The organism is Thiohalocapsa halophila (assembly GCF_016583825.1).
GTDB classification, from domain to species: domain Bacteria; phylum Pseudomonadota; class Gammaproteobacteria; order Chromatiales; family Chromatiaceae; genus Thiohalocapsa; species Thiohalocapsa halophila.
Window position 1 is genome coordinate 57,055 of sequence record NZ_NRRV01000001.1, and the last position, 56,361, is coordinate 113,415.

General features: G+C 68.0%; 52 protein-coding genes (2 of these 52 cut by a window edge). 20 read left to right on the forward strand and 32 right to left on the reverse strand.

Features of this window, described 5'->3' with window-relative positions; translation table 11 throughout:
• Window positions 1–75: the 3' end of an ArnT family glycosyltransferase gene (locus tag CKO31_RS00285; protein WP_322789061.1), read on the forward strand. It extends 1,542 nt beyond the left edge of the window; only the last 75 of its 1,617 coding nucleotides appear in the window; its start codon lies beyond the left edge, outside the window; its stop codon occupies window positions 73–75.
• A gap of 67 nt (window positions 76–142) precedes the next feature.
• Here CKO31_RS00285 and CKO31_RS00290 read toward each other — a convergent pair whose 3' ends face one another.
• The 11 genes from CKO31_RS00290 to CKO31_RS00340 all read right to left on the reverse strand — a co-directional run bounded on the left by CKO31_RS00290 (window position 143) and on the right by CKO31_RS00340 (window position 9,547).
• The gene (locus tag CKO31_RS00290; protein WP_200232857.1) at window positions 143–904 is read right to left on the reverse strand and encodes a queuosine precursor transporter; all 762 of its coding nucleotides are present in this window, start codon (window positions 902–904) and stop codon (window positions 143–145) included.
• 386 nt (window positions 905–1,290) lie between these two features.
• A complete protein-coding gene (gene dcd / locus CKO31_RS00295; RefSeq protein ID WP_200232858.1) occupies window positions 1,291–1,860 on the reverse strand; it encodes a dCTP deaminase in 570 nt (189 codons plus the stop codon).
• 66 nt (window positions 1,861–1,926) lie between these two features.
• Window positions 1,927–2,325: a septal ring lytic transglycosylase RlpA family protein gene (locus CKO31_RS00300; protein WP_200233205.1), complete on the reverse strand. Its 399-nt coding sequence runs from the start codon at window positions 2,323–2,325 to the stop codon at window positions 1,927–1,929.
• 74 nt (window positions 2,326–2,399) lie between these two features.
• Window positions 2,400–3,617: a lytic transglycosylase domain-containing protein gene (locus CKO31_RS00305; protein WP_200232859.1), complete on the reverse strand. Its 1,218-nt coding sequence runs from the start codon at window positions 3,615–3,617 to the stop codon at window positions 2,400–2,402.
• Between the two features lie 435 nt (window positions 3,618–4,052).
• Window positions 4,053–4,421 carry a helix-turn-helix domain-containing protein gene (locus tag CKO31_RS00310; protein WP_200232860.1) on the reverse strand — a complete coding sequence of 123 codons (369 nt, stop codon included), beginning with the start codon at window positions 4,419–4,421 and terminating at the stop codon, window positions 4,053–4,055.
• Window positions 4,422–4,799: 378 nt separating this feature from the next.
• Window positions 4,800–5,780, reverse strand: a complete 981-nt coding sequence (locus tag CKO31_RS00315; protein ID WP_200232861.1) for a LysR family transcriptional regulator — start codon at window positions 5,778–5,780, stop codon at window positions 4,800–4,802.
• Between the two features lie 187 nt (window positions 5,781–5,967).
• Window positions 5,968–7,203, reverse strand: a complete 1,236-nt coding sequence (gene tatC / locus CKO31_RS00320; protein WP_200232864.1) for a twin-arginine translocase subunit TatC — start codon at window positions 7,201–7,203, stop codon at window positions 5,968–5,970.
• A gap of 174 nt (window positions 7,204–7,377) precedes the next feature.
• Window positions 7,378–7,743, reverse strand: a complete 366-nt coding sequence (gene tatB, locus CKO31_RS00325; RefSeq protein ID WP_200232866.1) for a Sec-independent protein translocase protein TatB — start codon at window positions 7,741–7,743, stop codon at window positions 7,378–7,380.
• A 103-nt stretch (window positions 7,744–7,846) separates the two neighbouring features.
• Entirely contained in the window at window positions 7,847–8,122 is a 276-nt protein-coding gene (gene tatA, locus CKO31_RS00330) for a Sec-independent protein translocase subunit TatA (protein ID WP_200232868.1), read from the reverse strand.
• A gap of 191 nt (window positions 8,123–8,313) precedes the next feature.
• Complete coding sequence (locus CKO31_RS00335) at window positions 8,314–8,631, reverse strand: phosphoribosyl-ATP diphosphatase (protein WP_200232870.1); 318 nt, start codon at window positions 8,629–8,631, stop codon at window positions 8,314–8,316.
• Window positions 8,632–8,728: 97 nt separating this feature from the next.
• Window positions 8,729–9,547 (reverse strand): NAD(+)--dinitrogen-reductase ADP-D-ribosyltransferase, encoded by an 819-nt coding sequence (locus CKO31_RS00340; protein ID WP_322789063.1) that lies wholly within the window; start codon window positions 9,545–9,547, stop codon window positions 8,729–8,731.
• 471 nt (window positions 9,548–10,018) lie between these two features.
• Between CKO31_RS00340 and nifH the strand changes: the two genes are divergently transcribed.
• The 7 genes from nifH (at window position 10,019) to CKO31_RS00375 (ending at window position 16,186) form a co-directional block, all read left to right on the forward strand.
• Window positions 10,019–10,900 (forward strand): nitrogenase iron protein, encoded by an 882-nt coding sequence (nifH, locus tag CKO31_RS00345; protein WP_200232872.1) that lies wholly within the window; start codon window positions 10,019–10,021, stop codon window positions 10,898–10,900.
• 180 nt (window positions 10,901–11,080) lie between these two features.
• Window positions 11,081–12,568 carry a nitrogenase molybdenum-iron protein alpha chain gene (gene nifD / locus CKO31_RS00350; protein WP_200232874.1) on the forward strand — a complete coding sequence of 496 codons (1,488 nt, stop codon included), beginning with the start codon at window positions 11,081–11,083 and terminating at the stop codon, window positions 12,566–12,568.
• A gap of 135 nt (window positions 12,569–12,703) precedes the next feature.
• Complete coding sequence (gene nifK / locus CKO31_RS00355; RefSeq protein ID WP_200232875.1) at window positions 12,704–14,275, forward strand: nitrogenase molybdenum-iron protein subunit beta; 1,572 nt, start codon at window positions 12,704–12,706, stop codon at window positions 14,273–14,275.
• A 113-nt stretch (window positions 14,276–14,388) separates the two neighbouring features.
• On the forward strand, window positions 14,389–14,604 hold the full coding sequence (gene nifT, locus CKO31_RS00360) for a putative nitrogen fixation protein NifT (protein WP_200232876.1): 216 nt from the start codon (window positions 14,389–14,391) through the stop codon (window positions 14,602–14,604).
• 133 nt (window positions 14,605–14,737) lie between these two features.
• Complete coding sequence (locus CKO31_RS00365) at window positions 14,738–14,926, forward strand: 4Fe-4S binding protein (RefSeq protein ID WP_200232877.1); 189 nt, start codon at window positions 14,738–14,740, stop codon at window positions 14,924–14,926.
• Between the two features lie 135 nt (window positions 14,927–15,061).
• Entirely contained in the window at window positions 15,062–15,799 is a 738-nt protein-coding gene (locus tag CKO31_RS00370; RefSeq protein ID WP_200232878.1) for a dinitrogenase iron-molybdenum cofactor biosynthesis protein, read from the forward strand.
• Window positions 15,800–15,913: 114 nt separating this feature from the next.
• On the forward strand, window positions 15,914–16,186 hold the full coding sequence (locus CKO31_RS00375) for a DUF6129 family protein (protein WP_200232880.1): 273 nt from the start codon (window positions 15,914–15,916) through the stop codon (window positions 16,184–16,186).
• Window positions 16,187–16,320: 134 nt separating this feature from the next.
• On the opposite strand, the gene CKO31_RS00380 is transcribed toward CKO31_RS00375, so the two are convergent.
• The gene (locus CKO31_RS00380) at window positions 16,321–17,520 is read right to left on the reverse strand and encodes a TsoY family (seleno)protein (RefSeq protein ID WP_200232881.1); all 1,200 of its coding nucleotides are present in this window, start codon (window positions 17,518–17,520) and stop codon (window positions 16,321–16,323) included.
• 538 nt (window positions 17,521–18,058) lie between these two features.
• On the opposite strand from CKO31_RS00380, the gene CKO31_RS00385 reads away from it, so the two are divergent.
• A complete protein-coding gene (locus CKO31_RS00385; protein WP_200232882.1) occupies window positions 18,059–18,508 on the forward strand; it encodes a DUF2177 family protein in 450 nt (149 codons plus the stop codon).
• Between the two features lie 51 nt (window positions 18,509–18,559).
• Here CKO31_RS00385 and rluB read toward each other — a convergent pair whose 3' ends face one another.
• The 7 genes from rluB to CKO31_RS00420 form a co-directional block, all read right to left on the reverse strand.
• Complete coding sequence (gene rluB / locus CKO31_RS00390; RefSeq protein ID WP_200232883.1) at window positions 18,560–19,525, reverse strand: 23S rRNA pseudouridine(2605) synthase RluB; 966 nt, start codon at window positions 19,523–19,525, stop codon at window positions 18,560–18,562.
• A complete protein-coding gene (gene scpB / locus CKO31_RS00395) occupies window positions 19,509–20,108 on the reverse strand; it encodes an SMC-Scp complex subunit ScpB (protein WP_242475046.1) in 600 nt (199 codons plus the stop codon). Before scpB ends, rluB begins: the two co-directional genes overlap by 17 nt.
• A 77-nt stretch (window positions 20,109–20,185) precedes the next feature.
• The gene (locus tag CKO31_RS00400; protein WP_200232886.1) at window positions 20,186–21,028 is read right to left on the reverse strand and encodes a segregation and condensation protein A; all 843 of its coding nucleotides are present in this window, start codon (window positions 21,026–21,028) and stop codon (window positions 20,186–20,188) included.
• Between the two features lie 11 nt (window positions 21,029–21,039).
• Window positions 21,040–22,257: a tryptophan--tRNA ligase gene (locus tag CKO31_RS00405; protein WP_200232890.1), complete on the reverse strand. Its 1,218-nt coding sequence runs from the start codon at window positions 22,255–22,257 to the stop codon at window positions 21,040–21,042.
• A 49-nt stretch (window positions 22,258–22,306) separates the two neighbouring features.
• A complete protein-coding gene (locus CKO31_RS00410; RefSeq protein ID WP_200232892.1) occupies window positions 22,307–23,026 on the reverse strand; it encodes a site-2 protease family protein in 720 nt (239 codons plus the stop codon).
• Between the two features lie 60 nt (window positions 23,027–23,086).
• Complete coding sequence (locus tag CKO31_RS00415) at window positions 23,087–23,710, reverse strand: L-threonylcarbamoyladenylate synthase (protein ID WP_200232894.1); 624 nt, start codon at window positions 23,708–23,710, stop codon at window positions 23,087–23,089.
• A 78-nt stretch (window positions 23,711–23,788) separates the two neighbouring features.
• Window positions 23,789–24,649, reverse strand: a complete 861-nt coding sequence (locus CKO31_RS00420) for a PHP domain-containing protein (protein ID WP_200232896.1) — start codon at window positions 24,647–24,649, stop codon at window positions 23,789–23,791.
• Window positions 24,650–24,959: 310 nt separating this feature from the next.
• On the opposite strand from CKO31_RS00420, the gene CKO31_RS00425 reads away from it, so the two are divergent.
• From CKO31_RS00425 to CKO31_RS00435, 3 genes are all read left to right on the forward strand, one after another.
• Window positions 24,960–25,682: an inner membrane-spanning protein YciB gene (locus tag CKO31_RS00425; RefSeq protein ID WP_200232898.1), complete on the forward strand. Its 723-nt coding sequence runs from the start codon at window positions 24,960–24,962 to the stop codon at window positions 25,680–25,682.
• 18 nt (window positions 25,683–25,700) lie between these two features.
• Window positions 25,701–26,003, forward strand: coding sequence for a YciI family protein (locus tag CKO31_RS00430; RefSeq protein WP_200232899.1), 303 nt, complete (start codon window positions 25,701–25,703; stop codon window positions 26,001–26,003).
• 157 nt (window positions 26,004–26,160) lie between these two features.
• On the forward strand, window positions 26,161–27,024 hold the full coding sequence (locus CKO31_RS00435; protein ID WP_200232900.1) for a peptidylprolyl isomerase: 864 nt from the start codon (window positions 26,161–26,163) through the stop codon (window positions 27,022–27,024).
• Between the two features lie 75 nt (window positions 27,025–27,099).
• On the opposite strand, the gene CKO31_RS00440 is transcribed toward CKO31_RS00435, so the two are convergent.
• From CKO31_RS00440 to smc, 5 genes are all read right to left on the reverse strand, one after another.
• Window positions 27,100–27,990, reverse strand: coding sequence for a carbonic anhydrase (locus CKO31_RS00440; RefSeq protein WP_200232913.1), 891 nt, complete (start codon window positions 27,988–27,990; stop codon window positions 27,100–27,102).
• A 16-nt stretch (window positions 27,991–28,006) separates the two neighbouring features.
• On the reverse strand, window positions 28,007–28,285 hold the full coding sequence (locus CKO31_RS00445; protein WP_200232915.1) for a segregation and condensation protein A: 279 nt from the start codon (window positions 28,283–28,285) through the stop codon (window positions 28,007–28,009).
• A gap of 197 nt (window positions 28,286–28,482) precedes the next feature.
• The gene (gene ligA / locus CKO31_RS00450; protein ID WP_200232917.1) at window positions 28,483–30,771 is read right to left on the reverse strand and encodes an NAD-dependent DNA ligase LigA; all 2,289 of its coding nucleotides are present in this window, start codon (window positions 30,769–30,771) and stop codon (window positions 28,483–28,485) included.
• Window positions 30,768–31,511: a cell division protein ZipA gene (locus CKO31_RS00455; RefSeq protein ID WP_200232919.1), complete on the reverse strand. Its 744-nt coding sequence runs from the start codon at window positions 31,509–31,511 to the stop codon at window positions 30,768–30,770. The genes ligA and CKO31_RS00455 overlap by 4 nt, the downstream gene beginning before the upstream one ends.
• A 220-nt stretch (window positions 31,512–31,731) precedes the next feature.
• Window positions 31,732–35,238 (reverse strand): chromosome segregation protein SMC, encoded by a 3,507-nt coding sequence (gene smc, locus CKO31_RS00460; RefSeq protein WP_200232925.1) that lies wholly within the window; start codon window positions 35,236–35,238, stop codon window positions 31,732–31,734.
• A 198-nt stretch (window positions 35,239–35,436) separates the two neighbouring features.
• Here smc and CKO31_RS00465 point away from each other — a divergent pair, with 198 nt between their 5' ends.
• The 3 genes from CKO31_RS00465 (at window position 35,437) to CKO31_RS00475 (ending at window position 38,117) form a co-directional block, all read left to right on the forward strand.
• Complete coding sequence (locus CKO31_RS00465) at window positions 35,437–36,345, forward strand: homocysteine S-methyltransferase family protein (protein ID WP_200232927.1); 909 nt, start codon at window positions 35,437–35,439, stop codon at window positions 36,343–36,345.
• An 87-nt stretch (window positions 36,346–36,432) separates the two neighbouring features.
• Window positions 36,433–36,822, forward strand: coding sequence for a preQ(1) synthase (gene queF, locus CKO31_RS00470; RefSeq protein ID WP_200232929.1), 390 nt, complete (start codon window positions 36,433–36,435; stop codon window positions 36,820–36,822).
• Window positions 36,819–38,117 (forward strand): FGGY-family carbohydrate kinase, encoded by a 1,299-nt coding sequence (locus tag CKO31_RS00475; RefSeq protein WP_200232931.1) that lies wholly within the window; start codon window positions 36,819–36,821, stop codon window positions 38,115–38,117. The genes queF and CKO31_RS00475 overlap by 4 nt, the downstream gene beginning before the upstream one ends.
• Window positions 38,118–38,127: 10 nt before the next feature.
• On the opposite strand, the gene prsT is transcribed toward CKO31_RS00475, so the two are convergent.
• The 4 genes from prsT to CKO31_RS00495 all read right to left on the reverse strand — a co-directional run bounded on the left by prsT (window position 38,128) and on the right by CKO31_RS00495 (window position 46,074).
• Complete coding sequence (gene prsT, locus CKO31_RS00480; protein WP_200232935.1) at window positions 38,128–40,959, reverse strand: XrtA/PEP-CTERM system TPR-repeat protein PrsT; 2,832 nt, start codon at window positions 40,957–40,959, stop codon at window positions 38,128–38,130.
• 235 nt (window positions 40,960–41,194) lie between these two features.
• Window positions 41,195–42,559, reverse strand: coding sequence for a PEP-CTERM-box response regulator transcription factor (gene prsR / locus CKO31_RS00485; RefSeq protein ID WP_200232942.1), 1,365 nt, complete (start codon window positions 42,557–42,559; stop codon window positions 41,195–41,197).
• A complete protein-coding gene (gene prsK, locus CKO31_RS00490; RefSeq protein ID WP_200232943.1) occupies window positions 42,556–44,649 on the reverse strand; it encodes an XrtA/PEP-CTERM system histidine kinase PrsK in 2,094 nt (697 codons plus the stop codon). The genes prsR and prsK overlap by 4 nt, the downstream gene beginning before the upstream one ends.
• A gap of 27 nt (window positions 44,650–44,676) precedes the next feature.
• Window positions 44,677–46,074, reverse strand: a complete 1,398-nt coding sequence (locus CKO31_RS00495; protein WP_200232944.1) for a TIGR03013 family XrtA/PEP-CTERM system glycosyltransferase — start codon at window positions 46,072–46,074, stop codon at window positions 44,677–44,679.
• Between the two features lie 383 nt (window positions 46,075–46,457).
• Between CKO31_RS00495 and CKO31_RS00500 the strand changes: the two genes are divergently transcribed.
• Both CKO31_RS00500 and CKO31_RS00505 read left to right on the forward strand, forming a co-directional pair.
• A complete protein-coding gene (locus tag CKO31_RS00500; RefSeq protein ID WP_200232946.1) occupies window positions 46,458–47,744 on the forward strand; it encodes a nucleotide sugar dehydrogenase in 1,287 nt (428 codons plus the stop codon).
• An 83-nt stretch (window positions 47,745–47,827) separates the two neighbouring features.
• On the forward strand, window positions 47,828–48,835 hold the full coding sequence (locus CKO31_RS00505) for an NAD-dependent epimerase (RefSeq protein ID WP_200232948.1): 1,008 nt from the start codon (window positions 47,828–47,830) through the stop codon (window positions 48,833–48,835).
• 50 nt (window positions 48,836–48,885) lie between these two features.
• On the opposite strand, the gene CKO31_RS00510 is transcribed toward CKO31_RS00505, so the two are convergent.
• The gene (locus CKO31_RS00510) at window positions 48,886–49,854 is read right to left on the reverse strand and encodes a recombination-associated protein RdgC (protein ID WP_200232950.1); all 969 of its coding nucleotides are present in this window, start codon (window positions 49,852–49,854) and stop codon (window positions 48,886–48,888) included.
• A 231-nt stretch (window positions 49,855–50,085) separates the two neighbouring features.
• Window positions 50,086–51,180 (reverse strand): AmmeMemoRadiSam system radical SAM enzyme, encoded by a 1,095-nt coding sequence (gene amrS, locus CKO31_RS00515; protein ID WP_200232952.1) that lies wholly within the window; start codon window positions 51,178–51,180, stop codon window positions 50,086–50,088.
• 192 nt (window positions 51,181–51,372) lie between these two features.
• Between amrS and amrB the strand changes: the two genes are divergently transcribed.
• The 3 genes from amrB (at window position 51,373) to CKO31_RS00530 (ending at window position 54,285) form a co-directional block, all read left to right on the forward strand.
• Window positions 51,373–52,185, forward strand: coding sequence for an AmmeMemoRadiSam system protein B (gene amrB, locus CKO31_RS00520; RefSeq protein WP_200232954.1), 813 nt, complete (start codon window positions 51,373–51,375; stop codon window positions 52,183–52,185).
• Window positions 52,172–52,861, forward strand: a complete 690-nt coding sequence (gene amrA, locus CKO31_RS00525) for an AmmeMemoRadiSam system protein A (protein ID WP_200232956.1) — start codon at window positions 52,172–52,174, stop codon at window positions 52,859–52,861. The genes amrB and amrA overlap by 14 nt, the downstream gene beginning before the upstream one ends.
• A gap of 137 nt (window positions 52,862–52,998) precedes the next feature.
• Window positions 52,999–54,285 carry an HlyC/CorC family transporter gene (locus tag CKO31_RS00530; protein ID WP_200232958.1) on the forward strand — a complete coding sequence of 429 codons (1,287 nt, stop codon included), beginning with the start codon at window positions 52,999–53,001 and terminating at the stop codon, window positions 54,283–54,285.
• 248 nt (window positions 54,286–54,533) lie between these two features.
• Here the strand turns inward: CKO31_RS00530 and CKO31_RS00535 are convergent, their stop codons facing one another.
• Window positions 54,534–55,013, reverse strand: a complete 480-nt coding sequence (locus CKO31_RS00535) for a protein YgfX (RefSeq protein ID WP_200232960.1) — start codon at window positions 55,011–55,013, stop codon at window positions 54,534–54,536.
• Window positions 55,014–55,119: 106 nt separating this feature from the next.
• Window positions 55,120–56,361 carry the 3' portion of a thiosulfohydrolase SoxB gene (gene soxB / locus CKO31_RS00540; protein WP_200232968.1) on the reverse strand. The gene runs 546 nt beyond the window's last position, so 1,242 of the gene's 1,788 nt are visible here — the last part of the coding sequence; its start codon lies off the right edge, out of view; it ends in the stop codon at window positions 55,120–55,122.

Below are 56,361 nucleotides of genomic sequence, written 5' to 3' on the forward strand. Positions count from 1 at the left end.
TGCCCCGACCCCATCCAGGGCTGGCGCCTGTACCGCTATGTCGCCGACCAGGGCCCTGCGGCCAATACGGATTGAACTGCTCTTTCTAGGGTGATGCCACCGCCGGCGTCGAAGACGGCTCGACGATCGGTGCGCTGGGCTACTACCCGGCGGCCGCCCGAACCTTGAGCTCCGCCGCCCGCGCCGGGCCCAGGAAGCGCTCGATGCGCGAGCGCGCGAAATAGATCACCGGCGTCAGCGCCACAGCGGCGCCGAACTTGTAGAGATAGTTGACGGTGCCCACCGCCAGGAACAGCGACAGCGGCCATTGCTGGGGCCCCAGCACGAAGGCGATGTAGAGCACCACGAAGCTGTCCACCAGCTGCGAGACCAGGGTCGAGCCCGTGGCCCGCAGCCAGATGAAGCGCTCCCCGGTGAGCTGGCGCACCCGGTGGAACACGGCCACGTCGATGAGCTGGCCGATGAGGAAGGCAACCACGGAGCCAGCGATGGTCCACATGCCCTGGCCGAAGATCACCGCAAAGGCCGCCTGCATGTCCGGCACGCCGCGCTCTTTCGAGATGCCCACCCACCAGTCCGCCGGCGCCAGGGCGATGGCCACATAGGCAAAGAAGAAGGCGTAGACGATGAGCCCGACGGTCAGGTAGGAGATGAAGCGCACGCCGCGCCGGCCGAAGTACTCGTTGATGATGTCCGTCATCACGAAAACCACCGGCCAGAGCAGCACGCCGGCGGTAAAGTTGAGCGAGCCCTCCTCGCCGAACAGGTTCCAGTTCAGCGGCTCCAGGCCGAAGGTGCCCTCCAGCGCGAAGATCTTGATGCCGATGAACTCCGCGATAAGCGCATTGCAGACGAAGAAGCCGCCGAGGACGACGAACAGCGCGGTGGGGCGGTCATTTGGCATCGACCGGAAATGAGGGCCGCAGCCCGAGGGCCAAGGGGTGGCTATGGGGTCGGGCTGAGGGCTGAGGGCTAGGGTCCGGGCATCGGGGCAGGACTCCCGGCCGACCTACCGCAGACAGGCATTCTGCGTCCCGCGGCCTGCACTCGCGCAAGGGTGGATGAGCGCAGCGAAATCCACCCTGCTATTGGCAGCGGCGTTGCCATCGGCTTGGCCGGCACCCTCGGCACCTACCGCGCCCTGGCTCGCCCGCCGCTGGCGGCCTTACGCGCCCGGGCCTGACGGCCCGCGCGGGGTGGACTGCGCTGCGCTTGTCCACCCTACGACGAGGGGCAGCCGTAGGGTGCATGAGGCCACTCCTCAGCCCCCAGCCCTCAGCCCTCAGCCCCTCAAGGTCTAGGCAGCGTCACTCCTCGCTGATTCTGATACTTGCCGCCGCGGTCGCGGTAGGAGGTCTCGCAGGGCTCGTCGGACTCCAGAAACAGGATCTGGGCAACGCCCTCGTTGGCGTAGATCTTGGCGGGCAGCGGCGTGGTGTTGGAGAACTCCAGGGTCACGTGCCCTTCCCACTCCGGCTCCAGCGGTGTCACGTTGACGATGATGCCGCAGCGGGCATAGGTGGACTTGCCGAGGCAGATAGTCAGCACATTGCGTGGGATGCGCAGGTACTCCACCGTGCGCGCCAGCGCGAAGGAGTTGGGCGGGATGATACAAACATCGGCCTTGAGGTCCACGAAGCTCGAGGAATCGAACTGCTTCGGGTCCACCACCGCGGAGTTGATGTTGGTGAAGATCTTGAATTCGTCGGCACAGCGGATGTCGTAGCCGTAGCTGGAAGTGCCATAGGAAATCACGTAACCGACCCCCTCGTGCTCGCGGACCTGTCCCGGCTCGAAGGGCTCGATGAGCTGGTGCTCGGCGGCCATGCGGCGAATCCAGCGATCGGACTTGATGGCCATGGCGGCTCACCTCTCACAGTCGATGCGCAGTCGCCGGCGCCCGCACACGCGCCGGCGGCCGCGCCGTCAAAACAGCTCTTGCAACAGCCCCGTATACCGACCCTTGACCTTTTCGAGCCCGCTGCGCTCGCGCAGGACCTCCAGCCGCACCGGCGCCAGACCCGCTCCGAGCATGCCGAGCCGGCGCGCAGCGGCGCGGGAGAGGTCGATGACGCGCCCACGCACGAAGGGCCCGCGATCATTGATGGTGACCACTACGCTGCGCCGGTTGCGCTTGTGCGTCACACGCACCCGTGTGCCGAAGCGCAGGGTGCGGTGTGCGGCCGTCAGCGCCTGCTGATCGAACCGCTGCCCGCTTGCGGTGCGACGCCCGTGGAAGCTGCCGCCGTAGAAAGAGGCGAGCCCCTCTCCGGCTGCAAAAGCGGGCAGCGGCATCAGCGCCGCCACGGCCAGCACGGAGGCCATCGCCAGCCGCGGCGGACGCAGGGCAGCACGCCGTCGTGAGCCGCCCGCCTCGGCGAGACCCCTCATGCCCATGGTCATCGCAATGCACTCGACGCGGACAGACCGCGGGCGATCCGGCTGGCGCCAGCAGGCACCCAGACCGTGGTCCCAGCGGGCACCGGACGGGCGCCGCTTCGCACCGGATCCTGCCAGGCGAGGTTGCGGGCTGCCAGGGCGGAGCGCGGGATCCGGTATTCCAAGGCCAAATCGTCGATGCTGGTGGCGAAGCGCAGCTTCACCGGCTGATCGTTGAAGGGCGCTTGGTAACGGATACCTTCGGGGAAATAGGCGTCGGCGTTGTCGGCCACATGGCGGGCGGCTAGGAACTGCGCATAGAAGTTGCGTGACGCGAAGCCGAAGTAGCGACCGTCGTACTCGCGCACGATGCGCACGAAGTCGGTCCCGTGGCGGGCCTTCGCCCGCTGCATGCCGCCAAGTCCATGGTTGTAAGAGGTGAGCGCAAGGGGCCAGTCGCGCAGCTTGCCGTAGGATCTCTTCAGGTACCTTGCGGCCGCATCGGCGGCGATGATGGGGTCCAACCGCTCGTCGATGACACCATTGACGGTCATGTAGCTGCGCCCCGTGGAGCGGATGAACTGCCACATGCCGGATGCCCCGGCACTGGAGCGCGCGTTGGCGACGAATGACGACTCGACGTGCGGCAGCAGCGCCAAGTCCTCTGGCAGGCCGTGGCGGCGGAAGACCTCGCGGAAGGCCGGCAGCCAGCGCCCACTGCGCTCCAGCCCGGCATGATAGCGCTCGCGAACGCCGCGCTGACTGCGGACCCGCTCCGCGGCGCCGAACACCGCGCCGGGACCGCCGGCGGCGTCGAGCTTGTCCTTCAACGTGCGCTCGTCGGCGGCGAGCCGATCCTTCGCGGCGACCCGCCGCTCCAGCGCCCGCAGACGGTCGCTCCAGCGCGCCCGCAGCGCCCGAACGTAGTCGCGCTGTGCCGGCGTGTAGACGCCTTCGACGGGCCCCGGCAGCGTCGCCACCTCATAGACCACGGGCATGTAGCGGTCGTCATGGATGGCGACCTTGTCCCGGCTCCAGCGCGAGTAGACCTTCTTCCAGAAGGTGACGTTGTCTTCCAGACCCGCCGGTAGGGGAAAGTCCGCCGATGCCGCATAGGGCGGATCTGCACGGTCTGCCGAGCCCGCGCAGCCCGCGAGTGCCAAGGCCACCAAGGCCACGAGACCGTAGATGCCCAAGCGCGGCGGGCCCGTGCGCCCGCGAGGAGAAGATTCACCCATTATTGTCGCCCTATCCGCTCGCGGTACGCCTGAGGCCGGTGACTCGATCTGTTTCCGAGCCCGGGACATCGCCCGGCGGCGCAACTGTAATGGGCAACGGGAATTGGGTCAAAGTGCCGGGCGCCCAAGCGCCGAGCCATCCGGGGCTCGGGCTGCCCGCTGGCAGAGGTGGCAGGCGGTCCCTGCCTGCCTATGGGAGCACCGCAGACCGCGGACGCCAGCGGTTTCCTCGTCGCTAAATCGGCACGCCCCTAAGCGGCAGCGACCATCCACGCCTGTGCTGGGCCTGTGCTGGCTGTGGTCGTCGCTTGTGATGCTCGTGTCGATTGCGCTCACGCCAGCGCAGACTGTGACGAGGCTCTTTCCAGAATCAACGCCAAAGGGTCGAGGTCCGGATCAGCGACAGCCTGAGCGGCGAGGGTGCGGCGCGCCGTGTCAAGCCGCACCCGCAGCGCTGTCTTCGGTGGGGCGAGCGCCCTCGTATTGGCCCTGGGATTCCGCCACCTGAAGGATGACGTCACGGCCGCGCTCGTCCGTTTTCCGGTAACGCTGAATCAGCTGCCATTCCTGCTGGGACAGCGGCGACGTTTCGTCAAGGCAGAGGAGATAGGCGGGTGTGATGCCCTCCAATGCCTCGGAGAGCTCTTGTGCCTCTTCGATGCCCATACGACGAATGCCCTGCTCGTAGTTGCTGATGCGCGACTTCGAGAGGGTGCGAGTCCGCGATGCGAGCTCTGAAAGGCTGTATTTGTGGGCCAAACGCGCAGCTCTCAGGCGTTGGCCGATCTCTTTATTGAGTGTCATTCAAATAGGATAATTAAAATTGTCAAGGAGGTGGTACACGTCCGGCACGGAAGTTGCGTCCTCATCGGCAGATTCTGCACACTTCTTGTGCCATCATATGGAGTCAAAACCCTACATCTCAGTGTAGCCTGCCCGCCTCGGGCACAATGCACCGTCTCGCGCGCGGCCAATACCAGTGGACGCGGCATCGACATTGGCCGGATGGGGCTAGCCGGAAACGGTTAAGCAGGTCCGATTAGCCAGGTCCGATTAGCCGGGGCCGAGTAGCCAGGTCCGATTAGCCGGGCCCAATTAGCCAAGCTGGCCCATCGGCATCGCCGGGACGATTGTGTCACATGGCCGACGCCGGCTCCGCGGAGCTTGCGCCAACAGCGCAGATCAGCCCATCAGGCCGTCCCCGAGATCACCCTCGCCTCGGCGCTGGCGGCCCACACGATCCCTGGGCTCGCCGGGAAAGACGAGATCCATGACCTCCTGGAAGCGCTTGGTCTGCGGCGACAAGAATTTGCCCCGACGCAGTACGATGCCATAGCTGCGTTTCGGGAAATAGCGCTCCAGCGGCACCCGACCGAGACGCTCACGCCCGGTAAGACACAGGTCGGTGACGATGGAGACGCCGAGGCCCAGCTCCACGTACTTCTTGATGACCTCCCAGCCCCCGGCCTCCAGCGTGACTTTATAGTCCAGCTCCTGCTGGCGGAACATCAGGTCCACCATGCGCCAGGTGCTCAGGTGCCTTGGCGGCAGTATGAGCCCGTACTCGGCGATTTCCGCCAGGGTAACGTCCTGTTTGTCGGCGAGCGGATGATCCTTCGGCGTAATGAGCGTCGGCGTATAGGTCACGACGGGCCGATAGGTGATGTCGTCCGGGACCTCCAGCATCGAGCCGACGGCCATGTCGACGGCATCCGCGCGCAGCATCTCCAGACCATCGCGCCCGGTGACATTGTGCAGACGCAGATCGATGCCCGGATACTGGCCGACGAAGCGACGGACGGGCTCGGGCAGAATGTAAAGGATGGTCGCCTCGCCGGCGGCGATGTCGAGGCTGCCTTGGTCGACCCGTCCGCAGTGCACCGCGAAGGTCTCGTGCAGCTTGTCCATGCCCTCCACCAAGGGCTGGGCCAGCTCGTAGAGCAGCTCGCCCTCGGGCGTCAGGCGGATCTTGGGGCCGCGGCGCTCGAACAGCACCGTATCCAGCTCCCGCTCCAACGCCTGGATCTGCAAAGACACCGTCGGCTGGCTGAGAAAGATCTTCTCGGCTGCCGCGCTGACGCTGCCAGTGCATGCGGCGTGACAAAAGGCCCGCAACTGCTTGAGCCGGTTTTGCTTGTAATGGATCTGCTGCGGCGTGGCCATCGACACCCACCCCCGTGGAAATCTTGTTATGCGGCTGCCCGGCACATGCGCCCAGGGCGCGCCGCGAGTTTCGTCCAAGGGGCAGTATGGCCCGAAGGCATCCGAGCCGCACCAAGGATACCGGCCGGGCACGGCGCTGAGGGGCCCGACAAGCAGCCGACGGGGCCATCGAGGCCCCAGGCGCGCCTCAATCGCGGTCCAGATCCGCGAGGATGTTGCGGGCCACGCGACGCTGGTCGGCGTCGCCTTCCTCAAGCACTAAGTAGAGCAGGCTGCGTGCCGATGCGGTATCGCCCTCGGCGCGACGCTCGTTGGCGCTGCGGATCAACTCTTCGATCCGGGCCTGCTCCGGGCTCTTGGATACCGCCGCATCGTCCGCATCCGGCTCATCGGGCGTCTGCGCTGCCTCAGCGTCGGCGGCCTCCTCCGCCTCGATGGCATCGAGCTCGGCATCCATTTCCTCCGCCGTCATGGGGCGGTAGCGTCCGGGCTCGTCCATGTCCCCACCGTCGATCTCGCGGCCCACGACGGCGCCGCCGCCGGGCGGCCCGGACCCGGGCTGCCCACCACCGCCCCGGCTGCTGCCGGCGGGACTACTGCCGCCGGACCCGGGATTCCCACCGCCCGCTCCGCCGGCTGGCGCTGGGTCTGGGTCCGGGGCCGCGGTGGGCTGGCGCTTCTCGAACCACCGCGAGAAGAAGATACCGGCCTCGAACAGCAGCCACATGGGGATAGCGAGCAGCGTCTGGCTCACCACATCCGGCGGCGTCAGCAACATGCCTGCCACGAACACGCCCACGATCACATAGGGCCGCTTCTGGGCCAGCGCCTTGGGCGTCGTCGCGCCCACGGCGACCAACAAAATGGTGGCAATCGGGATCTCGAAGGCGATGCCGAAGGCGAAGAAGAGCTTCAGCACGAACTCCAGGTAGAACGCGATGTCCGGCATCTGCGCGACGCCCTCGGGCGTCACCGCAGTGAAGAAGCGGAACACCAGCGGAAAGACCACGAAGTAGGCGAAGGCCATGCCCAGGTAGAAGAGCACGATGCTCGACGACACCAGCGGCACGGCGAGGCGCTTCTCGTGGGTATAGAGCCCGGGCGCGACGAAGGCCCAAAACTGATACAGCAGATAGGGCATGGCCACGAACACCGCCACCACCAGCGCCAGCTTGAAGGGCGTCAGGAAGGGCGAGGCCACCTGGGTGGCGATCATCTGCGAGCCCTCGGGCAGCTGCGCCCGAATAGGCCCGGCGACGAAGGTGTAGATCTCGTTCGCGAACGGGAACAGCACCAAAAAGACCACCGCGATGGCGATCACCATGCGCAGCAGCCGGTCGCGCAGCTCCGCCAGGTGCGACATGAACGGCTGCTCGCCGCCGAGGCCGTCGTCGGTGTGATCCTGGGATTGCTGGGGACTCATGATGCTGCCTCGGCGCCGTGGCGACGGCCCTTGACTGGACGCTGTGCTCTGTCTGTACCGCAGGCGGTCAGTGCGAACGAGACACCCGCGGCACGGCTGGGTCTAGAGATGCGACCGCTCAAGCCGGGCCGCGAAGATGCTGGGTGCGATGACGGCGGCGATGATGATGGTGGCTCAGGGCGGATCACCGCGCTGCCCTGGGACGGGGCCGTCGGCGCTCTGCTGCTCGGCCCGACCGTCTGTTTGGTCCGCCCGTTTGGCCGCGCCCCGCTTGGATGCCCGCTTGCCGGAATCGAGACTACCGTCTTCTTCGATGATCTGCTCCAGCGGGTTGGACGCCGATTGCTTGCGCAGGATCTCCTTCAGCTCCTCCGCCTTGATCTCCCTGTCGATCTCGTCCTTCACCGATACAAAGGCCCGGCGCGCCCGCCCGGCCCACAGACCAGCCGTGCGTGCGAGCTTCGGCAAGCGCTCCGGGCCAACCACCAGGAGCGCGACGATCCCGATCAGGATCAGTTCCAGTGCGCCGATATCGAACATCGCAGCCGCTCAGAGCTCAAGCGGAAGGTTGAGACAGACCCGCCACCAGCACGGGACGAGCACGCGACGAGCACAGGGCGAGCACCGAATACAGGGCCGGCGCTCAGACCTTGGTTTTGTCGGCGCCGCTGTCCGTGCCGGAGTCGCTGCCGGAGGCGGCGCCCGCATCGCTGTCGGCCGTGCGCTCGGCCTTGTTCTCTTCCAGCTGCTTGGACTCGTCATCATCGCCCTTGCCGGCATCGCCCATCGCCGAGCGGAAGCCTTTCACGGCACCCCCGAGATCGGACCCGATGTTGCGCAGCCGCTTGGTCCCGAACAGCAGCAGCACGATGACCAAAACGATCAGAAGCTGCCAAATACTGATGCCACCCATACCCATTTCGACCTCCCAGCCCGCCTGCGTCGGGCGAGCCTCGAACGTTCAGGAAAGCCGCCCGCCCGAGTTACCGCAGCGACCGACCGCTTCCCAGTATGTGCGGGCGCGCCCGCAGCGGGGAAAGACGCGGGATCATACCGTATCTGCGGGCGGCTATGGGGACTGCTCGCCCCCGGGGCGAGCGGCGGCCGTGATCAGCCGCTCCGGCGGGCCTTCTCCTCGATGCCCGAGAGACCGAAGCGCCGCTCCAGCTCGGCCAGCACCTGGTCCGGGTGATGGCCCTGCTGCACCAGCAACACCAGGGTGTGGAACCAGAGATCGGCCACTTCCGCCACCAGCCGCTCGGGCACGCCGTCCTTGGCGGCCATGACGGTCTCGGTTGCTTCTTCACCCACCTTTTTTAGGATCGCGTCCAGCCCCTTGGCGTAGAGCTTGGCCACGTAGGAGGACTCGGGATCGGCCGCCTTGCGGGCTTCGAGCACCTCGGCGAGGCGTGTCAGGACATCGGACATAGAAGCTCTCCGGTTAGTCAACACCACTCACAAACGGTCTGCGAGCGCTAACGCTGCGCACCAGGCCGGGCGACCCCCGAGGCGGCTCCCATGCGGCTCACAGCGTGTCCATGCGCACGGCATAGACGCCGCCGATGACGACGAGCTCGTCCTCGCCCTTCAGCATTCCGGGCAGGAGCCCGTTGTAGAAGGAGATCTTGGCGAGCGGCACCTCGGCGGTGAGGATGTAGTCGCCGAACTCGTCGGCGCGCTCGCGCTCGCTGGTGAAGCTGTTGAGATTGTTCAGGAGCACCAAGCTGCCGCCGTCGTCGCACCGCCCGAGCACCTCGTGCTCGTCCATACGGTTACTGCCCCGATACAGGGTCAGGTGCGTCTCTTCCGGGTGCTGGCGGGTCAGCTCGTACTGGCAATAGGTGTAGAGCAGGTCGAGCTGGGCCTCCAGGGCGTTGGTCCCGTAGAGGCCATGGCTGCCGGCGGCGAGGTACTGCTGGTAGGCGTCGCTGTCGCGTCCATCGAGGGGTCCCGCGTGATGTCGGGCGAGCAGCCCGAAGCGGGTCTCGACCCAATGCTTGAGCACGGCCCCTTCGCGCCCGTCGGAGTCGAAGGACCAGCCCCGCACCATCCGCAGATAGTTGGCATTGCGCCGGGACTTACGCACCCGCCCGGGCGAGAGTCCTGCTTGCTCCAGGTCGTCCAGGCAGAAATGCGCGGCCATGTAGTCGACGAACAGCGCCGCGCGCTCGCGGTGGGAGTCCATCGGCGCCAGCAGCGTGAACAGGTGCTGGTGAAATGCCCGCACGCCGTCGAGCTCCAGCGGCACCGGGTGGGTCTGATAGGTGACACCACCCAGGATCACCGCCGGCAGGTTACAGCGGTTGATGGGCAGGCGGGCGTGACGGGGAAGCGAGGTCGTCACTTGTGGCGATTCCTCCAACCGCCTTCCGACACGATCGTCGCCCGGTCGTGCCCGAGGTGCGCGGTGCGCGGTGCGCAGTGCGGGGTCCGCATTGCCTGCCCTAGTGCGCGTTGCTGCATCCAGAACGGGTTTTCAGGAGCCGGCACGACACCCGCACCGCTACCGGCAGCCAGCACGCTCGACCTACCGCTCAGAGGCACCTCGCACTCCCGCACCGCGCACTTCCGCACTCCGCACTCCGCACTCCGCACTCCGCACTTCTCATACTCCTCCATGTTGCCACACCCACAAAGCTCAGATCTTTGTAGGCTATCCGACCATGCCGATGGCCCTGCTCGAAAGCCACTAAATATTTTATTTTCCGACAGTTACAGTTTTTTAGGCAGCCTGGCACAACACCTGCTTACTTCCGAGTGACAGCAAGCTCATCCACCGCCCCATTCCGGGGCGACACAACCGGGAGACAGACCCATGGCAATGCGTCAATGCGCCATCTACGGCAAGGGCGGCATCGGCAAGTCCACAACCACCCAGAACCTGGTGTCCGGCCTCGCCGAGCTCGGCAAGAAGGTCATGATCGTCGGCTGCGACCCCAAGGCCGACTCCACCCGGCTGATCCTCCACGCCAAGGCGCAGGACACCATTATGCACCTCGCCGCCGACGCCGGCTCGGTGGAGGACCTGGAGCTTGAGGATGTGATGCAGGTTGGCTACGCCGGTGTCAAGTGCGTCGAGTCCGGCGGCCCGGAGCCGGGCGTTGGCTGCGCCGGCCGCGGCGTCATCACCGCCATTAACTTCCTGGAAGAAGAGGGCGCCTATGACGACGAGCTGGACTTCGTCTTCTACGACGTGCTCGGCGACGTGGTCTGCGGCGGCTTCGCGATGCCCATCCGCGAGAACAAGGCGCAGGAGATCTACATCGTCGTCTCCGGCGAGATGATGGCCATGTACGCGGCCAATAATATCTCCAAGGGCATCGTCAAGTACGCGAGCTCCGGCGGCGTACGCCTGGCGGGCCTCATTTGCAATAGCCGCAACACCGACCGCGAGGACGAGCTGATCATCGAGCTCGCCTCGAAGCTCGGCACCCAGATGATCCACTTCGTGCCTCGCGACAACGCCGTGCAGCGCGCGGAGATCCGCCGCATGACGGTCATCGAGTACGACCCGGAGTCCAAGCAGGCGGACGAGTACCGGGCCCTGGCCAAAAAGATCGTCGACAACGACAAGTTCGTCGTCCCGACGCCGGTGAGCATGGATGAGCTCGAAGACCTCCTCATGGAATTCGGCATCCTCGAGGAAGAGGACGAGAGCATCGTCGGCAAGACCGCCGCCGAAGAGGCCGTCGCCTAACGCTCGACGCCGGGTCCGCCTTGCCGCTGTGCCAACGCGCACCGGCGGATGCGGGCCACCGGGGCCGAGCGCCCACCCCTCTCCCCTTTTCCCTCTCCCGGAGGGGAGAGGGAGCCCCTTGATTCTTCACCGAGCGACCGTCCGCGGATTGGCGGCGGCGCCGATACGAGGAAAGCCGACATGGCAGCAATGACCCGCGACGAGACCCAAGCCCTCATTCAGGAGGTGCTCGAGGTCTATCCCGAGAAGGCGAAGAAAGACCGCGCCAAGCATCTGACCGTCAATGATCAGAGCGTGGAGCAGTCTAAGAAGTGCATCACCTCCAATCGTAAGTCCCAGCCCGGTGTCATGACCATCCGCGGCTGTGCCTATGCCGGCTCCAAGGGCGTGGTCTGGGGCCCCATCAAGGACATGGTCCACATCTCTCACGGCCCGGTGGGCTGCGGTCAGTACTCCCGTGCCGGGCGGCGTAACTACTACGTCGGCATGACCGGTGTGAATACCTTCGGCACCATGAACTTCACCTCCGACTTCCAAGAGAAGGACATCGTCTTCGGCGGTGACAAGAAGCTGGACAAGCTCGTCGACGAGATCGACACGCTCTTCCCGCTCGCCAAGGGTGTGACCGTGCAGTCCGAATGCCCTATCGGCCTGATCGGCGACGACATCGAGTCCGTGTCGAAGAAGAAGACCAAGGAGCTCAGCAAGCCCGTGATTGCGGTGCGCTGCGAGGGCTTCCGCGGTGTCTCTCAGTCGCTCGGCCATCACATCGCCAACGACTCCATTCGCGATCACGTGCTGCACAACCGTGACACGGACAGCGCCTTCGAGAGCACGCCCTATGATGTCGCCATCATCGGCGACTACAACATCGGCGGCGACGCCTGGTCGTCGCGCATCCTGCTCGAAGACATGGGCCTGCGCGTCGTGGCGCAATGGTCTGGCGACGGCACACTATCCGAGATGGAGCTCACCCCCAAGGTCAAGCTGAACCTCATCCACTGCTACCGCTCCATGAACTATGTGAGCCGGCACATGGAAGAGAAGTACGGCATCCCCTGGATGGAGTACAACCTGTTCGGACCGACCAAGATCGCCGAAAGCCTACGTGCCATCGCTGAGCGCTTCGACGACAAGATCAAGGAAGGCGCCGAGCGCGTCATCGCCAAGTATCAGGCCGAGTACGACGCGGTCATCGCCAAGTACCGCCCGCGGCTCGAAGGCAAGAAGGTCATGCTCTACGTCGGGGGCCTGCGTCCGCGCCACATCATCGGCGCCTACGAGGACCTCGGCATGGAAGTGGTCGGCACGGGCTACGAGTTCGCGCACAACGACGACTACGACCGCACCATCAAGGAGATGGGCAACGCGACCCTACTCTATGACGATGTCACCGGCTACGAGTTCGAGGAGTTCGTCAAGCGCGTCAAGCCGGACCTCATCGGCTCCGGCATCAAGGAGAAGTACATCTTCCAGAAGATGGGCGTGCCGTTTCGGCAGATGCACTCCTGGGACTACTCCGGTCCGTACCACGGCTACGACGGTTTTGCCATCTTCGCCCGCGACATGGACATGACCATCAACAACCCCTGCTGGAAGAGGATGCAGGCGCCCTGGCAGAAACCCGCCGCCGACGACGCCTCGGCGCCGGTTGCCGCCAGCGCTTGATCCCGGGACCGTGGGAGCGGCATCCCCGCCGCGACGCTCGCCTGTGTCGCGGCCGGAGGCCGCTCCCACACGCCGATACCGCATTCAACCCTGAGCCGTTGTCCGCAGATGAGCGGCGCGGCAGGAGCACCTGTCATGAGCCAGACCGTCGACAACATCAAGCCGAGCTACCCGCTGTTCGGTGACGAAGACTATCAAGCCAACCTCGCCCTCAAGCAGAACAGCGTGGAAGAGCGCCCCGATCAGGCCACCCTCGATGAGACCTTCGCGTGGACCACCACCGAGGAATATCAGGAGCTGAACTTCGCCCGCACGGCGCTCACCATCAACCCGGCCAAGGCCTGCCAACCGCTTGGCGCCGTGCTCTGCGCACTGGGCTTCGAGAAGACCCTGCCCTATGTGCATGGCTCGCAGGGGTGCGTCGCCTATTTCCGCACTTACTTCAACCGCCATTTCAAAGAGCCGGTCGCCTGCGTGTCCGACTCCATGACTGAGGACGCGGCGGTGTTCGGCGGCCAGAAGAACATGTTCGACGGTCTGGAAAACGCGAAAGCGCTGTACAAGCCGGAAATGATTGCCGTCTCCACGACTTGCATGGCCGAGGTCATTGGTGACGACCTGAACGCCTTTATCGGCAACTCCAAGAAGGAAGGCCATATCCCGGCCGAGTTCCCGACGCCCTTCGCACACACACCGAGCTTCGTCGGCAGCCACACCACGGGCTGGGACAACATGTTCGAGGGCGTGCTGCGCTACTTCACGCTCAACGAGATGGAAGACAAGCAGGCCGGCACCAATGGCAAGATCAACCTGGTACCAGGCTTCGAGACTTATCTTGGCAACTACCGGGCTATGCACCGGATGATGCAGGAGATGGGGGTCGGTTATTCGCTGCTCTGCGACCCGAACGAGGTCCTGGATACCCCCTCGGACGGCGAGTACCGCATGTACGACGGCGGCACCAGCATCGACGAGGTCAAGGACGCGCCGAACGCGATCGATACCCTGCTGCTCCAGCCCTGGCAGTTGCCGAAGACCAAGAAGTTCGTGCAGAGCACCTGGCAGCAGCCGGCGACGGCCATCAACATCCCCATGGGCCTGGAGTGGACCGACGACTTCCTGATGAAGGTCTCGGAGCTGACGGGTCAGGAGATCCCGGAGAGCCTTGCCAAAGAGCGCGGCCGGCTCGTGGACATGATGCAGGACAGCCACCAGTGGCTGCACGGCAAGAGCTTCGCCCTGTACGGCGACGCCGATTTCGTCATGGGGCTCACCAAGTTCCTGATGGAGCTGGGTGCCGAGCCCAAGCATATTCTCTGCCACCACGCCAACAAGCGTTGGAAGAAGGCCATGGACAAGATGCTGGCCGACTCCCCCTTCGGCCAGAGCGCCGAGGTCTACGTCAGCAAGGACCTCTGGCACCTGCGCTCGCTATGCTTCACGGACAAGCCGGACTTCCTCATCGGCAACAGTTACGGCAAATTCATTCAGCGCGATACGCTGAAGAAGGGCAAGGAGCACGAGGTACCGCTGATCCGCATCGGCTTCCCGATCTTCGATCGCCATCACCTGCATCGCATGACCACCTTGGGCTACGAGGGTGCCATGTACATGGTCACCACCCTGGTAAACGCGGTGCTGGAGCGCCTCGATGACGAGACGCGCGAGATGGGCGTCACGGACTACGGCCACGACTTGGTCCGTTAGAGGAAGTATCGAGTGGCGAGGAGCGAGGAGCGCATGGCGCCCTGCTCGTCCCCGCGAGACTCGAGCCTCGACACTCGTTACTCGTTACTCGTTACTCGGACCTGGACTCAGCAATGCCCAATGTCATGATCAGAAAGAACGACGCCGGCGGCTTGCTCTTCTATGTCGCCAAGAAGGACATGGAAGAGACCATCGCCAACGTCGAGACCGATACCGCCGATGCCTGGGGTGGCGCCGTCGAGCTCACCGACGGCTCGCGTTGGTACATCGACCCGGTCAGCCCGCGGCCGAGCTTTCCGACGACGCTGCGGTTCAAGCGGGCGGAGTAGCCACCCGGCGAGCGGCCCGGCTGGCCGCACCGATGTGACAACGTCGCAAGCCGAAACCCCGCGGATCAGGATTTCGACACCGACACGAAGGTTCGAGGTCGATCCCGTTCCGCACCGACCCTGGAGAGAAGCCATGGCCCTGCAAATCATCCGCGACCTCTGCACCGCCTGCGGCGACTGCGAGTCCGTCTGCCCCACCGACAGCATCCTGCCCTTCAAGGGCGTGTTCAAGATCGACGCCGAGAGCTGCACCGAGTGCGACGACGCCGACCCGCAGTGCTTGGACGTCTGCATGGAAGACGACTGCATCGTGCCGGCCTGAGTCGGGCGCGAGCCGCCCCGACCGGACCGCGGGCTTCAGGCCAGGGAGGGCCGGCTCAGGCCCAAGGGCGCCATCGGCCGCTCGAAACCGTCGTCCTTCGCCACCAGCAAACACCGCAGCCGAGACCATCCGCGCATGAACGACGCCCAGAACCCCCACGTCCTGTCCGAAGACATTGCGCTGCGCATCGGCCTCGCCGCCCGCGCGCTTCCCGAGACGGACCCCGCCCGTCTGCTCCAGGTCCTCGCCGATGTCGTCGGCCTGCCCCCGAGCATCTCCGCGCTGGACGGTCTGACGGTGAAGCAGCTCAAGGCCGCCGCCGACGGCGAGCTGGCCGAGGTCGACGCCGAGAGTCTCAAAGCCGCGCTCGCGCTGCTCAAGGGCCAGGGCGCAGATATCGAGCCACCGCCGTCCATCGAAGCCCCGCTCACCGACCCCCCACTCACCGAAGCCGATCCCCCCGCCGGCAGCATCCGCGTCGCCTGCGCCTCCAACGGCGGTGAGCTGCTCGACGGCCATTTCGGCTCCTGTCGGCGCTTCCTGGTCTACCAGGTCGCTGCCGGTGGCCAGCGACTCATCGATATTCGCGACATCGACGCCGGCGCCCAAGTCGATGACAAGAACGCCCACCGCGCCGAGCTGATCCAGGATTGCCACGTGCTCTTCGTGGCCAGCATCGGCGGCCCCGCCGCCGCCAAGGTGGTGAAACAGGACATCCACCCCGTCAAGTTCCCCCAGGGCGGCGACGCCCGCGAGCAGGTGGCCGTGCTCGCCGGCCTACTCGCCGACAAGCCCCCGCCCTGGCTCGCCAAGATCATGGGCCAGGCCACCGACGAGCGCGTGCGCTTCGAGCGCGACACCGAAGAGGCCTGAGCGAGCGCCGAGCTCGCTCGTCACTGGTGACACTGCTCTCGCGGTGTCCTGTACGCCGCGGCGCTCCCGCGCCCCGAGCCCACGCCGGACGATTCCCGATCGAGGCCGACTCCCATGATCACCGACGACTTCCTCGACCAGGTCACCACCATCATCAACCGCGCTGGCCTCACGGCGGACTCCGTCGCGGCGCTGCGTGACGCCTTCCAGGACGTGCACTTCACGCATTGTCTGGATGATGACATCGGTGCCGGCATCGACCCTTACCGCGAGGCCGACGGCTTCAACCTGTACCTCATCACCGGCGCCGAGCACTGCATCTCCTTCACCCGCAGCCAGGACGGCGCCACCGGGCTGGTGCTCGCCGAGGTCACCGACGAGGACTGAGCCTTGGTCGGCGCTGAGCGCAGCGAAGCCTGGCAGCCCCCGAGAAGCCGTCGGGCCTCCTGCGTCGGCACCGACCTACCTGTCAACCGAGCCACATGCCGTAGGTCGGCGCTGAGCGCAGCGAAGCCCGACAATCAGACCCCCGCGCAGCAGGCCGACGGCTGCTTGCGCAGCAGCTTGCGGTTGAGGCGCAGCAGCGTCTCCAGGCTCTTCCACTGCACGAACAGCAGCGGCAGCAGCAGCACGAAGAAGGCTGGCGTCAGCGGCGTCACCAGGCCGTTGCCCACCAGCCCGAACATGATCCAGAACCAGCCGAACACGAAGAAGGCCACGCCCGGGCAGATCAGGCTGTAGGCGCCGGGGCTGTGCAGGTCACCCGCCACGTAGTCGCGGAAGTAGCCGAGCCGGCGCATCACCACATAGCCCAACAGGCCGAACAGGATCTCAAGCGACAGGATCACGGACGTCAGCACGAACAGCGCCGGGCGCGGCGTCTCCAGGTCGAAGGCGTGATGCAGCCCCATGATCATGCGCACCAGCGTGATGCCCGACAGGGTCAGGATCGGGATCAGAATCCACAGGCTCGGCGCGGCGGCCTCGCTGATGCCGTGGCGCAGCATCGCCTGCACGCCCACCACCAGCTTCACCAGCCCGAGCAGCGCCGACAGGCTCAGGAAGAAGATCGCAAAGAACAGCCCGACGGCGTTCACCACCTGATTCTGGCTCATGGCGCCGGGTGCCGCGAAGGCCACCGCGATCATCGCAAACGCAAAGATGGGCATCATCTGCCCCAGGTTGGCGTTGCCGATGAAATCGAAGGAGCCGGTGGTCACCAGCCGCGTCAGGTAGCCGCCGTAGAGCTTGAGCGCCCAGACACCCAGCGCCAGCAGCACCGCCAGCACGCCCGGGAACAGGTACTCGGCATAGTCCCAGAGCCCCGGCACCATCACCGAGCCCACCACGAACAGCACATTGATGCTCATGGTGAGCGTCAGCGGCAGCGCCATCAGCGCCACGTCCTTGTTGCCCGCGCGCAGACGCTCGTAGAACGCACTGCGCCGCCAGCGCCGATAGTGCAAGAGGTTCCACACCAGCAGGCGCAGGTGCAGCGACGCCATGATCAGCAGCCCGGCGACACCCAGCAGCAACAGCGGCCGCAGCCACTCGGGCCCTGTGCGCCAGAGCGCCAGGAGATCATCCGCCGTCACCATCGGCGTGCCCGGGTGCGGCACCAGAAACAAGAAATACAGGAAGAAGGTCACGGTCAGCCCGCCGGCGCCGAGCGCCGCCAGGAAGTACAGCGGGTGATAGTCCGAGGTCTCGATCCGTTTCATACGACTGCTCCAACAAAGGTTTGCGGTTGGAGACAGTATTTTAGTATTCGCTAATACGCTGCATTGCGAAATGTCAACGACCCGAAACGGCCTGGCGCCCGTTTCGGGCAGCAGCGTGCCCGTGACACCGCCCCAAGGGTGTCACCCTAGAAACGGCAGTTGACCGCTTCGTCGCAGCTACAAGTGCTTGCGCAATTTGAGAATTCGTACCGATTTCAAGGTCACCTCCCGGGTGAGGGCCGCTACGACCCCCATGGCACGCCCCGCGCGGCGCCCAGCTGCGTTACAACTCGTTGGAATAGGTCGGCTATTCCGCCTCGTTGTGCCTTGCTGGACGCCCCGCGGGACGCACCCTGGGGGCCGTTCAACTACCGTTTCTAGGGTCACCCCTCCCCGGCGCGCCTGCGCCGCGTTGGGGGCGCGCTTGCCGGCGCCGAAAACCCGGCAGTAAACACGACCGGGGGCCCCGCCCGGCTTCGCGCTACCATCGCCACCGGAGTGATCTTCGGTTTTTTCCGCCACCAGCAAGAGCAAGCCCATGCCCGATCGACGCCGACACCTGAAGCTCTACCTCGCCCTCGTCCCCGTGTTCTTCGTCGTGGACCTGGTCTGGCTCGGCGTCATCGCCGCCGGCTTCTACCAGGCGCAGATCGGCCATTTGATCGCGCCGCAGGTGGATTGGGTGGCCGCGGTGACCTTCTACCTGCTGTTCATCGCCGGGATTCAGTACTTCGGCGTACGCCCTGGGCTCGCGTCCGGGCGCATCGCCGACGCGGCGCTGAACGGCGGGCTGTACGGGTTTTTCACCTACATGACCTATGAGCTGACCAACCGGGCGACGCTGCCGGCCTGGCCGCTCACCATGGTCTTTGCGGACACCGCTTGGGGGGTGCTGCTCTCCGCCGTGGTGGCGAGCATCGGCTGCTGGATCGGGCTGCGGATGGGGATGGGGCCGGCGGCGGAGGCCGTCGGCCCGGCGCGCCGCTGAGTAGTGTCACTCCACGCGCTTCGGTGTTGTCTGAGCCCCTCTGAACGTCCGCTATGACCGCTTCTGGCCGCGCAAAACCGATCGCGCCTTCGGTGCCGGTCGCCGCGGCGGATGCCGCACCGGCGGCAGCCCGGCGATGGCCAGGAGCTCGTCCAGCTCCGCGTCCGTCAGCTCCCGCCACTGACCCGGCAGCGGCCGGGCGCCGAGGATGACATTGCCGAAGCGCACGCGCTTTAAGCGGCTCACCTCGCAGCCCACGGCCTCCCAGAGCCGGCGCACCTCGCGGTTGCGGCCCTCCACCAGCAGCACATGAAACCAGCGGTTGGCGCCGCTGCCGCCGGATTCGACGATCTCCTCGAAGCGCGCCGGACCGTCGTCGAGCTGCACGCCCTGCACCAGCTGCTCCAGGGCGCCGTCGGGGACCTCGCCGTGGATGCGCACGGCGTATTCGCGCTCCACCTGCCGGGAGGGGTGCATGAGCCGATTGGCCAGCTCGCCGTGGTTGGTGACCAGCAGCAGGCCGGCGGTGTTGAGATCCAGGCGGCCGACGCTGATCCAGCGCCCGTCGCGGATGCCGGGCAGGCGGCGGAAAATGGTCGGGCGACCCGCCGGGTCCCGACGGGTGACCACCTCGCCCTCGGGCTTGTGGTAGGCGAGCACCCGCACCCGTGATTTGCGCGCGGCGCGGCGCTTCACCTCCTCGCCGTCGACGCTGATGCGATCCGTCGGCAGCACGCGGTCGCCGAGCTTGGCGAGCTGGCCGTTGACCCGCACCCGGCCGTCCGCAATCCACCCCTCCAGGGTGCGCCGGGAGCCGAGGCCGGCCTCGGCGAGGACCTTTTGCAGGCGCACCGCCTCTACCCTCGGCGCCTGGGCCGGCTGCGGCCGGCGGGTCTGGCCGTGGGTCTTGGCGGGGAGGCGATGGCTGCGCGCCTGCGAGCCGGCGGCGGCGGGCTCGTCCTTGCCTGCACGCCGGGAGGGCTTGGGTCTGGGTGGACGTCTATCTTGGGTCGCCATGGTCGGTGTCGTCCGGCCGCGCTTCGCCTGCGGCCCGGAGCTGCTCGTCGAAGAAGGCTGGGTCGCGCAGCTCGGCCAGCGGCGGCAAGTCGTTCAGGGAGCGGAGCCCGAAGTAGTCCAGGAAGCGCCGGGTGGTCGCATAGAGCGCCGGGCGACCGGGCACATCACGGTGGCCGACCACCCTCACCCACTCGCGCTCGGTGAGGGTCTTGACGATCTGGGTACTGACGGTGACGCCGCGGATGTCCTCGATCTCGCCGCGGGTGATGGGCTGACGGTAGGCGATCAGCGCCAGGGTCTCCAGCAGCGCCCGCGAGTAGCGGGCCGGCTTCTCCTCCCACAGCCGGGCCACCCAGGGGGCCACGGCACGGCGCACCTGAATGCGCCAGCCGCCCGCCACCTCCACCAGCTCGATGCCGCGATCCGCATAGTCCGCCGTTAGCGCGTCGATGGCCGCGCGGATCTCCTCCCGCGGCGGCCGCCGATCCTCTGGGTAGAGCCCCAGGATCTGGTCCAGGGTGAGCGGGCCGCCGGCGGCCATCAGCGCCCCCTCCACCACCTGCTGCACCGGCGGCGTCGCCAGCGACAGGGCGTTGAGCGGAGTGACCTCGGCGCCGTCGGTGGCCGCTTCGCCCGTGTCGGACTGCGCCTGCTCCTCGCTCATGCCTCGCCGCCGCGCAGGCGCACATGGATGGGGGCGTAGGACTCGGACTGCACCAGCTCCAGGGTGGCCGCCTTCACCAGCTCCAGAACGGCAAGGAAGCTCACCACCACACCGGCGCGGCCCTCGGTGACATCGAACAGGGCCGCGAAAGGGACGAAGCCGCCGCGCTGCACCAGCTCCAGCACCCGGGACATGCGCTCGCGCAGAGACAGGGACTCGCGCGCGACCCGGTGGCTGGTGAACAGATCCGCCCGGCGCATGACATCCCGCAGCGCCGCCAGGATCTCGCCGAGCTCCACCGTCGGCGGGATGCGGCGGATGTGCTCCGAGGACAGCTCGGCGGACACCGGGAAGTTGTCCCGGCCCTCCCGCGGCAGGGTGTCCAGGTCCTGCGCGGCCTGCTTGTAGCGCTCGTACTCCATGAGCCGGCGCACCAGCTCGGCGCGGGGGTCGGCGTGCTCCTCGTCCGTGGTCTCGGGCCGCGGCAGCAGCATGCGGGATTTGATCTCGCAGAGCATGGCGGCCATCACCAGGTACTCTGCCGCCAGCTCCAGGCGCAGCTCCTTCATGAGCTCCACGTACTCCATGTACTGGGTGGTGATCTGGTTGATGGGGATGTCGAGGATGTCCAGGTTCTGCTTGCGGATCAGATACAGCAGCAGGTCCAGCGGCCCCTCGAAGGCGTCCAGGAAGATCTCCAGGGCATCCGGCGGGATATAGAGGTCCTCCGGCAGCTTGAGCAGCGGCGCACCGCGGATGATGGCGAGCGGCACCGCACCGTCGTCGGCCGCTGCGGCGGGCTGAGGGGTCTCGGGCTGGGGGGGGCCGGGCGCCGTCATGACGGGCCTGCTCAGCCCTGCAGCAGCGACATGGCGTGGCGCACCTCTTCCATGGTCTCCCGGGCCACGTCCCGCGCCTGCTCGCAGCCTTCGTTGATGAAGCTGCGCACCGTCTCTGGCTGGGCTTCCAGCTCTGCGGCCCGGGCCTGAATGGGACCGAGCTCGGCGCGAACCGCGTCGATGACGGGCTGCTTGCACTCGATGCAGCCGATGCCGGCGGAGCGGCAGCCTGCTTGTACCCACTGCTTGGTGCCGTCGTCGGAGTAGACGGTGTGGAACTGCCACACCGGGCAGACATCCGGGTTGCCGGGGTCGCTGCGACGCACCCGCGCCGGGTCCGTGGGCATGGTGCGCAGCTTGTGCGCCACCTCGTCCGGGTCGTCCCGTAGCGCGATGGTGTTGCCGTAGGACTTGGACATCTTCTGCCCGTCCAGCCCCGGCATCTTCGCCGCGCGCGTCAGCAGCGGCTGCGGCTCCGGCAGGATCACGCGCCCGCCGCCTTCGAGGTAGCCGAACAAGCGCTCGCGGTCCCCGACGGTGATGTTGGCCTGGCTCTCCAGCAGCGCACGGGCCTTCTCCAGGGCCTCCTGATCGCCCTGCTCGGTGTAGCTGCGGCGCAGCCGATCGAACATCTTGGCGTTCTTCTTGCCCATCTTGCGCTTGGCCTGCTCGGCCTTCGCTTCGAAGTCCGGCTCGCGCCCATAGATATGATTGAAGCGCCGGGCGATCTCCCGGGTCATCTCCACATGGGCGACTTGGTCTTCGCCCACCGGCACCTGCCCCGCCTTGTAGATGAGGATGTCGGCGCTCTGCAGCAGCGGATACCCGAGGAAGCCATAGGTGGCCAGGTCCTTTTCTTTCAGCTTCTCCTGCTGGTCCTTGTAGCTTGGCACCCGCTCCAGCCAGCCGAGCGGCGTGATCATGGACAACAGCAGGTGCAGCTCGGCGTGCTCGGGCACCCGGGACTGGATGAACAGCGTCGACGAGCCGGCGCTGACACCGGCGGCGAGCCAGTCCACCACCATGTCCCAGGTCGCCTGCGGGATGCCGGAGGGGTCCTCGTAGTCCGTGGTCAGGGCGTGCCAATCAGCGACGAAGAAGAAGCACTCGAACTCGTGCTGCAGCTCGACCCAGTTCTTGAGCACGCCATGGTAGTGGCCGAGATGCAGGCGCCCGGTGGGACGCATGCCGGAGAGGACGCGTGGATTCTGTGCGGATACGGGGGTCACGGTTGAGGGCCTTGTCGCCGGCGCGCCGCCTGCTCGCTCGGGCGGTGCGTCAAATGGGGAATCGGTCGCGCACCAGGGCCTGCGCGGGTATCGCCGTCAGCACACCGCTCACCACCGGGCGCAGCGCGGCACCGAGCAGGCCCGGCGGATTGCCGGCCGGCAGAAAGAGCAGCAGCAACAGGATGAAGATGCCATAGGGCTCCAGGCGCGAGAAGCGTGCCGCTATGGGCGGCGGCAGCAGCGCGTTCAGGATACGGCCACCATCCAGCGGCAGCAACGGGAAGAGGTTGAGCGCCATCAGCACCAGATTGATGATGATCCCGACCACGCACATCTCGACGAAAAGCTGTAGCAGCCAGGTGGGCACCGGCACCACCAGAATCACCAGCGCCATCAGCTTGATGGCGAGCCCCCAGGCGAAGGCCATGAGCAGGTTCACGCCCGGGCCCGCGACGGCCACCAGGGCCATGTCCCAGCGCGGGTTGTCGAGCCGCCGCCAATCCACCGGCACCGGCTTGGCCCAGCCGAACAGGAAGGGCACGCCCACCAGCGTCTTTGACGTCAAGAAGATCGCCGCCGGCACCAGCACCGTGCCCACCGGATCAATGTGCTTCAGCGGATTGAAGGTGACGCGCCCGAGCTGCAGCGCCGTCGGGTCACCGCGGCGGCTCGCCACCCAGCCGTGCGCGGCCTCGTGCACGGTGATGGCCAGCAGCACGGGCGGGGCAATGAGGATCAGCAGCAGCAGGGTTTGTAACAATTGGCTCATGGGCTCGCGCACGGTCGCACGCGTCGGAAGCATTGCATGAGGCCGTGCCGGGGCACGGGCTCAGTCGTCGAACAGCGAGGTATCGCCCCGGCCGTGCCGCAGCACCGTCGGGGGCTCGCTGGTCATGTCCACCACGGTGGTGGGCTCGGTGCCACAGGAGCCGCCGTCGATGATGAGATCGACGCAGTGATCCATGTGGTCGCGAATATCCAGCAGGTCCGCCAGCGGCTCCTCGGCGCCGGGCAGGATCAGCGTCGTGCTGAGAATGGGCTGATCCAGCGCCGCAAGCAAGTCGCGCACAATCGGTGTATCCGGGACTCGGATGCCGATGGCGCGGCGCTTGGGGTGCAGCAACCGGCGCGGCACCTGCTTGGTGGCCTGCACGATGAAGGTATAGGGCCCTGGCGTCAACGATTTGAGTAAGCGATAGGCGACATTGTCGATGCGCGCATAGGTGGCGATCTCCGAGAGGTCCCGGCACACCAGCGTGAAATGGTGCTTGTCGTCGACCCGGCGGATCATGCGAATACGATCCAACGCCGATTTCTCGCCAATGCGGCAGCCGAGCGCATAGCACGAATCCGTCGGGTAGACGATGACGCCGCCCGCACCCAGCACCTCCGCGGCGCGGCTGATCAGCCGCGGCTGCGGGTTGCGGGGGTGGATCTCGAGGTAATCGGCCATGTCGTTGACACGGTCGCCGGCAGCCGTGGCCGCGACGGGCTCGAGCCGGGCGGGCCCATCGCGGCCGCGCTTGCCGTTTCAGGCGGCGGCGCGTCGGGCGCTCGCAAAGGCCGGCGCCGTCCACACCGGCGTACAGCCGTCCGGCAGCGGCGGCAGCCGGCCCAGCTCGATCCAGGGCTTCTCGGGCCCATGGTAGTCCGAGCCGGCGGAGGCGAGCAGGCCCTCCTCGCGGGCGTGGCGGGCGTAGACATAATAGTCGTCCTTGCTGTGGCTGCCGGAGACCACTTCCAGGCCGCGGCCGCCGCACTCCTTCAGCTCGCCAAGGAGACGGCGCATCTTGCTGCGGGTGAAGTTGTAGCGTGCCGGGTGCGCGATCACGGCGATGCCGCCGGCGGCGTGGATCCAGCCGAGGGCCTGCTCCAGGGTCGTCCACTCCCCCGGCACATGCCCGGGCTTGCCGTCGACGAGGAAGCGCTTGAAGACATCGCGGATATCGGTGGCGGCGCCGCGCTCCACCAGGAAGCGCGCGAAGTGCGTGCGGCCGATCAGCGCGCCTGCGGCATGTTGTTTGGCGCCCTCGAGGGCGCCGTCGTAACCCGCTTTGGCCAAGCGCCGGCCGATCTCCTCGGCGCGCCAGACCCGGTAGTCTTGGAGGCCGGCGAGACCGTCGCGAAGCGTCTCACTGTCGGTGTCCACGCCGAGGCCCACCACGTGCACGGTGCGACCGCCCCAGGTGACGGACACCTCGACGCCGGGGATCAAGCGCAGGCCGACAGCATCGGCGGCGCCGTGGGCTTCCGCAATGCCGGCGAGGGTATCGTGGTCAGTGAGCGCCAGGGTCTCGACACCGGCCGCAGCGGCGCGCTCCACCAAGGCGGTGGGTGAGAGGGTGCCGTCCGAAGCGGTGGAATGGGTGTGCAAATCAGGGATCTTGAGCATTTCGGTAGTTTAACCGATTCTGCACGTCCCCTGGGGACAGCCGGGGACATCTCAGTGCCGGCGCCGCAGGCGGGCGCGCTCGGCGCCGACGCCAGCGGGCGCGCCCGGCATCTCCCGGCACCGCTTCGGGAAAGCTTGCCGGCTACACCGGCGCCGATGCGGCTGTTATCCTCCGCCCGCGCGCTAAGCGCCCCGGCTGTCGGCGCCGGCTGCGGACGCTTTGGCAGAGGCGCCGCAGACGACGCGACCGACCGCATCTCGCGCGGCCGGTCGACAGTCCCTCGCGCCGAGAACCTAACCCGAGCGAGCCATGAAATTCCTGTTCGACTTCTTTCCGGTCATCCTGTTCTTCGCGGCCTACAAGCTTCAAGGCATCTACGCGGCCACCGTCGTTGCCATCGGCGCGAGCGCGCTGCAGGTGGCCTGGATGCGCTGGCGCCACGGCCGCACGGAGCGCATGCACCTGGTGACCCTGGGGCTGTTGTTGCTGTTTGGCGGCATGACCCTCGCGCTGCGCGACCCGACCTTCGTCATGTGGAAGCCGAGTATCGTCAATTGGCTGTTCGCACTGGTCTTTCTCGGCGGCCATTTCATCGGCGACAAGCCTTTGGTGCAGCGCCTCATGGGTCATGCGGTGACCGCGCCGGCGGTCGTTTGGCGGCGCCTGAACTTGGCCTGGGTGACCTTCTTCGTGGTCTCGGGGCTGGTCAATCTCTACGTGGTCTACATCGGCAGCGGCTTCTACGAGGCCAAGGAGGCCCTGATCGCGGCCAGCGGCGTGCCGGAGGTGGACCTGGCCGCCTGCGCCGAGCAATTCAGCGGCAGCGTGCTCGGTCTGTGCGAGCACGCGCACGCGGCCGAGTCCGCCTGGGTCGACTTCAAGCTGTTCGGTATGATGGGCATGACGCTGGTCTTCGTGCTGGGACAAGCGTTCTACCTCGCCCGCCACATCGAGCCCTTACCCGAAACCCAGCCCGTCCTGCCGACGGGCGCAGAAGACGCGGCCCAGGAAGCCGATGCCGGCGGCCGCTAGCCTTGGAGGGATCGCACCTTGCTCTATGCCATCATCGCCACGGACCACCCCGACAGCCTGGAGGCGCGCCGCGCGGCCAGGCCCGCACACTTGGCGCGGCTCGAAGCCCTGCAGGCCGAGGGGCGCCTGGTGCTGGCGGGTCCGCATCCAGCGGTCGATGCCACGGACCCGGGAGAGGCCGGCTTCACCGGCTCTCTGGTGGTGGCGGAGTTCGACGACCTCAGCGCCGCGCAGACCTGGGCCGACGCCGACCCCTATGTGGCCGCCGGCGTTTATCACGACGTCCGCGTCAAGCCGTTCAAACAAGTATTGCCGGGCTGAAGACCGCCGCGGTGGCAAGTCGCCGCCCTCGACGCCGCTCGGCGTTGGCCTGCGGCCACCCCTGAGCGGTCGCAGCCCGGAGCCCCACGGCGCCCGTCCCCGGCGGGGACAGGCACCCATCTTCGCCACTTTGTCACCACCCTGAGGGAGAAGTCAGATGCTATTGAAATCCACCCCAAAGACCCTGTTCGGCGCCGCCCTCGCGACGGCGCTGCTGGCCCAGCCCGCGCTGGCGCAAGAGCCTGCCGGCGGCGACGACACCCTCATCGCCACCATCAACGGCGAGCCCTACAGCCTGGACCTGTTCCGCGCCTTCTACGCCCAGCGGCTACAGCAGGCGGGCTCGGAGAGCTCGCCACAGCTCCAGGAGCGCGTCTTCAATGAGTTCATGAATTTGGTGGTCGCGGCACAGGAAGCCGACGCGCGCGATCTCGCCGACCAGCCGGATGTGCAGACCTCGTTGGCGCTCCAGCGCATGCTGGTACTGTCCCAGGCGGCGCTGCAGGCCATTGCCGCGGACACCGAAGTCTCCGAGGACGAGCTTCAGCAGGCCTACGAGCAGTTCAAGGAGCAGGCCAAGCGGACCGAATACAAGGCCCGTCACATTCTGGTGGACGAGCAAGAGCAGGCCCAGGAGCTGGCCAAGCAGGTCGCGAAGAAGAAGGGCAAGAACTTCGAAGCCCTGGCAAAGGAGCATTCCCTTGGGCCCACCGCGGATAAGGGCGGCGACCTCGGCTGGTTCGACAATCGCCAGATGGTGAAGCCCTTCGCCGATGCGGTGGCCGAGCTCGAGCCCGGCCAGTGGACCGAGCAGCCCGTGCAGACCCAGTTTGGCTGGCACGTCATCCTGCTCGAAGAGACCCGCAATGCCGAGCCGCCTGCCTTCGCGGACGCCAAGCCGCAGCTGGAGGCGGCCGTCAAGCGCCAGAAGGTCGCCGTGAGGCTCACCGAAATGCGCAATCAGGCCATGGTGGACCTGAACGAAGACGTGGTGAAGCTCAAGGAGGAGGACGGCGAATAAACGGGCCGTCTCGCGAGCCGCCGTCGGGCCCGAGATGGGCTCGACGTCCGGCGACGGTCACAGCTCAGTCGGCCATCACAGCCCGCAGGTCTTGGTGATCCGACGATTGCCGAGGCGCTGCAAGGGCCGGGCATTCGGGCCGACCAAGCTCGCCAGGCGTTGCAGGTCGGCGACCGGCACCTCCACGGGTGTTCGCATGACATACCAGTGCACGCCCTCGGTGCATGGCGGGCGGGTCAGCGAGCCCCTGTAGGCGAAGTAGTCCTTGCGCCCCGGCAGGAGGAACAGCGGATTGACGCCGACGTTGCGGCCATAATAGTTCTCCCCCGGCCCCCGCGGTGCGTTCTCCAACACCCGACGCAACACGCTGTTGACCCGCGACCCCGCCGTGAGCGCCACCGCGACGACGGCGATATCGCCGCGGTTGTTGGCGTGGATCAGCTGAATCTCGGCGTCGGCACGCACCCCGTTGATGACGTGCTCGGCGGGCGTATGGAAGCGCAGCTCCACCAGCTCGTAGCTCAGCCCCTCCACCACGAGGTGGCTGCCGCGATCATAGCCGAGGCGCAGCGCGCGCCCGTCATTGGTGACATAGAGGGGGCTGCTGCGATAGCGAAAGCGCAGCGGCTCGCAGGGAGTCGTCATCGCCCTGGCCTCGGCGAGTGCCACGGGGGACTGCGTGTCTCGACCGGCGCAGGCGCCGAAGGTCGAATCGAGCTCGCTCCAGTGCTCCGGCCCTTTGTCACCGGCGTAGGTCCATTGCGGCATCGCCTCAGGGTCCGGCAAGGCAATGCCCGTCTGCCAGGTGGCGGCCGGTGCCGCGCCAAGCGCCAGCGCGAGCCCGAGTACCCGGGGCGCATGGGGGAAGCACCACTGCCGGGCAGGCTGAGCCCTGAGCCGGCTCGGACTCTGGCGCAGGCTCTGCTGCCGGCCTTGGCCCAGACTCTGATCTAGACTTGTAAGCACGGACCGCGCCGCCGGCTCAGTCCTTGTCCTGCGGACGCTTGAGTCCGGCGATGGGCACGACGGTGGCGGATTGGGGCTCGTCGACGTAGTACGGGCGCTCACCGCCGCGGCCCTCGGCATCCGCCAGCTCCTTCTCGCGCGCGGAGATCAGTGCCAGGCATTGCCGGACGTCCTGAATGGTGTCGTTGGACAGCGGATGCTTCATGCCGGGGGGCGGGGTCACGTCCTTGATGATGGCCGCCAGCGTCTTGCGCATGGCGACGAGTATCTGCTGCTCTTGCGAGAGGTCGGGCATCTGACTCCTCCGTTCGGATCTGGCCGTTGGCTACAGGCCGAGGCGCTGCGGCATGGCTGGCGGCGACGCGGCTCTGCGATGTTGCCGGGAGGTCGGGGCGCCGCCCGCATTATTCACCCGACCCCTGTCCGGCGGCAAATCACAGGCGGCCCGCGCGGTGTGTGCCTGTGTTGGTCTCCACAGACCGGTGTCGCCGATCAGGCGTGATCGGCAGCCAGTGTGTAGGCACCCTCGGTGAGGGCGGCCAGGGCGTCCTCGTCCAGGATCTCAACGCCGAGGGATTCCGCCTTGGCGCGCTTGGAGCCCGCATCGGCCCCTGCCAGCAGGTAATCCGTGTTGCCGGAGATACTGCCGGTCACCTTGGCGCCCAAGGCCTCCAACTGCGCCTTGACGGCGTCCCGGGAGCGGCTCAGCGTGCCGGTGATGACGAAGGTCTTGCCCGCCAGCGGCTGCCCGGCGCCTTCGGTCTCGGCCGCCGCCGGCGCCTCCCAGGTGATGGCACCGATGTGCGGGCTCAGCAGCTTGTCGATGACCGCGCGGTTGTGGGGCTGAGCGAAGAAGCTCACGATGTGCGCGGCCACCACCGGTCCGACCCCCTCCACCAAACTGCGCTTGCCGCCTTGGAAATCCGCCACCCGCGCCTGTCGCAGCGCCGCGACATCGGGCCAGCGCTCCGCGATGCGCGCGGCGGCCGCCGGCCGCAGCCCGCGGATGCCGAGGCCGGCGAGCCAATCGGCGAGGGGCTGCTCGCCAGGATCGGCGTCGGGATGCGCCTCCAGCCAAGCCAGCAGCGCAGCGGCGGTCTTCTCGCCGACCCCTTCGATGCCCGGCTCGTCGACGATGAAGGTGTCCAGATCCGCCGCCATCAGCGGCTTCAGGTCGCGGAAATGGGCGGCCAGCGCCTGCGCCGTCGCCGCGCCCACTTCGCGGATGCCGAGGGCGTAGATGAAGCGCGCCAGCGTGGTTTGGCGACTGCGGTCCAGCGCGTCGACCAGATTCCTGGCCGACTTCTGCGCCATGCGCTCAAGGCCCGCGTAGTCGTCCACGCCCAGCGCGTAGAGGTCCGCCGGGTCATGCACCAAGCCCTGCTCCACCAGCTGCTCGATGAGCTTGTCGCCGAGCCCGTCGATGTCCATGGCCCGGCGCGAGGCGAAGTGCTTCAGCGCCTCCTTGCGCTGGGCGGCGCAAGTGAGCCCGCCGCTGCAGCGGGCCACCGCCTCGCCCTCGGCGCGGATGACGTCGGAGCCGCACACCGGGCAGTGCGCGGGCAGCCGCACCAGCTCGGTCTGCTCGGGCCGCAGGGACGCCACCACGGCCACCACCTCGGGGATGACGTCCCCGGCGCGGCGGATCATCACGGTGTCGCCGGCGCGCACGTCCTTGCGGTGCACCTCGTCGATGTTGTGCAGCGTGGCATTGGCGACGGTGACACCCGCTACGTCCACGGGCTCCAGCCTGGCCACCGGCGTGACGGCACCGGTGCGGCCCACTTGGAATTCGACGGCGCGGACGACGGTTTGCTCTTCCCGCGCCGGATACTTGTAGGCGATGGCCCAGACCGGATCGCGGGCGCGGAAGCCGAGCTCGCGCTGGGCTTTGAGGTCGTCCACCTTGAAGACGACGCCGTCGATCTCGTAGTCCAGCGCATCGCGGCGCTCGCCGATGCGCCGATGATAGTCGATGCAGCCGGCGGCACCGGTGACGACCCGGGACTCCGGCGACACCCGCAGACCCCAGTCCCGAAAGGCCGCCAGCGCGCCGCTCTGGGTCGGCCCCAGGTCGCCGCCTTCCACGGCGCCGAAGCCATAGCAGAACATGGTGAGCGGCCGGGTGGCGGTCACCGCCGGGTCCAGCTGGCGCAGGCTGCCGGCGGCGGCGTTGCGGGGGTTCTTGAAGGGCGTCTGGCCGGCGTCGAGCATCTGCTGTTTCAGCCGCTCGAAGGCCGCGAGCGGCAGATAGACCTCGCCGCGCACCTCCAGCAGCCGCGGCCAGCCCGAGCCCTGGAGCCGCAGCGCCACGGCGCCGATGGTGCGCACCTGGGCCGTGACGTCCTCGCCGACGCTGCCGTCGCCGCGGGTGGCGCCGCGCGTCAGCACGCCGTCTTCGTAGAGCAGGCTGATGGCGAGGCCGTCGAGCTTCGGCTCGGCCACATAGGCGACGGCGTCGACCCCCAGATCCTTGCGGATACGCCGGTCGAAGTCCTGCACGTCGGCGTCGTTGCGGGCATTGCCCAAGGAGAGCATGGGCACCCGGTGGCGCGCCTCGGCGAAGCGCTCGGTGGGCTCCGCACCCACCCGCTGCGTCGGCGAGTCCGGGGTGCGCAGCGCCGGGTACGCGGCTTCCAGGTCCTGGAGCTCGCGGAACAGCCGGTCGTAGGCGGCGTCCGTGATCTCCGGATCGTCGAGGACGTAGTAGCGATAATTGTGGTGGTGCAGCTGGGTGCGCAGCGCCTCGGCCCGCTGTACCGCCTCGGCCGGGGCGCTCACGGGGCCTCGGCGCCCTCGTCGCTGCCGTGCAGCAAGGCGCGGACCTGTGCGCGCAGCGCCTTGGCGTCGGCATCACGCAGCGGCTCGCGGTGCGGCCCGCGGATGTCGCCGCCGAGCAGCTCGGCCATGACGCGCGTCGCATCGAGCATCTCGTCGAAGACCATCAGATCGCTCGGCTCGCCCTCGAATTGGGCGAACACGGCGAGCCCCGGGCTCGCGAACTCGGTCATGTCGTCGAAGGGGAAGGTACCGGGCTTGACCAAGTTGGCCATGCTGAACAGCGGCTCGCCGTCCGGGGCGTCGCCGCGGGTGCGGTGGAAGATGTTCATGTCCCCGGGCCGCAGCTTGCAGCGCTCAGCCGCGCTCAGGATCTCATCGCCGCTGAAGGCGCCGCCGGTGCTGGTGATATAGAGCTGGATCAGCAGCGGCTCGCCCTGCGGCGGGGCCGCGGTTTGGGTGGATGACGGCGCCGCCTCGGCGTCCGCCGCCGCGTTCTTTGCCGCAGCGCCGCTCGGGGCTGCCGACTCATCCAGCCCATCGTCGCCGAGCCCGCCCAGATTGGGCTCCTGGCGGCGGCGCTCCGCGGACGGGCTGCTGCGCGGTGCGGGCTTGGCCCGCTTCGCCGGCCGCGCGCGCTCACCGCTCGCGGAGGCACTCCGCTGCTTTTCCCACAAAAACAGTCCGATCAGGAACACGGCCCCAAGGACCACCAAAATCAGGCGCAAAGTTGCTGCGTCCATTCGGTGCTTGCCCCCTCATGCTCGCTTGATTGAGTTGCGCGTCTGCGCCTTGCCGCACGGCAGTATAGCAGTGCACCCGCCGCGGGTCGGTGCGCGCCGGGCGGTCGAACGAGTCCCAACGGCCGGCAGCGCTATCGCGATCGCATTCCGGCCGGGGCTCGATTCCCTTGCCAACGCGGGTCTCGAGACCCGAGCGCAACCCCGAAGCCCGCCGCGCGGCTCAAGACACGGCCGCGAGCTTCGCGGCCTCGTCCACGTCCACGGACACCAGCCGCGACACGCCGGGCTCGTGCATGGTCACACCAATGAGATGGTCGGCGATCTCCATGGTGACCTTGTTGTGGGTGATGAAGATGAACTGGACCTGGTCCGACAGGGAGCGCACCAGCTCGCAGAAGCGCCCGACATTGGCGTCGTCCAGCGGCGCGTCCACTTCGTCGAGCATGCAAAACGGCGCCGGATTGAGCTGGAAGATGGCGAACACCAGGGCCACCGCGGTGAGCGCCTTCTCGCCGCCGGAGAGCAAATGGATGCTGGCGTTGCGCTTGCCGGGGGGGCGCGCCATGATGGCCACCCCGGTGTCCAGCAGATCGTCGCCGGTGAGCTCCAGGTAGGCGTGGCCGCCGCCGAACACCCGCGGGAAAAGCTGCTGGAGCCCTTGGTTGATGCGGTCGAAGGTGTCCTGGAAGCGCGCCCGGGTCTCGCGGTCGATCTTGCGGATGGCCGCCTCCAGGGTCTCCAGGGAGTCGCTGATGTCCGCGTGCTGCTCGTCGAGATAGCGCATGCGCTCGGACTGCTCGCGGAACTCGTCGATGGCGGCGAGGTTGATGTTGCCCAGGCGCTCGATGCGGGACTTGACCTGGCCCAGGGCGGTTTCGTGCTCGCCGCTGCCGGCGGCGGGGTCGAGCGCCGCGACGATCTCGGCCATGACCCCGCCGCGCTCGGCGAGCTGCTCCTCCAGGGTGCGCCGGCGCACCAGTCGCTCTTGGCGCTCCAGGCGCTTGGCATCCAGGTCCTGCTGCACCGATGCCACACCCTGCTCCAGCGCGTGGCGGGCCTGCTCGGCCTCGCGCACCGACTGATCCAGCGCCTCCATGCGCTCGCGCGCCGCGCCGAGCTCGGCCTCCACGGCCACACGCTGCTCCAGCTGCGCCTCCAGCTGCTCGCGCTGCTCGGCGACGGGCTCGGCGGCCTCGGTGAGCGCCGCCAGCAGCTCGTCGCGACGGGCGCCGAGGGTGGTCAGCTGCTCCCCGGCGCGCCCGAGCTGGGCCTCCAGCGCCTCCAGTGAGGCCCGCCTGGTCTGGATCGCGACCTCCAGGCGCTGGCGCTCGTCGCGCAGGCCGGCCTCGCTGGCCCTGGCCTCGGCGACACGGGCGCGCAGGGCGTCGCGCCGGGTGCCGAGGGCCTCGCGCTCGGTGCTGAGGCGCTCGGTCTCTTCGAGGGCCTGGTGCAGGCGCTCGCGGGAGGCTTCGATGTCCTCGGCGGCCTCGGCGCGGGCCTCGGTCAGCTCGCGCAGCTCTTCGTCCAGCACGCTGATCCGCTCGCGCATGTGCTCCAGGCGCGAGCGCCCCGCGCCGACTTCCGCATCCAGTGTGGCGCGGTCGCGGCTCAGCCGGCTCACGGTGTCCAGTGCGTCGTCGCGTGCCTGCTCCATGCTCTGGCGACGCTCCGCGAGGTCGTCGTGACGCTCCACCAGCTCGTTGATGACGCCGTCGAGCTCGTCGCTCTCCGCCTGCAAGGCGCGCAGCGTCTCGGCGCGGGCCAGAGTGCCCGCCACCCGGGGGCCGTCGCCGGGGCGGGTGAGCCAGTCGCGTCCCACCTGGGCGCCGTCGCGGGTGACGATGCGCTCGCCGGGTGCGAGCTCGCCGCGGCGCGACAGGGCCTCGGCCAGGGTGTTGGTGGTGCGGATGCCGTGCAGCAGCCCGTGCAGCGGCCAGGGTGAGCGCACCCGCGCGGCGAGGCTGTCGCCCTGCGGGTCCGGCAGGTCCGGGTCTTGGCGCAGACCCGGGCCCAGCAGGCCCAGCGGGCCGCAGTCGAGCTGCGGGCCGTGGGTGTCCAGGTCGGCGATGCACAGCGCCGCCAGCATGTCGTCGAGCACCGCCTCCACGGCCGCCTCCCAGCCGGCATCCACCTCGATACTGTCCACCAGGCGCGGCACGTCGCCGAGGCCCTGCGCCTCGATCCAGGCGCCCACGGCGTCGTCCCCTTGCTCCAGCGCGGCGTCCTGCAGGGCCTCCAGGGAGGCCTGCCGGCCGCGGCAGGTCTGAAGCTCCGTGCGGGCGGCATCCAGGCGGCCGGCGACGGCCGTGCGCTCCTCCTCCAGCTGCCGCAGGGACTCGGCGCTGCGGGCCTGGTCGTCGGCGGCGGCGGCGATCTGCTCGTCCAGGGCGTCGGAGCGCTCCTTCAGCTGCTCGAGCTTGGCCGCGAGGTTCCCAGTGTCGAGCTTCTCGCGGTCCTCGGCCATGCGCGCGGCGCGCTGGTCGGCACGGGCGATGCGCTGCTCCAGGTCGTTGATGCGCCCGCGCTCGGTCTGGGCGCGCTCGGTGGGCCCGCCCGGGCCTTCCTGGAGGGCGTCCCAGGCGGCCTGCCAGGACTCCAGCTGCGCTTCGGCCCCGGCGAGCTCGTCGCCGGCCGCGGCGAGGCGCTCGGCGACCTCGGCCAGCGCCGGCTCGTCGCGCTCCAGCTCCGCGGCCAGCTCGGCCATGCGCGCGGTGTCGCGCTCGCGGTGACCTTCGGCGGCGGCGAGCTCCTCGCGCACCCGGGCGAGCTCCGCCTCCTGGCGGCTGCGGTTCTCGTCGGCGAAGCGGATGGCCTGCTCGAGACGCGCGATCTCGGCGCCCACCGAGTAGTAGCGGCCCTGCACGGCGTTGAAAGCGTCCGAGGCCTCGGCATGGGCGTCGCGGTCCGACTCGATCTGCGCCTCCAGCCGGCGCTGCTCGGCGCGGCGGCGCTCCAGGTCCACCTCCAGCTCGGCGATGGCGCGCTCGCGGGCGCCCAGCTCCTGATCCAGCTCGCGCCAGCGCAGCGCCGTCAGCTCGTCCTCCAGGCGCCGTTCGTCCTCTTTCAGCCGACGGTACTTCTCGGCGGTCTCGGCCTGGCGCTCCAGGTGCTTGAGCTGCTTGGCCACCTCGTCGCGCAGGTCGTCGAGGCGGTCCAGGTTCTCGCGGGTGTGGCGGATGCGGTTCTCGGTCTCGCGGCGGCGCTCCTTGTACTTGGAGATGCCGGCGGCCTCTTCGATGAACAGGCGCAGCTCATCGGGCTTGGCCTCGATGAAGCGCGAGATCATGCCCTGCTCGATGATGGCGTAGCTGCGCGGTCCGAGACCCGTTCCGAGAAAGAGATCCTGGATGTCCCGGCGCCGGCAGCGGGCGCCGTTGAGGAAATAGGTGGACTGGCCGTCGCGGGAGACCTGGCGCTTGACGGCGATCTCGCTGAAGCGGGTGAATTCGCCGCCGGCGCGGCCGGAGCTGTTGTCGAAGGTGAGCTCGATGCCGGCGACGCCGACGGGCTTGCGGCTGGTGCTGCCGTTGAAGATGACGTCCGCCATGGACTCGCCGCGGAGCATCTTCGCGGAGCTCTCGCCCATGACCCAGCGCACGGCATCGATCACATTGGACTTGCCGCAGCCGTTGGGCCCGACGACACCCACCAGGTTGCTCGGAAAGGGCACCGTCGTCGCGTCGACGAAGGACTTGAATCCAGTCAGTTTGATCTTTTCCAGCCGCATGACGGAACGATACGCAAGGGGCCCAACCCCCACAAGCGTCCAGCGACGGACACCGGGGCGAGCGCGCTGGGCTTCGCGATGAACCGCGGGCTCCCGTAGGATGGGCAGGCAGGAGCCGAAAGCGAGAAGCCGACACGGACGCCGGCGCCGAACTTCCTTAAAGCAATTGCCGAGAGGCATCCGAACGGAGAGCGCACTATGAGCGAAATCGTCCTGCTCGACGGCGGCATGGGTCAGGAGCTGATCGCCCGATCCAGCCAACCCCCCTCGCCCCTTTGGTCGGCCAGGGTCCTGCTGGACGAGCCGGAGCTGGTCGCCGCCGTGCACCGGGATTACATCGACGCCGGCGCCACTGTGCTCACGCTCAATACCTATTCCGCAACGCCCCAAAGACTGGCGGCGCAGGCCAGCGAAGGCCTCTTCGCCGAGCTGCAGGCGAGCGCCTGTGAGATCGTCACCCGGGTGCGCGACGACAGCGGCCGGGACGTGGCCATCGCCGGCTGCCTGCCGCCGCTGGTGGCCAGCTATCACCCCGAGGTCTCGCCGGCGCATGATGAGGCGCTCGCCGCCTACCGGCGCATCGTCGCCGCGCAGGCCGAGCATGTGGATGTCTTGCTCGGGGAAACCCTCGCCAGCGTCGCCGAGGCCACCGCCGCCGCGGCCGCCGCGCTCGAAAGCGGCCTGCCCGTGTGGATCAGCCTGACCATCGCCGACGACGACAGCGGCACACTGCGCAGCGGCGAGCCCCTGGCCGAGGGCGTGGCGGCCCTGCGCGAGCTCGGCATCGACGCCCGCCTGCTCAACTGCTCCCGCCCGGAGTCCATCGGCGCCGCCTGGGACACCTTTGCGACCGGCGGCGGCGTCACCGGCGCCTATGCCAACGGCTTCACCTCCATCGCCGGACTCGCCCCCGGCGGAACGGTGGACGCGCTGGAGGCAAGGCGCGATCTGTCGCCCGAGGCCTATGCCGACTTCGCCATGACCTGGGTCGAGCAGGGCGCGGGCATCGTCGGCGGCTGCTGCGAGGTCGGCCCGGCACACATCCGCCACCTGCGCGAGCGTCTGGAGTCGGCAGGCCACAGCGTCGTACGCCCATCATCACGCTGACAGCCGGCCCCGACAGGGCACACTGCCCGCCACCCCAAACTTCTAACTTCAAACTTCAAACTTCCAACCGCCACCGGCCAATCCCCGATGCCGTCACCCCCCACGAAAAACCTCGAAACCTTCGACAACCCCGAGCCCGGCCGCGACTATGTCATTCGCATCCGCGTGCCGGAGTTCACCTGCCTGTGCCCTAAGACCGGTCAGCCGGACTTCGCCGAGCTCACCATCGAGTATATCCCCGAGGCCAAGTGCGTGGAGCTGAAGAGCCTCAAGCTCTACGTCTGGTCCTTCCGCGACGAGGGCGGCTTCCACGAGGCCATGACCAACCGCATTCTCGGCGACCTGGTGGCGGCGACCGCACCAAGGTTCATGCGCCTCACGGCGGACTTCAACGTGCGCGGCGGTATCTATACCAAGGTGATCGCCGAGCATCGCGCGCCCGGCTGGCAGGCACCGCCGCCCGTGCAGCTGCCATGACGGCGGGCGCCGGCGGCCCCGTCGGCATCGGCGTCGATGTCGGCACCAGCGGCGTGCGGGCGGTGGCCCTGGACACCACCGGCAGCCGGGTCGCGACGGCAGCCGAGCCGCTGCCGGCGGCGGACAAGACCGCGGCCGGCGACGTGCGGCAGGATCCGGCGCTCTGGTGGCAGGCCTTGCTGCGGACGCTGCGCCGACTGGCCGCGGCCGCGGACCTGAGCGGGCGGCCCTGCGCCCTCTGCCTGGACGGGACATCGGCCACAGTGCTGCTCGCCCACCGCGACGGCCGACCCTTAGGCCCGGCGCTCATGTACAACGACCGCAGCGCCGTGCGGGCCGCCGCCGGGGTGGCCGACGCGGCGCCCGTGAGCTCGCCGGCGCGCGGCGTCGGAGCCAGCCTGGCCAAGGCGCTGCACTTGCTGGCGCAAGCCAATGCCGACCCGCAGGACCTGTGCGTGCTGCACCAGGCGGACTGGCTCACGGGCTGTCTGCTCGGGCGCTTCGGCGACAGCGACTGGAACAACGCCCTCAAGCTCGGCTTCGACCCGGCGGCGCAGCGCTGGCCGAGCTGGCTCGCGGGTCTGGGGCTGCCGGCGCAGACACTGCCGCAGGTGCATGCGCCGGGGCTGGCGCTCGGGTCCATCGCCCCGAGCGCGGCGAAAGCCTCGGGACTCCCCGCCGATACCCTGGTCTGCGCCGGCACCACGGACAGCACCGCGGCCGTGCTCGCAACGGGTGCAACCGAGCCGGGTGATGCGGTGACCAGCCTCGGCAGCACCCTGGTGCTCAAGATCATCGCCGAGCGGCCGGTGACGGCGTCCGACTACGGCGTCTACAGCCACCGGCTAGGGAATCAATGGCTGGTGGGCGGCGCCTCCAACAGCGGCGGCGCCGTGTTGCGGGCGCATTTCGACGACGCGGCGCTGGCGCGACTCAGCGCCCGCATCGACCCGGATGTCCCGAGCGGCCTCGACTACTATCCCCTGCCCGGGGTCGGGGAGCGCTTTCCGGTGCAAGACCCCAGCCTGGCGCCGCGGCTGAGGCCGCGCCCGCCGGATGACGTGCAATTCTTGCACGGCCTGCTGGAGGGCATCGCCCGCATCGAGCGCGACGGCTACCACCTGCTCACCCGGCTCGGGGCCCCGGCCCCGAGCCGCGTGCTCAGCATCGGCGGGGGCGCCGGTAATTCCACGTGGACGGCCATGCGCCGGCGCTTGCTGGGGGTGGACGTTGTACCGGCGGCGGAGCAGGAGGCCGCCGCCGGCGTCGCCCGGTTGGCGCTGGCAGCGCTCTAACTGAGCGGGCTCAGCCGGCACCGTCGCCGAGCTTGTCCAGCAGCGCCTGGGCCTCGTCGGCCTGCTCGGCGTTGGGATGCTCGCGCAGCAGCCGACGCAGGATGGGGAGCGCCTCGCTGCCGCGGCCCACATCGCTCAGCGCCCAAGCGGTGTGGTAGGCGATTTCCGTCTGCGTGGGATAGGCCAGATGCGCCTGCTGCAGGATGCTCAAGCCCCTGTCTCGCTCGCCGGTGTTGAACAGAATCCAGCCATAGGTATCGGCCACCTCGGGCCGGTTCGGATCCAGCTCATAGGCCTTGCCGGCGATCTCCAGCGCGCGCTCATCGCCGCGCTCGTGCAGGATCCAAGCGAGATTGTTCAGGACCAGGATGTTGTTCTGCCCGGCGGCATAGAGGCGCTCGTAGATGGGCAGCGCGCGATCGGTCATGCCCTCGCCGTGCATGAGCATCGCCAGCATGGCTTGGCTGCCGAAGTCGTTCGGCTGCCGGCCGCCCCAATCCTGTAACAGCGCAATGGCATCGTCGGGACGGTCAGCCCGCGCATAAGCCTCGGCGAGCTGGCGCACCAGCTCTGCGGATGGCGCCAGCTCCAGGGCCTTGCGCAAAGGCCCAACGGCAGACTCTGGCTTGCGCGCGGACATTTGCACCGTGCCCTCGAGCCGATAGCCCAAGGGCTGGTCGGGATAGTCATCCTGCAGACCGCGGGCGATCTGCGCCGCCGCCGCTTCCTTGTCGGCTGCGACCAGCACCGAGGCCAGCGCCACGCGTGCATCCACGAAATCCGGCTTCAGCTCGATGGCACGCTCGAAGGAGCGCCGGGCGGCGTCCAGCTCATCACTCTTCCACTCGGCACCGCCCTTGAGGTAGTGGACACGCGGATCATCCGGGCGCTTCTCCAGGATCTGCTCGAAGGTGCGAATGGCGCTGGCGGGCTCATCCGCCAGGGTCTGCGCGCGCCCGAGCATCTCCAGCGCATCGACGTTGTCCGGAAAGCGCGCGGCAAGGTCGTTGGCCGCCGTCAGCGCCTTCAGGTGCTCGCCGCGATCGATGTAGTACCGGCTCAGCAGCAGCCCGGGCTGGGCAGCGGCGGCATTGGCGTCCTGGGCCTTGTTCAGCCATGCCACGATGCCGGCATCGTCGTCGCGCAGCTCCGCGATGGCGGCCATGCCGAGCAGCGCGGCAAGGTTCTTGGGACTCTGTGTCAGCGCACGCTGGTACTGGGCCTCGGCGGCGTCCAGGTCCTCGTTGGCAACCTCCACCCGGGCGAGGTTGATGAGGGCGGTGGAGAACTCGGAATCCAGCTCCAAGGCCGTCTCGAACTTGGCCCGGGCCGCATCCAGCTCGCCTTGCGCCAGCAACGCCAAGCCAGTGAGATTGAAGGCGACCGCGCTGTCGGGCCGGCGCTGCTCCAGTGCTTCACTGGCGGTGATGGCTTCGTCGTAGCGCTGCTCTTTGAGCTTGGCCAGCACCAGCAGCACGTCGGCCTGGAGTACTTCCTGCCCCAGGTCCACGGCGCTCTCGAGCTCGTTGATGGCACCGCCCATGTCGCCGCCGGCGATGAGGGTCAAGGCCAGCTGCGTGCGCAGCGCCGCCACGTCGGGGGCGGTTTCCACCGCGCGGCTCAGCCACTGCTGGCCCTGCTGCTGATCGCCGGCGAGCATGTAGGCGCTGCCCAACAGCGCCATGATCTGGGGGTCGGCATCCTTGGCGATGGGCTCCAGCACCGCCACCGCCCGCTCGGGCTCTCGCAGCTTGAGCCGCGTCGCGGCGAGCACCTTGGCCGCCTGCGGATTGCCGGGCATGGCGGTGTTGATGCGCGAGAGGTATTCCTCGGCCAGTTGCAGGTCGTCGCGGGCATAGCTGACGATGCCCATCAGCAATTGGCTTTGGACGTGCGCAGGCCGCGCGCTCAAGACGCGCTGCAAGTGCTCGCCGGCCGTGTCCCAGTCGCGGTCGTAGAAGGCCATCACGCCGCGCAGATAGCTCGCGATGACGATATTCGGCTGGATGGCGTCCACCTGCTCCAGGTCGGTGCGGGCGTCATCGAAGCGTTCCAGGCTGACCAGGGTGGTCGCACGCCCGAGCAGTGCACGCAGATTCTCGGGCTCCAGCTCCAGCACCTCGCCGTACAGCGCGACCGCGGCCTCCGGGCGCTCGGCCCGGCGCTCGACCTCGGCCCGCAGCAGCATGATGTCCGGGTCCTGCGGATATTGCTCGCGCAGGCGCGCCGAGGCGGCGTCGGCGCCGTCGATGTCGCCGTCTAGCAATGCCAGCTGGACCAAGCCGGCGCCGGCGTCGCGCTGGGACGGGTCCAGCGCCACCGCGGCCGAGAAAGCGTCCTCGGCCGCTTGCGTCTCCTCCAATCCCATGTGCGCACGCCCGCGCAGGGCGAGCGCCCGGGCACGCTCCTGCTCAGGCAGCGCCGCAGCCTCCAAGGACTGGAGCACTTCGGCGAACTTCTGTTGCTGCAGCTTGGCCTCGATGAGGTCGAAGCGCAGTGCCGACGGGTCGGCACCGATCTCCAACGCCCGGCGCAGCTCCTTTTCGGCGGCGGCGCCTTCGCCCGAGCGCAGATACAGCTGCGCGAGCAGCAGCCTTGCCTCGGCGAGGTTGGGGTCGGCCTGAAGCAGATTCTTGAGCTCGATCTCGGCGGCGCTGTAATTGCCCTCGTCGAAGAAGCCCCGGGCCTTGCCGAGGCCGGTCTCGTCCGCCCCCAGCGGGGCAGCGGCGAGGACGCACAGGAGACTGACGAGCACGAGCATGCGCTTCTGCCAATACCGATTCAGGCCGATGGATGCGATTATCGACAGCGCCTGGGATGACTGCCGCGGGCTGCTGGTCATGACGACCTCCAGAAGTGTGAGTGTGCGCAGCGAAGGAGACGCCGATTGTTTGGCCTTGCGTTATCCAAAATCGGCGCGGTGCTCGAAAACACGGTTTCAGAATGCCTTCATTGTCAGCAGCTTGAGAGCCAATGACAATGGCGGGCCGGCCTGGCTCGCACGGGCAACGAGCATCGATCGGCGTTTCCCGCAGGGAGCGAAATATGGCGCATTCGCCCCGCCGCAGCTCCGCCCGTCAATTCGGAATCTTGTATTTCTTCATGAGGTTGTAGAGCGTCGGGCGGGTAATGCCGAGCAGCTCCGCGGCCCGGGAGAGATTGCGATCGCTGTGGTGGACGGCCCGCTTGACGGCTTGCATTTCGGCCAGCTCCCGCACCTCGCGCAGATCGAAGGGCGTCTCGCGCACCTCGACCTCGCCGAGCTCCAGGTCCGCCGCGGTGATCTCGCGCCCGTCGGCCATGACCACGGCGCGCTTCACGCGATTCTCCAGCTCGCGGACATTGCCGGGCCACTCATAGGACTCGATGATGGTCAATGCCTGCCGCGTGAAGGTCTTCACCTGCTTGCGATGCCGAGCCGCAAAGCGGTTCAGGAAGGCGCGGGCGAGCACCACGGCATCATCCTGGCGCTCGCGCAGCGGCGGCACGTTGATGGTGGCCTCGTTGATGCGGTAGTAGAGATCCTCGCGGAAACGGCCGTCTTTGATGAGCTTCGGCAGGTCCTGGTGGGTCGCGCAGATGACGCGCACGTCCACCGGGATCTCCTGCCGCCCGCCGATCCGCTCGATGACGCGCTCCTGCAGGAAGCGCAGCAGCTTCGCCTGAAGCGACAGGGGCAAGTCGCCGATCTCGTCCAGGAACAGGAGTCCGCGGTCCGCCGTCTCGATCTTCCCGCGAGTGGTCTTGACGGCACCGGTGAAGGCGCCCTTCTCGTAGCCGAAGAGCTCGCTTTCGAGCAGCGCTTCCGGGATGGCGGCGCAATTGATGGCCACCAGTCGGCGGGTGCTGCGGTTGCTGAGCGAGTGCAGGATACGCACCAGCACTTCCTTGCCGGTGCCGCTCTCGCCGAGGATCAGGGTGGTGACGTCGGCCGGCGCAAGCTTCTCGACGCTGCGACAGACTTCGAGCATTTGCGGGCTCACGGCGATCAGCTCGCCGAACGGCGACTCGGGCACGGCTATGGCCAGCTTGCGGTATTCCCGCTCCAAGCGGGCCAGCTTCGCCGCGCGCTCGACCGTCAGTGTGAGCAGATCCGGGTCGATGGGCTTCTCGAAGAAATCGTAGGCACCGCGGCCGATGGCGCGCACGGCGTTGTCGCGATCATTGTGGCCGGTGACGACGATGATCTTGGTGTCCGGGGCGCGCGAAAGGATCTCGTCGAGGAGCCGAAACCCCTCGCTGGTGCCGCCGGGGTCCGGCGGCAGCCCCAGATCCAGGGTCACCACTTGCGGCGCCGCCTGCTCCAGCTCCTTGAGCGCCGTATCGTAATCGGAGGCGACGACGACCTCGCAGCCCTCGAAGCTCCAGCGCAGCTGCCGCTGGAGGCCCGGATCATCTTCGATGACGAGAAGCTTGATGGTGTCTTCTTGCACTCGTGTCATACCGCTGCGGCCAAAGGCTGCTGGGTCTGTGCCGCCGCCTGCGGCAGGTGGATGGAAAAGCGCGTGCCCCGGCCCGGCTCACTGTCCACGTCCACGCGACCACCGGCGAGCGCGACGAGAGTCTTACATTCATAGGCACCGATCCCCATCCCGGCCAGACCTTTGGTGGAATCGAAGGGACGGAACAGCCGCTCGCGCACGAACGCCGAATCCATACCGCAGCCGTCGTCCTGAATGTCGATGATCGCCGTGTCACCGTCGGTGTGAAGGGTCACGGTGACATGGCCCTGTTTGTCCGTCGCATCCTGGGCGTTTTGGATCATGTTGCGCAGCACGGATTGGAAGCGCTCGGGGTCGACGTAGACCTCCGGCGAGGCACCGGCGCGCACCTGCAGCTCCGGCGCCGGCGGCTGCACCGCTCGCTCGGCCGCCGCTCGCTCGAGCAATGGCAGCAGCGCAACCCGCTCCTGGGCCCCGGTGGGCACTGCCGCACGCAGCTGCAGCAGCAAGCGGTTCATCCGCTCCACGGCGTCGCGCACCGTCTGCATGGCGTCGTCGACGAAGGCCGGATTGTCGCGGTAGCGCTCCGCATTGCGAGTCACCAGCGACAGCTGCGCTACCAGGTTTTTCAGATCGTGCACCACGAAGGCGGACAAACGGTTGAAGCCGTCGAACTGACGGGCCTCGGCCAGAGCAGCCGCCGCCTCGTCGAGGGCCAGATAGCTCGCGGCCTGGCGCGCGGCCGTCTGCAGCAGCTGCACATTCTCCCAGCCCAGCTGCTGGGGCGCGCGGGGCCGGGCCAGCAGCACGAAGCCAAGCACGCTGGTCTCGTGCATTAGCGGCACGAGCAGCCACAGCGTTCGGCTCTCGCGCAGCCATCGCGGCAGTGCCGCGTCCACCAGTGGGTCGTCGGGCTGGCGGCCGAGATCGATGACCGGGCCGTCCCGCGCCAGCGCCGTGCACAGCTCTGCCGGCTGCCAGCGTTGGTCCACCTCGGCCTGAGGCAGATTCCAGCAGAGGCGGAAGCCGCAGTTGCCGTCGGCGTCACGCACCCAGATGCCGCCGCCGGGGCTGTCCACCAGCTCTGCCAGCGCGAGGATGATGCGTTCCGGCAGCGTCGCCTGCAACACCCGGCCGGAGAGCACACTGATGAGCCGAAGCCACTCTTCGCGATAGTCGTAGCGATAGCTGTAAAAATGCTTGCTGACGAAGAGTCTGAGCCGTGAGCGCAGCTCCCCGGAGAACAGCAGCACAATCAACAGCAGCGCTGCACCGAAGAAGAACAGGGGCTGGAAGACTGCGCTCCACTCGCCGCCGTAGGCACGAATGTAGTAGCCCGCCAGGGCCATGAACAACAGGTAGAGGCCGGCCGCCATCAGCGTCGTGGAGTGCACGACGACACTGCGCGAGACGGCGATCTCGAACGACCACTGCGGATTGCGGGCCACGGAGACGGCGAGCAGCGGCATCACCAGCGCATTGACCCCGCCGCGGGCGAGCCAGACGCCGGTGTCCAGGCGCCCGAACAGGAGTGCTTGGGCGAAGAAATAGAAGTCGTAGACGAAGACCGCGCCGAGGCCGAAGCAAAGGAACTTGATGCCCCAGCGATGCTGCCAGGGGGTGTTGCGGTAGACTTGCTCCACCAGGAACAGGCCGCCGACGGTCAGCAGCAGTTGGCCGATGAGCCGGGCATTCGACAGCCAGCCCCCGACACCGGGCAGCAGCGCCGGCAGCCAATCCTCGAAGGGCAGCAGCAGCAGCCCGCCCCCCACCAGCACGGCCCAGCGCAGCAGCCGCAGACGCTCCGCCAAGGCATGGCGAAGCTGGCTCAAGACGCCCAACAGGAACAGACACCAGGCGACCATCCGCGCCGCCTCGGCGGCCCATATCGCCTGTACCGGAATCGCCTGCCACTGGCTTTGCACGGCGAGCAGCCCGGCCCAGACGGCGCTGACCAGGACCGCCAACAGCAGCAGCCCGCCCTGCAAGCGCCCCCGCCAGCTGGTGAGCAACAGCAGCGCCAGCACCGCCATGGCAGCCGCAGCGGCGACATAGCCAATGAAGCCGATGAGCGCCGGTGACACGGCCATGGTCATTCACCACCTAGTCGACGGCGCTCAACGAGCGCCCTTGCCCAGCAGCACGACTTCCACGGTCTGCAGCAAGATCACCAGATCCAGGAAGATACCGGCGTGCTTGACGTAGTACAGGTCGTACTCGAGCTTGCGCTTGGCGTCCTCCTCGTCGGAGCCGTAGGGGTAGAGGAGCTGCGCCCAGCCGGTCAGGCCCGGCTTCACGCGATGGCGCTCAGCATAATACGGAATGCCGCTGGAGAGGCGCTCGACGAATTCCGGACGCTCTGGGCGCGGCCCCACCAAGCTCATCTGGCCCTTGAGCACATTGAACAGTTGCGGCACTTCGTCCAGGCGCGTGCGCCGCATGAAGGCGCCGAGCGGGGTGATACGGCTGTCGTTCTTCGCCGCCCAGCGTGCCCGCCCGTCGGCTTCGGCGTCCACCCGCATGCTACGAAACTTGTGCACGCGAAACGGCAGGCCGCCCTGGCCGATGCGGATCTGGTGGTAGAAGACCGGATCGCGGCCGCGGGACTCCACCAAGGATGCCAGCGCCACCAGCAGCATCACCGGCGCGGCGACCAGCACCATCAAGGAGCCCAGGGTCAGGTCCAGCAACCGCTTACCATAAAGACCGGTGACGCCGATCCTGAAGCCGTCACGCGAAAAGAAGATCCAGCTCGGGTGCAGCAGATCGATCTTGACCGCCGCCACCTCCTTCTCGAAGAAAGTCAGCAGATCGAGCACCGCGAAGCCGCTCAGCTTACAGTCCAGCAGCTCGCCCACCGGCAGCTTGCGTCGGCGATCGTCGGCGGCGACGACGATCTCGTCGACGTTGTGGGCAATCGCGAGCTCCAACAGAGAGCCTTTCTGTGTCAGGAGCTTATCGTCTGCCAACAGACGCTGGCTGCGCGGCAGCGGCACATAGCCGACCACACAGAAGCCGAGCGTGCGGTCGCGCTCGGCGAGCTCGGCGATACGCTCGGCGTTGACCCCGGCACCCAACACCAAGACGCGTCGCTTCTGGGATTCGGCGCCGGCGATCTGATCGAAGGCAATACGCAGCGCCACCGTACCCACGAACGAGAACAGCAGCGACAGCGCGAGGACGCCGCGACCCATGACGATCGCGGGAAACAGGTAGAACAGCAGCGCCAGTACGGCCGTGCCAATGGCGAAGGCGATGGCCAGTCGCACCACGAAGCCGGCATCGCCGTCCTGGGCACGGCGCTGGTAGAGGCCCATGGAGGCCAGCGACAGGGACATCACCAGCGCGAATATGAGGCCCGTCACCCAGGTGTCCGCCGGCGCGATGTCGTGTGGCAGCTCCCACCCAAAGCGCGCACCGACGCCTAACTGCAGCGCAGCGACGAAGAGCGCGAGCTCCAGCAGGCCGAGGACGAGATTGAGCCCAGAGACGTGATGGCCGAACAGCCGAATCATTCCGATGTCGCAGCTACAGCAGCCTTATCCGTGCAATTGGCCCGCGGTGCTTGACGCGGCGGCGAGGCCGCAGGCGGGGCCGGGCTGACCTTTCAGCGCCGGTGCGCATGGTAGCATAGCGCCGCTCGGCCCAGGCCGGGCCGGCACGGCGTTGCCATTGCCGCACAGCCCAACGCCCTGGCCACGCCGCCGCCCATAGACCCCGCCCATAGACCCCGCTCAGAAACCCCGCTCAGAAACCCCGCTCAGAGACCCCGCCGAGAGCCCCCATGGTATCCTTGAGCTAGATACAGGTGCTGCACGGGCCGCGCGCCGCGTCGCACCGCGCAGCATCCCTCGTGTGACCAGAGCGCCATCGCCCGTTCCAGCCGGAGCCCAGGATCATGCTTCTTCGACTCGACGTGCGCGCCACCACCATCGGCGTCGTCGGCCTCGGCTATGTGGGTCTGCCCCTCGCCGTCACCCTGGGCCGACGCTACCGCACCATCGGCCTGGACATCAATGCGGCGCGTGTCGCCGAGCTGCGCCGTGGCCGAGACAGCTCGCTGGAGGTGGAGCCACAAGAGCTGGCCGCCGCCGAGCACCTCAGCTACACCACCGCCGCGGAGGACCTGCGCCCCTGCGACGTCTACATCGTTACCGTGCCCACACCTATCACCGAGGCCAAGACACCGGACCTCCATCCGCTCACATCCGCCAGCGAGCTCATCGCCGGTGTGCTCAGCAAAGGCGATGTGGTCATCTACGAGTCCACGGTGTACCCGGGCGCGACAGAGGAAGTCTGTGTCCCGCTGCTGGAGGCGGGATCGGGGCTCAGCTACAACCAGGACTTTGTCGTCGGCTACAGCCCGGAGCGGATCAACCCCGGCGACAAAGAGCATCGGCTCACCAGCATCAAGAAGGTCACCTCGGGCTCGACGCCGGAGGCGGCAGACTTCGTGGACGCGCTCTACGCCAGCGTCATCGACGCCGGCACCCACCGCGCCAGCAGCATCCGCGTCGCCGAGGCCGCCAAGGTCATCGAGAACACCCAGCGCGACGTCAATATCGCGCTGGTCAACGAGCTGGCGCTGATCTTCAACCGCCTTGGCATCGACACCGACGAGGTCCTCGCCGCCGCCGGCAGTAAATGGAACTTCCTGCCCTTCCGCCCGGGCTTGGTGGGCGGCCACTGCATTGGCGTGGACCCCTATTATCTCACGCACAAGGCCCAGCAGATCGGCTACCACCCGGAGATCATCCTCGCGGGACGCCGGCTGAACGACAGCATGGGCGCCTTCGTCGCCAGCGAAGTGGTCAAGCTCATGGCGGCGCGCAACGGCTTCCCGCACGACGCGCGGGTGCTGCTGCTCGGGCTGACCTTCAAGGAGAATTGCCCGGATTTGCGCAATACCCGGGTGGTGGACATCGCCGCGGAGCTGAAGGCCTACGGCACCCACTGCGACGTGCACGATCCCTGGGCCAGCAGCGATGAGGCCGAGCGTGAGTATGGTATCCGGCTCGTCGAGCCGCAGGCCGGCGACGACTACGACGCGGTCGTCCTCGCCGTCGCTCACCGGCAGTTCGCCGAGATGGGTATCGACGCCGTCCGCAGGCTCGCCAAGCCCGGCGCCATCGTCTACGACGTCAAGCACCTCTTCCCGGCCGAGGCGGTGGACGGTCGCCTCTAACGCATCGGATCACCGGCGATGATCATGCAGGCATCGGCGCGTCGGCCTGCACCCCGCCCCATAACCCCGCTCAGGTCCCCCTCATGAAAGTGCTCGTCACCGGCAGCGCCGGGTTCATCGGCTCCGCTCTGTCCCTGCGGCTGCTCGAGCGCGGTGACACCGTCATCGGCGTCGACAACCTGAACGACTACTACGACGTGAGCCTCAAGCAGGCGCGCCTTGAGCGGGTGCAAGCCCAGGCCGGGTTCACGGACCTGCGCCTGAGCCTGGAAGACCGCGCGGGCATCGCGGCGGCCTTTGCCGAGCATCGCCCCGAGCGCGTCGTGAACCTGGCCGCGCAGGCCGGCGTGCGCTACTCCATCGAAAACCCGCTCGCCTACGTCGATACCAACCTGGTGGGCTTCGCGCACATCCTGGAGGGCTGCCGCCACAACGGCGTCGAGCACCTGGTGTACGCCTCCAGCAGCTCCGTCTACGGCGCCAACACCAGCATGCCCTTTTCGGTGCACGACAACGTGGACCATCCGCTCAGCCTGTATGCGGCGAGCAAGAAGGCCAACGAGCTCATGGCCCACACCTACAGCCACCTCTACCGGCTGCCGAGCACGGGTCTGCGCTTCTTCACCGTCTATGGTCCCTGGGGACGCCCAGACATGGCGCTATTCAAGTTCACCCGCGCCATCCTCGCAGGCGAGCCCATTCCCGTCTTCAACTACGGCCAGCACCGCCGCGACTTCACCTACATCGACGACATCGTCGAGGGCGTGATCCGGGTGCTGGACCGCATCCCCGAGCCCGACCCGGCATGGTCCGGCGACCGCCCGGACTCCGCCACCAGCAGCGCGCCCTATAGGCTCTACAACATCGGCAACAACCAGCCGGTGGAGCTGATGCACTACATCGAGGTGCTGGAGCGCTGCCTCGGCCGCGAGGCGCAGAAGGAGCTGCTGCCGCTACAGCCGGGCGACGTGCCCGACACCTATGCCGACGTGACAGACCTGGTGGAGCAGCTCGGCTACAAACCGGCGACCAGCATCGAGGACGGCGTCGCCCGCTTCGTGGACTGGTATCGGAGCTACTACCGCGTTTGAGCCACGGCGGCCGAGCCGCGGGCTGCCTGCCGACGCGCAGGCGCGGCCATCTACCAGGGTGGTGCCTCGCCGCCGGCAACCTCGGCATCCGCGGCGGGCGCCTTCGCTGCGGGGCTCGCCTCCGCCTCGTCCGCCAGCGCTGCCTCCAAGGCCCCGAGCAGCCCGCGCAGCTGCTCGCTCATCAGCGTCATCTCCGCCTCGAAGCGCAGCGCCGGGTCCTCATCCTCGGCACCATCCATGGCCTGCTCCAGCAGCTCGTCGGCGAAGCGCAGACGCTTGAGAGAGAAGTCGTCCCCGAGCACCAGCTCGAGGCCGTCCTGCCAGTTGAGACCCAGGGCCGCGACGCGCATGCCGGCGTCGATATGGGCGCGCACCTCCGCTGAGCCCAGATCCACACCCCGGCAGCGCACGACGCTGCCCTTCTCCGCCGGGTCGCGCAGCTCGCACTGATCCTCCAGCGCCAGACCCGCGGGCGGCGCACCGGAGAGCACCCAGGCGGTGAAGCGCTCGGCCGCCGACGGCGCCGCGAGCGGCGTCGCCGGCAGCGAGCCCAGGCTCTCGCGCAACAGCGACAGCACCTCCTCGGCGAGCTTCTCCGAGGCGGCATCCACCAGCACCCGGCCCGCCTGCGGATCGATGAGCGCCGGGATCAGCCGCGAGCGGGTGAAGGCCTGCGGCAGCATCTCGGCCAATAGGGCATCGCGCAGCTGGCTGCGCTCGCGGCGGGGGACGTCGCGGCCTTCCGCCTGCTCCAGCTCCGCGACCCGCTCCGCGACGGCCTCGGTCACCACGGAGGCCGGCAGCAGGCGCTCCTGGCGGCGCGCGGCCACCAGCAGGCAGCCGTTGACGGCGTGGGTGAGCATCTCCGCCTGGGGGCCCAGCGGCGGGCTCCAGCCCATGGTCATGGCCTCCAGCGGGCCGCAGCCGCGGAAGCCCTTCTCGGCCAGGCGCTCGTGCAGGCCAAGCTCGTCCAGCTCGAAAGGGGTGTTGAGCCGATAGACCCGAGCGTTCTTGAACATCCGCTGCTCCCGCGAAAAAGCCGCGGATTATCCGGCTAAGGACACATTCGGGCAAATAAATCTCGAGGCGGCCGCAGGTCGGCGCTGGGCGAGACGCGAAGCCCGACGACGTACGACGGCACGAGCGTCGGGCCTCCTGGCGTCGGCGCCGACCTACAGCGCACCGGCTCGAATGCCGACGCGGTTAGGATGCACAAGGCGCCAGCGTGCGCGTCGCGGGCGCTGAGCCGATCAAGCCACCTCGGCCAGCGCGGACGGCGCGAGCGGCAGCCGCCGCGCGCCCCAATGCCCGGGCTCGGCCTCGAAGACGCCGGCGCAGGGGGCGCCACAGTGGCCGCAGCGGCCGTCGGCGGTGAGCCCCCAACGCCCGAGCCGATACCAGTCGCGCTCGATGAGCAGCTCGCCGCAGGCATGGCAGTAGGTGCTGCCGCCGGCGCCGTCATGCAGGTTACCGGTGTAGGCATAGCGCACGCCCTGATCCATGGCCACCCGCCGCGCCCGGATCAGGGTGGCGGGCGGCGTGGGCGGCAGGTCGCGCATCCGGTAGTCCGGATGGAAGGCGCTGAAGTGCATGGGCACGTCCGGCCCGAGGTGCTCCACCACCCAGGCGGCCATGCGGGCGATTTCGGCATCGCTGTCGTTGTGGCCGGGGATGATCAGCGTGGTGAGCTCCAGCCAGACATCGGTCTCGTGGTGCACATACTCGATGGTCTCCAGCACCGGCGCGAGGCTCGCACTGCAGAGCTTTTTGTAAAAGTCGTCGGTGAAGGCCTTCAGATCGATGTTGGCGGCGTCCATGCAGGCGAAGAACTCCTCCCGCGCCCCGGGCGAGACATAGCCGGCGGTAACCGCCACGTTGCGGATGCCGAGCGCCCGGCAGGCTTCGGCCGTGTCACAGGCGTACTCCAGAAAAATGACGGGGTCGTTGTAGGTGTAGGCGACGCTGCGGCAGCCGTGACTGGCGGCGGCATGGGCGATGCCTTTGGGCGAGGCGTCCGCCGCCAGGCTGTCCATCTCCCGGGACTTGGACATATCCCAGTTCTGGCAGAAGCGGCACGTGAGGTTGCAGCCGGCAGTGCCGAAGGACAGCACCGGGGTGCCGGGCAGAAAGTGATTCAGTGGCTTCTTCTCGACGGGATCGATGCAGAAGCCGCTGGAGCGCCCGTAGCTATGGAGCACGACGGCGCCGTCCTCGCAGCCGCGCACGAAGCAGAGCCCGCGCTGACCTTCTTTCAGGGCGCAGGCGCGGGGGCAGACGTCGCACTGGACTCGGCCGTCGTCGAGCCGGTGCCAGAGCTCGGTGGGATGGGCAGCATTGGCATGCATGGGAGGCCCTCCGAAGATGCCGCGTGCCAGGCACTGCAAGCGCCGCCGGGCACGCTAGAATTCTGGATAGGAAGCACGCTTGGCGCTTTCACCTGTCTGTCTTGCGGTATTAAAGCGCCTGTGCTCAGACTTATCCCCAGACTTCTCCTAAGTATGGCCCCAAACAACCCCTTTCGCAGCGGACATCCAGCCATGTCGAGAACGCGCCGCCCCGCAGTCGCAAGCCTCTTCTACCCGGGCGATGCCAGCAGCCTCCGCGGCATGGTGACGGACCTGCTCGCCGCCGCTGAGCCCGGCGATGCGCCGGCGAGCACCGAAACGACGCCCACAGGCCAGCCCAAGGCCCTCATCGCCCCGCACGCGGGCTATGCGTATTCGGGCGCCGTGGCCGCCAGTGCCTATGCCCAGCTCCGGCAGCCGGAGACCATCCGCCGCGTGCTGCTCCTGGGTCCTGCGCATCGGCTGCCCTTCCGCGGGCTCGCGGTGCCGGAGGCGGCGGCGCTCGCGACGCCGCTGGGCAGCGTGCCGGTGGACCGCGCCGCCCTGGCCAGCGCCGCCGACCTGCCCCAGGTGCACGAGCTGGACATGGCCTTCGACGGCGAGCACTGCCTGGAGGTACAGCTGCCGTTTCTGCAGGCGCGGCTCTCCGACTTTGGCATCGTGCCGCTACTGGTGGGCGATGCCAGCGCCGAGGAGGTGGCCGAGGTGCTGGAGCGCCTTTGGGGCGGCCCGGAGACCCTCATCGTCATCAGCTCGGACCTCAGCCACTATCTGGACTACGACAGCGCCCGAGCCATTGACGCCCGCACCTCAGAGGCCATCTGTGCACTGCGCCCGGACGCCATCTCCACACGCCAGGCCTGTGGTCGGCATCCCGTTGCCGGCTTGTTGACGGCCGCACGGCATCACCACTTGCACGCCCGAGCGCTGGACCTGCGAAACTCCGGCGACACCGCCGGCCCCAGGGATCGAGTGGTAGGCTATGGGGCCTATGCCTTCAACTGACGATGGCAGAGCGCGCACGGCGCAGCCGACGGCGGCGGGCGCCGAGCCGACCCCCGGCACCAAGGCATGTGCAGCCGACTCCGCCAAGGCCTCGCTGGGTGCCTCGCTGGGTGCCTCGCTGCTGGACGCCAGCCAGCGCCGCCGGCTGCTGGACATCGCGCAAGCGTCCATCCGCCATGGCCTGGAGACCGGCCGCCCCGGCACCCTGGAGATCACAGCCGAAACAGCGGCCCTGCAAGCGCCGCGCGCGGCCTTCGTAACACTGGAGCTGAAGCGGCGCCTGCGCGGCTGTATCGGCCATCTGGAGGCGACGCAGCCCCTGGCGCTGGACGTGTCGGACAACGCCTTCGCGGCGGCCTTTCGGGATCCGCGCTTCCCGCCGCTGGCGCTCTCCGAGCTCGCGGCGCTCAGCATCAAGGTCTCGGTGCTGACGCCGGCGGTGGAGCTGGCGTTCAGCGACGAGGCCGGGCTGCTGGCGCAGTTGGTCCCGGGCAGCGACGGGCTGATCCTGGCGGACGCGGGCCGCCGCGGCACCTTCCTGCCGGCGGTGTGGGAGCAATTGCCAGCGCCTGAGGACTTCCTGCGCCGGCTCAAGGAAAAGGCCGGCCTGCGGCCGGATCATTGGAGCGGCGAGCTACGGGTCTGGCGCTACCGCACCGAATCCTTCGGCGACTGATCCCAAGCCCGAGCCGAGCGACGGCCCGATTCAGCCCGGCGACGCCCCGCCGCTAGCCGCCACGCCGCGACCGCGCCCCGACAGCCCGACGCGCGCCAGCACCCACCCTCGCCGCACTGCATCTGCCAGGCCCCGCCGTGGACCAAATCCCCATCGCCGAGCTGTTGTCCCTGTTGGTGCTGCTGGTGCTGTCCGGGTTCTTCTCGGGCTCCGAGACGGCGCTGATGACGCTGAACCGCTATCGGCTGCGCCACCGCGCCGAGAGCGGGCACCGCGGCGCCAAGCTCGCCCGCGCCCTGCTGGATCGCCCGGACCGGCTCATCGGCTTGATCCTGCTCGGCAACAACTTCGTCAACATCCTGGCGTCGTCGCTGGCGACGGTGATTGCGCTCGAGCTCGGCGGCGAGGGGGCCATTGCCATCGCCGCGGGCGTCCTGACCCTGGTGATCCTGATCTTCGCAGAGGTCACGCCCAAGACCCTGGCCGCGCTGCACCCGGAGGTCATCGCCTATCCGGCGGCCTATGTCTACACGCCGCTGCTCAAGGTCATGCAGCCGGTGGTGTGGTCGGTGAACATCATCACCAACAACCTGCTGCGGCTGCTGGGCGTGCACCCGGGCGCCGAGGATGGCTCGGCACTGAGCCGCGAGGAGCTGCGCACCGTGGTCAACGAGGCCGGTGCCATGATCCCCGAGGGCTCGCGGGACATGCTGCTCGCCATCCTCGACCTTGAGAACGCCGTGCTGGAGGACATCATGATCCCCCGCAACGAGGTGGAAGGCATCGACCTCCAGGACCCGACGGACGAGATCGTCGCCGCCATCAAGCGCGCCAACTACACCCGGCTGCCGCTGTTCGACGGCGGCATCGACAACGTCATCGGCATCTTCCACACCCGCCACACCATCGGCCTGTTGGACGATGACGGCGACATCCGTGAGCGCCTGCGCGCCATCGCCCGCCCCCCCTATTTCGTGCCCGAAGGCACCCGACTCTACCAGCAGCTCATCGCCTTCCAGCGTGCCAAGCGCCGCGTGGCGCTGGTGGTGGACGAGTACGGCGATTTCCAGGGGCTGGTGACGTTGGCGGACCTGCTGGAGGAGATCGTCGGCGAGTTCACCACCGATCCCGCCGACGCCTACCCCGAGATCCACCGCGCCGACGACGGCAGCCTGCTCATCGACTGCAGCATCAATGTCCGCGAGCTCAACCGCGCCATGCGCTGGGGCCTGCCCAAGCACGGCCCCAAGACCCTGAACGGCCTCATCATCGATTATCTGGAGACCATCCCGCAGCCCGGCACCAGCCTGAAGCTCTACGGACACCCGCTGGAGATCATCCAGACGGATGAAAAGGCGGTGAAGACCGTCAAGCACCTCGGGCCCCTGCCGGCCGTTACGGCGGTGTCGGCGAGCATGCACTGATGCGCTGAGGCGCCCGCGCCAGCAGAGCGCGCCCTCAGTCGCATCGTCGCACGGAATGGCACCACCCGGTCCTTACCGCTCTTGCCATTGCGCACCAGGATGCGTCAGCCCTCGCACTGTCGCCTCAGCAAGCCCGACGGGCGTCATTGCGCCGCTCCCGGGGCGCAGAAATCAGCACACTCCGCGGGAGCAGGCAGGGACCTGCGGCGACGCTGGAGGAACGGGACGATCAGGTCACGGACACGCCGTTACTGCGGCGCCTGTCCGTCATCGTTTTCCTTTCGACCACCCGCCAACCCCAGCCGCAGCAGCACCCGCAGCCGGCGCAGGTCGTCGGCCGGCACGGCATCGGCGGTGAGCAGCAGGCTCGGCTGCCAGAGCCAGCGCACGCGCAGGTGTAGGATCACGAGCCCGACGCCGACGAAGGTGGATGGCGCGAGCCGGACCTCTCTGGTGCGGTCGTCGGCGAAGGTCGCCTGCCAGCCGCGCTCGCTCCAGTCCACGGCGACCACGGACCAGGGCGCCCGGCGCAGCACCTGTGCCCAGATGACATAGGCGAGGCTCAGGAGGATCACCGCGCCGAGCAGCAGGCGCAGCCACGGAGCCGGTGTCGGCAGCGGCACCAGCACGGCAAGCGCCGCGGCGTGGCTCAGGAGGACGAAGCCCAGCAGTCGACGCGATGGCCGCGGTGCGATCCGAAGCGGCGGCAGGCTGCGTTGGCCGGACATGGGCTTGCGGCGTCCCGGGCGGCGGCGCGCAGCGATCTATCGAGAGCAGGCAGGTGGCGATGCCGTCCGCCCGGACGCCGGCAGTAGCCGGGCGGACGGGTGCGGGTCAGCTCAGGATCTCGCCAGAGTAGTCGGCGATGCCGGGGTTGCCCTCGACATTCTTGAGCTTCGGTGTATTGAGCTTGTCGATCTTGACCGTCTTGACGTCCCGCAGGTAGGTGGCGACCGTCTCCCAGATGGGCTCGCCCGGTGCCTGGCTGCCGACCGTGGCCCAGCCGGAGACGACATAGGTCTTGTCCGCCTCGATCTTGGTGCCGTCGTCGAGCTGCATCTCGGTGATGCGCTCGCCCATGCCGCCGGTGGGGTCGCAGACGTAGTCGAGACCGCCGACGCGGACCATGTCGCCGCCCTGCTGGATGTAGGGGTCCGGGTTGAAGAGGTTGTCGCAGACATCCTCCAGGATGGCCTTGATCTCGCTGCCCTTCATCTCCCGGCGGTAGGTTTCCGGATAGGTGATGCAGGTCTGATCCATGACGTTGTCCATGGTGATCTTCTGCCCCGGCAGCACCGAGGTGCCCCAGCGGAAGCCGGGCGAGAGGCTGATCTGGGCGTCGTTGACCTTGCGCAGGGCGTCGCAGATGACCTGGTCGAAGGTGCCGTTGAAGTTGCCGCGTCGATACAGGACCTCCTCTGCTGTGGCCAGCTCCTCGGTGAGCTTGTCGAGGTAGGGCGCGCGGGTCTCCTCGATGTACTTGGCCATGTCCGCGTCCGCTGGCAGCAGGTTCGAGAACACGGGCAGCAGCCGATAGCGATAATCGCGCAGCTTGCCGTCTTTGACGTCCAGGTCCATGACGCCCAGGAACTTGCCGTTGGAGCCGGCGTTGGTCACCAGGGTCTTGCCGGAGGCGTTCTCCACGACCGTCGGCGCCGGCATGCCGTCGTGGGTATGGCCGCCGAAGATGACGTCGATACCCGTCACCTGGCCCGCCATCTTCAGGTCCACGTCCATGCCGTTGTGGGAGAGCACCACCACCAGGTCGGGCTCCTCCTCGGCGCGGATCTTGTCGACAAACTCCTGCATGCGCGCGTCCTGGATGCCGAAGGTCCAGTCCGGGATGAAGCGCTGCGGATTGGCGATGGGGGTGTAGGGGAAGGCCTGACCGATGACGGCGATGCGGGCGCCGCCGACGTCCTTGATGGTATAGGGCTCGAAGGCGAGGCCGGCGTCCTCCTGGAAGCCGCCGAAGTCGGCGAATCTGTAGTCGAACAGGGCCTCTTCGCGCACCTTGACGTTCTGCGCCACGAAGTCGCCGTTGAAGGCACCGACGTTCTTGATGACCTCCTCGTC

Excerpts from the sequence above, each read along its gene's own strand:
- CKO31_RS00290 (WP_200232857.1), bottom strand. The coding sequence starts at position 904 with ATGCCAAATGACCGCCCCACCGCGCTGTTCGTCGTCCTCGGCGGCTTC.
- dcd (WP_200232858.1), bottom strand. The coding sequence starts at position 1,860 with ATGGCCATCAAGTCCGATCGCTGGATTCGCCGCATGGCCGCCGAGCAC.
- CKO31_RS00300 (WP_200233205.1), bottom strand. The coding sequence starts at position 2,325 with ATGGCCTCCGTGCTGGCCGTGGCGGCGCTGATGCCGCTGCCCGCTTTT.
- CKO31_RS00305 (WP_200232859.1), bottom strand. The coding sequence starts at position 3,617 with ATGGGTGAATCTTCTCCTCGCGGGCGCACGGGCCCGCCGCGCTTGGGC.
- CKO31_RS00310 (WP_200232860.1), bottom strand. The coding sequence starts at position 4,421 with ATGACACTCAATAAAGAGATCGGCCAACGCCTGAGAGCTGCGCGTTTG.
- CKO31_RS00315 (WP_200232861.1), bottom strand. The coding sequence starts at position 5,780 with ATGGCCACGCCGCAGCAGATCCATTACAAGCAAAACCGGCTCAAGCAG.
- tatC (WP_200232864.1), bottom strand. The coding sequence starts at position 7,203 with ATGAGTCCCCAGCAATCCCAGGATCACACCGACGACGGCCTCGGCGGC.
- tatB (WP_200232866.1), bottom strand. The coding sequence starts at position 7,743 with ATGTTCGATATCGGCGCACTGGAACTGATCCTGATCGGGATCGTCGCG.
- tatA (WP_200232868.1), bottom strand. The coding sequence starts at position 8,122 with ATGGGTATGGGTGGCATCAGTATTTGGCAGCTTCTGATCGTTTTGGTC.
- CKO31_RS00335 (WP_200232870.1), bottom strand. The coding sequence starts at position 8,631 with ATGTCCGATGTCCTGACACGCCTCGCCGAGGTGCTCGAAGCCCGCAAG.
- nifH (WP_200232872.1), top strand. The coding sequence starts at position 10,019 with ATGGCAATGCGTCAATGCGCCATCTACGGCAAGGGCGGCATCGGCAAG.
- nifD (WP_200232874.1), top strand. The coding sequence starts at position 11,081 with ATGGCAGCAATGACCCGCGACGAGACCCAAGCCCTCATTCAGGAGGTG.
- nifK (WP_200232875.1), top strand. The coding sequence starts at position 12,704 with ATGAGCCAGACCGTCGACAACATCAAGCCGAGCTACCCGCTGTTCGGT.
- nifT (WP_200232876.1), top strand. The coding sequence starts at position 14,389 with ATGCCCAATGTCATGATCAGAAAGAACGACGCCGGCGGCTTGCTCTTC.
- CKO31_RS00365 (WP_200232877.1), top strand. The coding sequence starts at position 14,738 with ATGGCCCTGCAAATCATCCGCGACCTCTGCACCGCCTGCGGCGACTGC.
- CKO31_RS00370 (WP_200232878.1), top strand. The coding sequence starts at position 15,062 with ATGAACGACGCCCAGAACCCCCACGTCCTGTCCGAAGACATTGCGCTG.
- CKO31_RS00375 (WP_200232880.1), top strand. The coding sequence starts at position 15,914 with ATGATCACCGACGACTTCCTCGACCAGGTCACCACCATCATCAACCGC.
- CKO31_RS00380 (WP_200232881.1), bottom strand. The coding sequence starts at position 17,520 with ATGAAACGGATCGAGACCTCGGACTATCACCCGCTGTACTTCCTGGCG.
- CKO31_RS00385 (WP_200232882.1), top strand. The coding sequence starts at position 18,059 with ATGCCCGATCGACGCCGACACCTGAAGCTCTACCTCGCCCTCGTCCCC.
- rluB (WP_200232883.1), bottom strand. The coding sequence starts at position 19,525 with ATGGCGACCCAAGATAGACGTCCACCCAGACCCAAGCCCTCCCGGCGT.
- CKO31_RS00400 (WP_200232886.1), bottom strand. The coding sequence starts at position 21,028 with ATGACGGCGCCCGGCCCCCCCCAGCCCGAGACCCCTCAGCCCGCCGCA.
- CKO31_RS00410 (WP_200232892.1), bottom strand. The coding sequence starts at position 23,026 with ATGAGCCAATTGTTACAAACCCTGCTGCTGCTGATCCTCATTGCCCCG.
- CKO31_RS00415 (WP_200232894.1), bottom strand. The coding sequence starts at position 23,710 with ATGGCCGATTACCTCGAGATCCACCCCCGCAACCCGCAGCCGCGGCTG.
- CKO31_RS00420 (WP_200232896.1), bottom strand. The coding sequence starts at position 24,649 with ATGCTCAAGATCCCTGATTTGCACACCCATTCCACCGCTTCGGACGGC.
- CKO31_RS00425 (WP_200232898.1), top strand. The coding sequence starts at position 24,960 with ATGAAATTCCTGTTCGACTTCTTTCCGGTCATCCTGTTCTTCGCGGCC.
- CKO31_RS00435 (WP_200232900.1), top strand. The coding sequence starts at position 26,161 with ATGCTATTGAAATCCACCCCAAAGACCCTGTTCGGCGCCGCCCTCGCG.
- CKO31_RS00445 (WP_200232915.1), bottom strand. The coding sequence starts at position 28,285 with ATGCCCGACCTCTCGCAAGAGCAGCAGATACTCGTCGCCATGCGCAAG.
- CKO31_RS00455 (WP_200232919.1), bottom strand. The coding sequence starts at position 31,511 with ATGGACGCAGCAACTTTGCGCCTGATTTTGGTGGTCCTTGGGGCCGTG.
- smc (WP_200232925.1), bottom strand. The coding sequence starts at position 35,238 with ATGCGGCTGGAAAAGATCAAACTGACTGGATTCAAGTCCTTCGTCGAC.
- CKO31_RS00465 (WP_200232927.1), top strand. The coding sequence starts at position 35,437 with ATGAGCGAAATCGTCCTGCTCGACGGCGGCATGGGTCAGGAGCTGATC.
- queF (WP_200232929.1), top strand. The coding sequence starts at position 36,433 with ATGCCGTCACCCCCCACGAAAAACCTCGAAACCTTCGACAACCCCGAG.
- CKO31_RS00475 (WP_200232931.1), top strand. The coding sequence starts at position 36,819 with ATGACGGCGGGCGCCGGCGGCCCCGTCGGCATCGGCGTCGATGTCGGC.
- prsT (WP_200232935.1), bottom strand. The coding sequence starts at position 40,959 with ATGACCAGCAGCCCGCGGCAGTCATCCCAGGCGCTGTCGATAATCGCA.
- prsR (WP_200232942.1), bottom strand. The coding sequence starts at position 42,559 with ATGACACGAGTGCAAGAAGACACCATCAAGCTTCTCGTCATCGAAGAT.
- prsK (WP_200232943.1), bottom strand. The coding sequence starts at position 44,649 with ATGGCCGTGTCACCGGCGCTCATCGGCTTCATTGGCTATGTCGCCGCT.
- CKO31_RS00495 (WP_200232944.1), bottom strand. The coding sequence starts at position 46,074 with ATGATTCGGCTGTTCGGCCATCACGTCTCTGGGCTCAATCTCGTCCTC.
- CKO31_RS00500 (WP_200232946.1), top strand. The coding sequence starts at position 46,458 with ATGCTTCTTCGACTCGACGTGCGCGCCACCACCATCGGCGTCGTCGGC.
- CKO31_RS00505 (WP_200232948.1), top strand. The coding sequence starts at position 47,828 with ATGAAAGTGCTCGTCACCGGCAGCGCCGGGTTCATCGGCTCCGCTCTG.
- CKO31_RS00510 (WP_200232950.1), bottom strand. The coding sequence starts at position 49,854 with ATGTTCAAGAACGCTCGGGTCTATCGGCTCAACACCCCTTTCGAGCTG.
- amrS (WP_200232952.1), bottom strand. The coding sequence starts at position 51,180 with ATGCATGCCAATGCTGCCCATCCCACCGAGCTCTGGCACCGGCTCGAC.
- amrB (WP_200232954.1), top strand. The coding sequence starts at position 51,373 with ATGTCGAGAACGCGCCGCCCCGCAGTCGCAAGCCTCTTCTACCCGGGC.
- amrA (WP_200232956.1), top strand. The coding sequence starts at position 52,172 with ATGCCTTCAACTGACGATGGCAGAGCGCGCACGGCGCAGCCGACGGCG.
- CKO31_RS00535 (WP_200232960.1), bottom strand. The coding sequence starts at position 55,013 with ATGTCCGGCCAACGCAGCCTGCCGCCGCTTCGGATCGCACCGCGGCCA.